Source organism: Salinicola corii (genome assembly GCF_008298015.1).
Taxonomy (GTDB): domain Bacteria; phylum Pseudomonadota; class Gammaproteobacteria; order Pseudomonadales; family Halomonadaceae; genus Salinicola; species Salinicola corii.
The window spans coordinates 339,643-396,381 of record NZ_VTPX01000001.1 but is presented as its reverse complement, the minus strand read 5'-3'; the positions used below and the strand labels follow the sequence as shown (position 1 = coordinate 396,381).

The following is a 56,739-nucleotide window of genomic DNA, read 5'->3' as shown; positions in this document are numbered from 1 at the left end:
CGCGGTCAGTGCCAGGGTCAAGTCGCTCGAGGCGCAACTGGAAAGTCGCCTGTTCTACCGGAGCAGCCAGGGCGTCGAGCTGACGCCGGCCGGAAAGCGGCTACTGCAGCACGCCCATCTCATCCTGCGTCAGGTCGAGCGTGTCAAAAGCGAGTTCTCCGGCTACGCCAGCGACGCCGCCGGACATTTGCGAATCTTCGCCAACACGACCGCGGTCATCGAGTTCATGCCCGAGGTACTGGCCGATTTTCTCGCCGCACGCCCCGGTATCACCGTGGATCTCCAGGAGCGGATGACCAGCGATATCGTTCGCGGCGTGCTCGACGGCACCGCGGACATGGGCATTCTGGGCATCATGGTGGGGGTCGAGGTGCCCTCCCGGCTGAAGACGCTGCCCTTCAGCCGGGACAGGCTCGTGCTGGCGACACCGCTCGATCATCCCCTGGCCTCACGCCGGGAGATCACCTACGAGGACGCGCTGGATTATCCGCATGTCACGCTGCATGAAGGCAGCACCCTGTTTCATTATCTGGAGAGAAAGGCGCTGGAGTTGGGCAAGCCGCTGCCGGTCAGAATTCAGGTATTCGGTTTCGAATCGGCGTGCCGCATGATCGAAGCCGGCGTCGGCGTGGGCATTCTTCCGGAGTCCTGCGCGCTACGTTATCGGGACCACATGCGCTTGAGCGTACGTCACCTGAGCGACGCCTGGGCATACCGCGAGCGCAGCATCCTGATCCGGGACGACCACATCCTACCCGGATTCGGGCAAGAGCTACTGGATATCATTACCCAATATCAGTCTGCCCGGCCGCTCTCTCCCGAGCCACGCACGCCCGTCCAGTCATGAAAAGGTCCCGCGTTGCGGGGCCCAGAAGCAAGGCCGGGCTCATCAACTCAACCGCTGCATGTAGTCCACGTAGCCAAAGGTCCTGACCGTGCGCACCTCCCGGCTACTCTCGTCGATCCGGCAGATCGACGGCAGGCGAATGCCGTTGAAGGTGGTGGTCTTGACCATGGTGTAGTGAGCCATGTCGGTGAACACCAGGCGGTCGCCGATCTCGAGCGGGCGGTCGAAGGCATAATCACCGATCACGTCGCCGGCCAGGCAGGTCGTTCCGCCCAGGCGATAGGTATGGGCTTTCTCGCCGGGCTTGGCACCGCCGATGATCTCGGGCCGATACGGCATCTCCAGCACGTCCGGCATGTGCGCCGTCGCCGAGGTGTCCAGAATTGCGATGGGGCCGTCGTTCTCGACGATATCCAGTACGCTGCACACCAGGTAGCCGGTGTTGAGGGCAATCGCCTCCCCCGGCTCCAGGTAGACCTCGAGGTGCGGATGGCGCCCCCTGAACTCGCGAATCACCCGCACCAGCCGCTCGACATCGTAGTCGGCCCGCGTGATGTGATGACCGCCGCCGAAATTCACCCAGCGCAAGCCAGCAAGGTACTGTCCGAACTTGCTCTCGAAAGCCGTGAGCGTCTCTTCCAGCGCGTCGCTGTTCTGCTCGCACAGCGCGTGGAAGTGCAGCCCCTCCAATCCTTCGAGGTCCCCTGGCGCGAGGTCCACCGCGCGGGTTCCCAGACGCGAGCCGGCAGCGCAGGGATCGTAGAGCGGGACTTCGCCGGTGGAGTGCTCCGGATTCACCCGCAGTCCGCAGGAGACCTTGCGCGGCGCGGCCTGGACCGTCTCGCGAAAGTGCCGCCACTGCCGCGGCGAATTGAAGCTGATGTGGTCGGCGTAGCGCAGCACCACGTCCATCTCCGGCGCGGTGAACGCCGGAGAGTAGACGTGCACTTCGCCGCCGAAGGTCTCGGCTCCCAGGCGCGCTTCGTCCTGACCGCTGGCGGTGGTGCCCACCAGATACTGGCTGACCAGCGGGAAGGCACTCCACATGGCGAAGCCTTTCAGCGCCAGCAGTATCTTGGCGCCACTGTCGGCCTGCACCCGGCCAAGCAGCTCCAGGTTGCGGCGCAGCAGCGCGTCGTCGACCACGTAGGCCGGCGACGGGCAGGCTCCGACGTCGAAGGGATGGATACCGGAGAGATGGGCGGAGTCGTTCGTCGCCATCAGGCCAGCGGATCCTGGTCGGGATCGAGCTCGACCATCTGCCACGGCAGCCCCATCTCGCCGATGCGCTCCATGAACGGATCGGGATCGAGCTGTTCGACGTTGTAAACGCCCTCGCCCTTCCAGATGCCCTGCAGCATCAGCATCGCGCCGGTCACCGCCGGTACGCCGGTGGTGTAGGAGATCGCCTGGGACTGGACCTCCTCGTAGCACTGCTCGTGATCGCAGATGTTGTAGATGTACACCTTGCGCCGCTTGCCGTCCTTGATGCCGTCGAGGATGACGCCGATGTTGGTCTTGCCCTTGGTGCGTGGGCCGAGTGAGGCCGGGTCCGGCAGCACCTGCTTAAGGAACTGCAGCGGAGAAATCTCGACACCCTCGACCTTGATCGGCTCGATGCGGGTCATGCCGACGTTCTCGAGCACCTTCAGGTGCGTGATGTACTTCTCGGAGAACGTCATCCAGAAGCGGATACGCTCCAGCCCCTTGATGTTCTGTGACAGCGACTCGAGCTCTTCATGATAGAGCAGGTACATGTCCTTCTCGCCGATACCGTCGAAGTCGAACTTGCGCTTCTCGGCCAGGGGCGGGGTCTCGACCCACTCGCCCTTCTCCCAGTAGCGACCGTTCGCGGTGATCTCGCGAATGTTGATCTCGGGGTTGAAGTTGGTGGCGAACGGATAGCCGTGATCGCCGCCGTTGGCATCCAGGATGTCGATGCGGTGGATCTCGTCGAACAGATTCTTCTGGCCGTAGGCGCAGTAGATATTGGTCATGCCCGGGTCGAAACCGCAGCCCAGCGTGGCCATCGCGCCCGCCCTGGCATAGCGATCCTGAAACGCCCACTGCTCCTTGTATTCGAACTTGGCCTCGTCCGGGTGCTCGTAGTTGGCGGTATCCAGATAGGGCACGCCGGTCTGCAGGCAGGCCTCCATGATGGTGAGATCCTGATACGGTAGCGCCACGTGAATCAGGATATCCGGCTTGAACGACTCGATCAGCGCGACCAGCGCTTCGACGCTGTCGGCATCGACCTGGGCGGTCTGGATCGGACGCGGGAGTTGCTCGGCGATCGCCTTGCACTTGGCTTCGTTGCGGCTGGCGAGGCAGATCTCGCTGAACACTTCGGGATGCTGCGCGCACTTGTGGGTAACGACGCCACCGACGCCACCGGCACCAACAATCAGGACTTTGCTCATGAATTCGCTTCCAGATCGGGAAAAGTCAACAGTGATAAGGTCTTATCGGTAGTGGGCAACTAACTTCTCATAAGATTCAGCGCACCCCGACCCGATGCCACCCCGGTCTTGGTCTCCCACCGGCCTGGGAACCGGCGAGAGGCCGCAGATAATGACCTCGTCAGAGACTGGCCTCAAGACTTTTTCGCGTCAAATCTCGGCCGATTCTAGGGTGGTTTCGTTACCGTCAGACTAAACGCCGCCCTCCGGCCTCCTACTCTCGCTCGACGACCTTCAGCCGCGTGGCCCGAAGAGTATGACGCCGGCGCCGATCAGGCAGATCGCAGCGCCCGCCACATCCCAACGGTCCGGCAGGCGCTGCTCGACCAGCCAGAGCCAAAGCAGCGACGCGGCGATGTAGACACCGCCATAAGCAGCGTAGGCGCGCCCCGCGTAGTCGCTGTCGACCAGCGTCAAAAGCCACGCGAACAGCACCAGGCAGATCACACCGGGTAACGACCACAGAGCGGATTTATCGAGCCGCCACCATGCCCAGAAAGCAAAGCAGCCGGCGATCTCCGCCAGTGCCGCGAAGAGATAGATGAGGGGAGTCAACACGGCGACGGCCTATATGATGAGGAGCGAGACACTGTCACGTCTCGTTCGAAATCCTGCAAGCCCGTTCGGCAGCAACGAATGAGCCTCGCCAATCGTGGTCAGGGCGCACAACGCCTCCAGGCAGTCAGCTCAGACAACGACCCCGGCCTGTAGCCGGGGTCGAGACGTTCTTGGCAAACCGTTCGGAATCGATGTCAACGCCGGCCGAGCAGAATCCCCAGGAACACGCCAACGCCACCGGCGATCGCCAGGGCACTGATCGGATTCTTCACCGTCGCTTCACGCACGTCGTCGAGCTTCTCGCCATAGTTGGCCTGCAATTTGCCGGCGACCTGCCTGGTCTTGCCCTCACGGCGGAGATTGTCATCTTCGGTAAAGCCACCGACCGCTTCCTGGGCGTGACCCTTGAGTTCCTCGGTGCGTCCTTTCACTTGATCTTCGTACATCTCGATCTCCTTGATCACTGTTGCCGCAGCAGAATCATTCCGCTGCCACCTGAGCATAGTTGTGTTCGAGGATCTCGACCAAACCCGTGAGTTCCGAAAACTGCCGGACTTCGACGCAGGACCGGTTTACGCTACGCGACGGTTACTCCCGGAGAACATTCAGCATGCCGCTACTCTCGCTTGGTCGCCTCCTCCTGCTATCGTCACTGTGGGGCGCCAGTTTCCTGTTCATGCGCATCGCCACGCCAGCCTTGAGTGCCTTCCCTACGGCCTTCTTCCGCGTTCTGCTCGGCACAGTGGGACTGGTGGCGATCTTGGCGCTGCTGCGCGTGCGCTGGCGCTTCGAAGGCAAGCTCGGAGCGGTGCTGGCGATCGGCATGATCAACTCCGGTATCCCGTTCGGCATGTTCTGCATCGCCGCGCAGTATCTGCCCGCCGGCTATTCCGCGATGCTCAACGCCTCGACACCGCTGATGGGGGTGGTCATCGGCGCCACGCTGTTCCACGAGCCGCTGACGAGAGACCGACTGGTCGGCGTCGCGGCGGGCATCCTTGGTGTCGGCGTTCTGGTGGGCGCGGGGCCTGTTCGGATCGATAGTGGCCTGCTCATCGGCGCCGCTGCCTGTCTGGTTGCCGCCATCTGCTACGGGCTGGGCGGATTCATCGTCAAGCGCTGGGTGGCCGAGCGCGGCGGCCTGGATTCACGCCTGATCGCCATGGGCTCTCAGGTCGGCGCTACGCTGCTGCTGGCACCCTTCATGCTCGGACAGTTGGCGCTGACACCTCACGCCATCGTCTGGAACGACAGCGGCGTCTGGTGGGCGATGCTGGCGCTGGGGCTTGCCTGCACCTCATTGGCCTACCTCCTCTATTTCCGGCTCGTAGAGGATCTTGGCCCGGTCAAGCCGCTGACGGTCACCATGCTGGTTCCTGCATTTGGCGTACTCTGGGGCGCGCTTTTCCTCGACGAGCAAGTGACCTGGGCCCACGCCATCGGGGGCTCGCTGATCGGCGTTGCGCTCTGGCTGATCCTGTTTAGACGTCAGCGCAATGCAGGGAAACCCAGACGAATTAGCGATTGATCCCGAAACTATCGCCGCCGGATTTTCGAACTATACTGAGATGGCATTCTGCTAAAAAAGGAATAAGCAATGCGTAATCCAGGATTGATTGGTGCAGGACTGTTGGGATTGACGCTGACCATGGCGGGGTGCGCCAGCACGCCACCCTCGCCATACGAGAAGGCAGCCGGTGAGTATGAAGGCGTCCTGCCTTGCGCAGACTGCTCGGGCATCCAGGTCGACCTGGAGATGGTGAACATGGATGACACCGGCGGTGCCTATGTGCTGAACAGCCTCTACCAAGGGCGTAGTGACGAACCCATGACGACCAAGGGCAATTTCCTGGTGCTCAAGGACGCGGGACCGCAGCAGATGCCAACGATCTACGAGCTCAAGGGCGCCGGTGGCAACACGATCTATTATCTGCGTCCGCTCGACAACGGCGATCTGGAAGTACTGGATACGCATATGCAGTCGATCCAGTCCGGTGCAGACATGACGCTGAAACGCCAGTAAAAGCGCTACGGTCGATATCTGCGCGCCGGGCCCATGCCCGGCGCGTTTGTTTCGATCTTCAGCGCCTCAGCGAGCGGTGCACGTAGAGATCGTAGCGGCTCGTCTTTCCCTCCAGCACGTGCTTTGGCGAGGGTCCCTCGATCGGCGGAGCTTTCCGCGGGCGTTTGACCACCACTCGATGCGTAGCAACATCCAGCGCCGCCTCCAGCAGGCGCGGAGCATCATCATCCCCACCAGCCAGGTCCCGGAACAACCGCATCTCCTTCTTCACCAGCGCCGACTTGCCCCGATGTGGGAACATCGGATCGAGGTGCACCACCTGAGGTTCGCGCGGCCAGTCGCCAACAGCTGCCACCAGTCCGGTCGCGCTATCGGCGAGGCACAGCGACAGGCGCCCGGCAATCTCCGCTACTTCGTCGTCACCCATCGCTTGTGACAGCGCCGCCGCCAGCAGCGCATGGATCGCCGCCACCCGCTCGACCATCAACACCTCGGCTCCCAGCGACGCCAGCACGAAGGCATCCCGGCCGAGGCCGGCCGTGGCATCGACGACCTGTGGCACCACGCCCTTGCCGAACCCGCAAGCGCGCGCCACGAGCTGGCCACGCCCGCCACCGTAGCGCCGACGATGCGCCGCCGCGCCGGAGACGAAATCGGCCCGGACCGGCAGGCCGTAACGCCTGGCGTCGCCGGCGATCTCGAGCCCGTGCCCGTGCCCGTGCCCGTGCCCAGCACGCTGTAGAACCAGCCCGTCCGCGGGAGCCGACGGAGCCCAAGGCAGGCCGTAGCGCTCGGCCAGATCGGCCAGCGACTCCCCCACCGCGACCACGGGCGTGACCGACTCGCTCACGCCGCCCACACGAACAGGGCGATACCCAGTAGTAATCGATAGATCACGAAAGGCATCATGCCAATCCTGTCCAGCGCAGCCAGGAACAGCTTGATGCAGAGCCAGGCCGCCACGAACGAGAATGCGACACCCAGAAATATCTCGTGCCACTGCGTCGTCGTGCCCGACTGAACCAGCTCCAGCCCTTTCAACGAGCCTGCCGCCAGGATCAGCGGGATCGACAACAGAAACGAGAAACGCGCCGCCGCCTGGCGGGTGAAACCGAGCATCAAGGCCGCCGTCATGGTGATCCCCGAACGCGAGGTGCCGGGAATCAATGCAATGGCCTGGGCCAGCCCGATCAACAGCGCCGTCTTGAGCGACATTTTCTCGATCGGATGTACCCGGGTGCCCCGCTTGTCGGCGATACCGAGCAACACCCCGAAAACGATCGTCGTCGTCGCGATGACCAGAACCGAACGCCCCGCGCTCTCGACCCACTCCTCGATCAACAACCCGACGATGACCGCCGGAATGGTCCCGACGATGATCGCCCACCCCAGGCGACTCTCTGGCGTCTGTCCCCGCCCGCCGAACTGGGTGAACCAAGCGTGGAGAATACGCCAGACTTCATGTCGAAACGCGAATAGCACGGCACCGAGAGAGCCGATATGAACCGCCACGTCAAAGGCCAGCCCCTGATCGGACCAGCCGAAAAGCTGGGAGGGTAAAATCAGATGCGCGGAGGAAGAGATGGGCAAAAATTCTGTCAAGCCCTGGATGATGGCGAGTGCGGCCAGTTGAAAAACATCCATTTTCTTTCGATATCCTTATTCGAGGAGGTCGCCATCGCGGACCTCGATCTTTCACGCCTTACGCCATGCCACCTCATCACGCAGATAAACGGGGATTACCTCGTGAGGCGCGCTACCGCGCGCGCCACGCTCCCATGATGTGGCGGCCAGACGCACGAGATCCTCCGCCGCCGGTAGTTCGTCGGGGAGGGTTTGCGGCAATGCAGCCTGTACATCGACAGGTATATTAGACAAAAGTTGCCAACCGCTGCCTATCCCCAGCCATTCGATATCGCGATCCGTGTCGGGCAGGCGAAGCCTCGAAGGCGGCAGAACGCGAGGATCGAGTGCCACGGACAAGGCGCCATCGTGGCAGTGATAGGCCCCGACATAGATCTCTTCCATGCGGGCATCGAGTGCGGCGATGACATGTCGCGCATGCCATTTACGGTGAGCCGCGAGTGCCAGGGCTTCCAGCGTGGAAACGCCGATCAATGGCAAGTCGGCGCCATAGGCGAGTCCCTGGGCGATGCCGGCGGCAATTCGCAGGCCGGTGAACGAACCCGGGCCATGACCATAGACGACAGCGTCGAGCTGAGTCAGGGACACGCCAACTTCCGCCAGCACCTCATCGATCATCGGCAGCAGCAGGCGCGTGTGTTCACGTGGTGCGATTTCGAAACGCTGAACGATCTGGCGATTCCGTATCAGCGCACAGGAGCAGGCAGTAGAGGAGGCGTCCAGCGCCAGCAACGTCGGCATCGGTTTCCCGGGGAATGGCGGCTTCAAGAGGGTGGCGAGTATAGCGCCATCGTGATGTCAAAACGATGGCTCCGCCGGGAGGCGGAGCCATGCGGGATGGCAAGTGGATCGTCGGCCGATCAGGCCGTCAGTGCGGAGAGCACTTGCTCGCGGATCTCGTCGACACTGCCGACGCCGGCAATACGATGATATTCCGGGGCGGCTTCGGCATCCTCGGCTGCCCACTCGCGGTAATAACCGACCAGTGGCTCGGTCTGGTCGTGATAAACCGAGAGACGATGGCGCACGGTCTTTTCGCTGTCGTCATCACGCTGGATCAGCGGCTCGCCGGTGACATCGTCCTTGCCTTCTTCCCGGGGTGGCTTGTAATCGACATGATAGACACGTCCGGAATCCGGATGGACGCGACGCCCGGAGAGCCGGTTGACGATCTCCTCGTCGTCGACGGCGATCTCCACCACATGGTCCAGCTTGATGCCAGCGTCCTTCATCGCATCCGCCTGCGGGAGCGTGCGCGGAAAGCCGTCGAACAGAAAACCGTTGGCGCAATCGGGCTGGGCGATGCGCTCCTTGACCAGTGCGATGATCAGATCGTCCGATACCAGAGCGCCGCTGTTCATGGTTTCCTTGACCTTGAGCCCCAGCTCGCTCCCCTCCTTGACCGCTGCACGCAGCATGTCACCGGTGGAAATCTGCGGGATATGAAAATGCTCGCAGATGAACTGGGCTTGGGTACCCTTGCCAGCGCCGGGGGCGCCCAAGAGGATCAAACGCATTGATAACTGCTCCTTCGTGAATCGCATCGGTTGTCGGACCGGTCAGCGGCGTTGAGGACTCAACGCAGACGACACCGTCAATGGCTCATGACGATACCTGCCGATCGGGTAGCGCACAAGACTCGCCTGGATCGACGCGCCACTACCTCGCGCGAAGAACGCCTGATCGACGGGCAGTAAACGCCAACGGCCCCCGAAGGAGCCGTTGGTGTGGATCGAGCGAACCGCCGTATCAGACCAGCATGCGCCGGATATCGGTCAGCACCTGTGCCAGGAAGGCGGTGAAACGCGCCGCGTCGGCGCCGTTGACCGCACGGTGGTCGTAGGAAAGCGACAGCGGCAGCATCAAGCGCGGCTCGAACTCGCTGCCGTTCCAGACCGGCTTCATCGACGACTTGGAGACACCGAGAATCGCCACCTCCGGCGTGTTGACGATGGGCGTGAAGGCCGTGCCACCGATCGAGCCGAGGCTCGAGATGGTGAAGCTGGCACCGCTCATTTCCTCGCGGGACAGCTTCTTGTTCTGCGCCTTCTTGGCCAGTTCGACCGACTCCTTGGCCAGATCGATCAGCGACTTCCTGTCGGCATCACGGATCACCGGCACCATCAGCCCGTCCGGGGTATCGACCGCCACACCGATGTGCACGTAGTGCTTGACGATCAGCTTGTCGCCATCCGGATGCAGGCTCGAGTTGAACTGCGGGAACTTGCGCAGCGCATAGGCACACGCCTTGATCATGAACGGCAACGGCGTCAGCTTGGCGCCCTGGGACTCGGCCTCAGCCTTCATCGACTTGCGGAAGGCCTCGAGTTCGGTGATGTCCGCTTCGTCGAACTGGGTGACGTGAGGCACGTTGAGCCAACTGCGGTGCAGGTTGTTGGCACCCGCCTTCATCAGACGACTCATCGGCTTCTCTTCGATCTCGCCGAACTGGCTGAAGTCGATCGCCGGGACCGGCGGAATGCCCGCGCCACCGGAAGCTGCCGCCGGCGCCGAACCACCACCGCTCTTGCGCGCTTTCATCACTTGCTTGACGAAGCCGTCGACGTCGTCTTTCAGGATCCGTCCCTTGGGGCCGGAGCCCTTGACCTCGCCGAGGTCGACACCCAACTCGCGGGCCAGCTTGCGGACCGCCGGACCGGCGTGCACATGGGCGCCGACGGTCTTGTCGTCGCCATGCTTCTCGCGCGCTTCCGGGCTCGGCTCGCCGGCGACGTCCTTGCGTGCGGTGGACGAGGGCGCCCCAGAATCGGCCTTGGCCGGAGCAGGCTTCGACTGGCCGCTTTTACTGGCACCTTCACCTGACGTCTTCTTGGCCGGCTTGCTGCTGCCGGCCACCTCGACATAACCGATCAGATCGCCTTCCGAGACGCTATCGCCCTCCTTGACAGCAACTTCGACGATCTTCCCCTTGTAGGGGCTCGGCACATCCATGGAAGCCTTGTCGGATTCCAGCGTGATCAAGGTGTCTTCTTCGTTGATCTCGTCGCCTTCGCTGATGGCGACTTCGATGATCTCGACGCCATCGCTGCCACCGATGTCGGGTACGCGAATCTCCTTGCGGCCGCCTTGATCTTCGTCGTCCTGATCTTCGGACGCCTGATCTTCGCCGCCATCGTCCGCTTCGGCGCTGGCAGCTTCGTCTTCGGACGACACGTCCTCGCCTTCTTCCTCATCGTCGCCCTCGCCGGCGACTTCCATGGTGCCGATCAGATCGCCCTCGGAGACGCTGTCGCCCTCCTTGATGGACAGCGACACGATCTTGCCACTGTAGGGACTGGGCACGTCCATCGAGGCCTTGTCGGACTCGAGCGTGATCAGCGTGTCTTCTTCGCTGATCTCGTCGCCCTCACTGACGGCCACTTCGATGATCTCGACGCCATCGCCACCGCCAATGTCCGGCACCTTCACTTCGACGGTGCGCTTGCCGCCACCGGAGGACTTCTTCTTCGGCGCACTCTTCTCGGGCTCGGCCTTGTCCTTTTTCCGCGACTCGGCGCCGTCCTGCGGGGCCGCGTCATCGGAGGCGTCGTCACCGGACGAGGCTTCGGTTTCATCCTCACCTTCGCCCTCGGCTTCCAGCTCGAGGATGTCATCACCCTCAGAGACGGCGTCACCTTCCTTGACCAGGATCTTGACCACCTTGCCGCCTTTCGGCGCGGGGACATCCATGCTGGCCTTGTCCGACTCCAGCGTGATCATGGTGTCCTCGGCGGAGATGACATCGCCGACGCTCACCGCGATCTCGATGATTTCGACATCGTCGCTGCCACCGATGTCGGGAACTTTGATGATTTCGCTACTCAAGGTCGCGCTCCTTTAATCATCTGCCGATCCGCCCCGCGGGCAAGATCGGCTAATTCAGGCAATCTGGCCGCCGCCTCTAGCCAGCGACGGCACCCTGACGTGATCCACCGACTCAAGACACCAGAGGGCTGGGCTTGGCGGGATCGATGCCGTACTTCTTCATGGCATCGTTGACCACCTTGGCGTCGATCTCGCCGCGGTTGGCCAATGCACGCAGCGCCTGAATCGTCACGTAGTAGCGGTCGACTTCGAAGAAGCGGCGCAGTGCTTCGCGCGTGTCGGAACGTCCGAAACCATCGGTACCGAGCACGTGGAAGTCGTTCGGCACCCAGGCGCGGATCTGATCGGCATACAGCTTCATGTAGTCCGTCGATGCGATGACCGGCCCCTGGGTCCCTTCGAGCTGCTGAACGACCCAAGGCTTCTCGCGCTTCTCATCGTAGTCGAGGAACTGCTGACGATCGTATTCGAGCGCTTCGCGACGCAGCTCGTTGAAGCTGGTCACGCTCCAGACGTCGGCGACCACGCCGTGCTCTTCCGCCAGCATTTCGGCAGCCGCCTCGACCTCGCGGAGGATGGTACCGCTGCCCATGAGCTGGACACGCGGCTGCTTCTTCCTGCCGACCGCCTTGCCTTCCAGCAACCGGTACATGCCACGAACGATGCCTTCCTCGCTGCCTTTCGGCATTTCCGGGTGCGAGTAGTTTTCGTTCATCACCGTCAGATAGTAGAAGCAGTTTTCCTTGTCCTGGAACATCCGCTTCAAGCCATCCTGCAGAATGACGGCCAGTTCATGCCCATAGGTTGGGTCGTAGGCGCGACAGGTCGGCACGGTCGACATCAGAATATGGCTGTGGCCGTCCTGGTGCTGCAGGCCCTCGCCATTGATGGTGGTACGGCCGGCGGTGCCGCCGACCATGAATCCACGTGCCTGGAGATCGCCGGCCGCCCAGACCAGGTCGCCGACTCGCTGATAACCGAACATCGAATAGTAGATGTAGAACGGGATCAGCGGCAGATGGTGATTGGCATAGGAGGTCGCGGCCGCGATCCACGCCGACATCGAGCCCGCCTCGGTAATACCTTCCTCGAGGATCTGACCTTTCTTGTCCTCGCGGTAGTACATGATCTGGCCGGCATCCATCGGCTCGTACTTCTGGCCTTCCGCGGCGTAGATGCCGAGCTGCCGGAACATACCCTCCATCCCGAACGTGCGAGCTTCATCCGGAATGATCGGTACGATACGGGAGCCCAGCTGCTTGTGCTTGACCAGCCCGTTGAGGACACGGACGAACGACATGGTGGTCGAGACTTCGCGGTCGCCGGAGCCCTTCATCTGGGTCGCGAACATCTTGTCGTCGAGACCGGGAATCTCCATCGCCTCGAAGTCGGCCTTGCGCGCCGGCAGGAATCCGCCGAGTTTCTCGCGCTGGAGATGCAGATACTTCATCTCCGGGCTGTCGTCCGCGGGCTTGTAATACGGAATGTCGCCGCTTTCGATCTGCTGGTCGGAGACCGGGATGCCGAAGCGATCGCGGAAAGCCTTCAGCGCATCGGTTTCCATGGATTTGATCTGGTGCGCTTCCATGTCGGCTTCGCCGCTGCCGCCGCCCATGCCGTAACCCTTGACGGTATGCGCCAGAATGACGGTAGGACGACCGTTGGCGTTGTTGACCGCCTCGTGATACGCCGCGTAGACCTTCTGCGGATCGTGGCCACCGCGGTTCAGGCGGAAGACTTCCTCGTCGGAGTAGTCCTTGACCATCTCGGCAGTCTCTTCGTACTTGCCGAAGAACTCCTTGCGCGTGTAGGCACCACCCTGAGCCTTGTAGTTCTGGTACTCGCCGTCGACCGCTTCGTCCATGCGCTTCTGCAGCATGCCCTTGGTGTCCTGCTCGAACAGCGGATCCCACAGGCCGCCCCAGACCACTTTGATCACGTTCCAGCCGGCACCACGGAAGACGCCTTCGAGCTCGTCGATGACGCGGGAGTTGCCGCGCACCGGGCCGTCGAGACGCTGCAGGTTGCAGTTGATGACGAAGATCAGGTTGTCGAGCTTCTCGCGGCTGGCCAGATGCAGGGCCCCGAGGGATTCCGGCTCGTCGCACTCGCCGTCGCCGAGGAACGCCCAGACCTTGCGGTCCTTCATGTCTTCCAGCTCACGCGAGTGCAGGTACTTCATCACGTGGGCCTGATAGATCGACTGGATCGGACCCAGACCCATCGAGACGGTCGGGAACTGCCAGTAGTCCGGCATCAGGTAAGGGTGCGGGTAGGATGGCAGCGCGTCGCCGTCGACTTCCTGGCGGAAGTTGTCCATCTGCTCCTGGGTCAGGCGCCCCTCGAGGAAGGAACGTGCGTAGATGCCCGGCGTCACGTGGCCCTGGATGTAGAGCAGATCGCCCTTGTGATCACCGTTGTCGGCCCGGAAGAAATGGTTGAAGCCCACTTCGTAGAGCGTCGCGCTGGACTGGTAGCTGGCGATATGACCGCCCAGCCCCTTGTGCTTCTTGTTCGCCCTCAGCACCTGCACCATGGCATTCCAACGGATCGCCGAGCGGATCTTGCGCTCGATGAACATGTCGCCGGGCATCTTGGCTTCACGATGGACGGGGATGGTGTTGCGGTGCGGCGTGGTCCCGGAAAACGGCGGTGAAGAGCCGTCACGACGCAGACGGTCCGCCAACCGGGTCAGGATGTACCGAGCGCGCTCTTCGCCCTCATGCTCGACAACCGAGGCCAGGGAATCCAACCACTCCGTGGTCTCGACCGGATCGAGATCTTCTCGTGTCTCCAGACTCATAGACAACTCTCCGAATGGGAAAAGGTTTTCCATTCGCCCGGCCATGGCGGGTAGCCGCAGCGGGGCTTGGGAATATGCGCTCTTCGGTGCGGGCGCGGCTCTTTTGGGGCCGCTTTCCGAGATTTATTGGCTGTAATGGAATTACAGCGGGCGTGCGTGACGCGAGAAATCAGGCGAAGAAGATACCGCAAACGCCCGCATCTGCCAATTCACAGACACATCGTTTGTGCTAGAGACTGCGCTCAAATGCCGCAACATCAGTTGCTTAGGGAACAATCACGCAGGCAGAAAATGAGTATCGGTTCGTGTAACCAATTTACCAGCGCGGTGGATCCTGTTCGAATCCCTGTCTGCAACACCATGCCCAAGCATAGCATTCAAACGATTTCTGTCAGGCAGCGGTGCAGATAGCGCCAGTCGAACGCGGGCCCCGGATCGGTCTTGCGCCGCGGCGCGATGTGCGCGTGGCCCATGATCCGCGGTGCGCGGATCAGTGGATAGTGCTGCATCAGCGCGCGCAGCACATCCGCCAGCGCGCGGTACTGCGCCTCACGGTAAGGCGTCTCGTCGTCACCCTCGAGCTCGATACCGATCGTGAAATCGTTGAGTCCCGCGCGCAGGCGTTCGCCATCGTGCCACTGCGACTTGCCGGCATGCCAGGCGCGGCGGTCGAAGGAGACGAACTGTACGCACTCGCCGTCGCGGCGGATCAGCAGATGAGCCGACACCCGCAACGAGGCGATAGCATTGAAGAAGGGGTGAGCATTCGGATCCAGGCTGTTGGTGAATAGCCGCTCGATGGCATCGCCACCGAACTCTCCCGGCGGCAGGCTGATACCGTGCAGGACCACGGCGGATATTTCCCCCTGCGGCCGAGCGTTGGCGTTGGGTGACACCACTCGCCTGGCCGCGCCGAGCCAATGATCGTCGATCATCATCGTGGAAGCTCCTTCAAGATCATGCCCCCTGCCCGGCCAGTCCCAGACGCTCGTCTCTGGGGCTGATGCCGAAATGGTGCCGATAGGCCGTGGAGAAATGCGCGCCCGAGGAGAAGCCGTGAGCCAGCGCGATCTCACCCACCGCCTGATCGCTCTCGCGCAGCAGCTTGCGCGCCCGCTGGAGACGCAGGTTGAGATAGTAGCGGCTGGGCACGGCCTGGAGATGCTTCTTGAACAGGCGCTCCAGCTGCCGCCGGGATATCCCCAGGTGGGCCGAGAGCTCATGGGTGGTCAACGGTTCTTCGATATTGGCCTCCATCAGCGCCACCGCATCGACCAGGTTCTGCGGCGCATGCCCCAGGCGTGAACGCAGCGATGTCTGTTGCGGCTCGTCGGCCATACGGATCCGCTCGCAGACGAAATGCTCGGAAATCCGCTGTGCCAGGGTTGCGCCCTGCTGCTGGCCGATCAGTGTCATCAGCATGTCCATTGCCGCCGTCCCCCCGCCACAGGAGAGCCGGTCGCGATCGATCTCGAACAATTGATGAGAAACGTGAATTTTCGGAAACGTTCGCGCGAACGCGTCGCCGCTGGCGTAGGGGATCGAGACCCGATAGCCATCCATCACGCCCGCCCTGGCGAGCCAGTGGGTCCCACCGGCGATACCGCCCAGCGTCACGCCCCGGCTGGCCAGGCGATGCAGCCAGTGGATCAGCGTCCCACTACTCTCATCCACGGCGCCCGAACCATCCGGCGCGGGCGCGCAGACGAACAACATATCGAGGTGACGCGCATCGCTCCCGGCGACGCTCTCCGGCGAGAACGACAGTTCGGCCACGCTTTTGACCGCTCGGCCATCGATGCCGAAGGTCGTGGCGGCATAGAGCCGTCGCCCCGAGAGCGTGTTCGCGACGATCAACGGCTCGATGGCGCAAGCCTGCGCCAGCAGGGAGAAGCCCGGCAACATCACGAACCCCACTCGGCGTGGGGTGTCGCTGGCATTCATGCTCGATGGTTCATGCGCTGGTGCGTCGAAATCAGACTTGGACGACGTCGAATTCGACCTTCGGGTCGACGTCGGCCTCGTAGTCCACGTCGTCGCGCTCGAAGCCGAACAGCTTGAGAAACTCGTGCTTGTAGCCGGCGTAATCGGTCAGCGCAAACAGATTGTCGCTGGTCACCTGCGGCCACAGATCCTTGCACGCCTGCTGGATGTCGTCACGCAGCTCCCAATCGTCCAGACGCAGGCGTCCAGCCTCATCCACCTCGGGTTCGCCCTCGGCATAGAGACGCTCGCCGAACAGACGATTGAGCTGGTCGATGGTGCCCTCGTGGACGCCCTGTTCCTTCATCACCTTGTAGACCATGGAGATATAGAGCGGCATGACGGGGATCGCGGCGCTGGCCTGAGTGACCACGGACTTGAGCACGGCCACGTTGGCACCACCACCGCTGGCCTTGAGGCGTGCGTCGATCTCGCCGGCGGCGCGATCGAGATCCTCTTTCGCCTTGCCGAGGGCACCGTGCCAGTAGATCGGCCAGGTGATATCGGTGCCGATATAGCTGAACGCCACGGACCTGGCGCCCGGCGCCAGCACGCCCGCCTTGTCCAGCGCATCCATCCACAGCTCCCAGTCCTGGCCGCCCATCACCTCGATGGTATCGGCCACTTCCTGCTCGGTCGCCGGCTCGACGGATGCCTCGGTAATCGTATCCTTGTTGGTATCGATGGCGGTCGCGGTGTAGGTCTCGCCGATCGGCTTGAGACTGGAGCGCTTGAGTTCTCCGCTATCCGGCAACTTGCGGACCGGCGAGGCCAGCGAATAGACCACCAGGTCGATCTGGCCCATGTCCTCGCGGATCAGCTCGATCGCCTTGTCGCGAACCGCGTGGGAAAACGCGTCGCCATTGATCGACTTGCTGTAGAGCCCCTCGGCTTTGGCGAACTTGTCGAAGGCGGCCGAGTTGTACCATCCCGCCGTGCCGGGCTTGCTCTCGGTCGCCGGCTTCTCGAAAAACACGCCCAGCGTATCGGCGCCGTAGCCGAAAGCCGCGGTGATGCGGGCTGCCAGCCCGTAGCCGCTGGAGGCACCAATGACGAGCACGTTGCGCGGGCCCGCCTTGCCACCGCTCAGGTTGGCGCGAGTGGTCTCGATCTGTTCGAGTACGTTGCGCTCGCAGCCGAGCGGATGCGTCGTGGTACAGATGAAACCGCGAACCTTGGGCTTGATGATCACGTCTAACCTCGTCTTCTACAGCGAAACGGAAGCCCCGGCGAAGCGTGCCGGGAGGTGGCATTGATCGAATGCTTACCGAGCGCATTCTAACAGGGTGGCGAAAGCGGGGGCGAACTCGCCCGCACCATCGCCACCAGGGCCATGCCGCCCCTAGGGTATGGCATTTCGCCTTCCGGCCTCTTTCTATGCCGGACTTGTCTCTCTCGCCCGGGTATTCGAAGATGGCTCGCCCACGCGCCGGGCGAATCCAGAGAGCGGAGAAAGCCCCATGTCCCACGAACAAGAGATCGAAGAGCTGGTCGTCCGACGTGGCGCGCTATGGCTGGCACTATCGCCATTATGGCTCGAGCGGGAGCCGAGAGAGTCCGACTATGCCCGCATGCTCCGCGAGATCGATGCCAGCGAACTGACGCTACAGCAGTTGGAGTGGGTCTATCGGCTGGAGATGTCGCCGGTCATGGCACGCTACCAGCTCTCGATGGCCGGCGAATGGCGGGCCTTCGACGAGACCGAGCTGCTGACGCGACTGGTCCGCCACAATCGCAGGCTGAAGGGATGGCGCAAGACGACCTGGTCGCTGTTCTCGGGACTGACGACGATGATGAGCCGGCCACGCTTCAACGAACTGGGCGTGCGAGTCATGGTCGCGCGCGGCGAGCGCCCGCCGGGCTAGGCGACGATTTCGCCCGCGCCGGGTTCACGCCGAGAACGGCGTATCCAGCGCCTCCTCGATGGCGCTGCGCAGCGACCGCGGCGCGACGCGCGGACCGAAGCGCCGTATCACCTGCCCGTCCCGCCCCACCAGAAACTTGGTGAAGTTCCATTTGATCGGTGTGCTACCGAGCACCCCGGGCGCCTGGCGGCGTAGATGCACGAACAGCGGATGCGCCTCGCGGCCATTGACCTTGACCTTCTCCATCAGAGGGAACGTCACCGCGTAGCGCCGCTCGCAGAAGGCGCCGAACCCGGCCGACGATTCCGGCGACTGGCGTCCGAACTGATTGCAGGGGAACGCCAGCACGGTGAATCCCTGGTCCCGGTACTCGCGGTAGAGTTTCTCCAGCCCCTCCATTTGCGGCGTGAATCCACAGCGGCTGGCGACATTGACGACCAGCAGCACCTGACCACGCAGCGCGCGCAGATTGAAGGCTTCGCCGGACTGGGTCCGACAATCTTGCGTATATAACGACATGGATGAATCGACCCGGGAACGCCAAGTTCAAATCGGTGGGGCCCGCGCCAGAACCTGTCTCGACGCGTCGCTCCCGCTCGAAAGAGTGCCACGCCAGCCGCCAGTTCACCAGCGATCGAGCGCGATGGCCCTCGCCAGTGCCATGCGCGTGTCCGGCGTCGCTTTTTCCAGCGTCAACGCCTCTGAAATCGACAGCCAGCGCACCGCTGCCACTTCCTCCGGTTGCAGGCGCAGAGGTCCATCGTAATCCACCCAGTAGAGGCTGCCGTAGAGCTTCAAGCCGGCCTCGTGGAATACGAACTCACCACCGGGAATCAATTCGACACGACCAACACCGAGCTCCTCGAACAGCTCCCGCCGCGCAGCCGGCAGCGATGCCTCGCCCGCCCCCACTACTCCACCGGCGGCCAGATCGAACCAGCCCGGGTGGGTCTCCTTGATCGACGTTCGCTCCTGCACGCAGACCTCGCCCGCGGCATTGCGCACGATGATATAGGTCGCCCGGTGCCAGCAACTCAAGCGTCGCATCATGGCTCGTGACGCACTGCCGCAAGGTCGATTGCGCGGATCGACGAGTTGAACCTGCTCGTCGGCGATGACTCGCTCGTGCCCTGGGAACGGGCTCATGGAAAACGTGCTCATGGATAACCTGACGACCGAAAACGGGATGGCAGCGTATCACGAGTCTCCCCCGGGGCTCGGCCCTGGCGTGGAAGACCCGCCGACTGAATGCCGCATTGGTCGAATGCGAGACACAGCGATGAACGTCCGGTTTATGCTCGAACCAGCCACCTCGGAGAGCTCTCATGACCGACTATGCGCCCCGCACCGAACTGACTACGCACTGCGTCGAGAACCAGCCTGCCGCAGATCTTGAATGCGACCTGTGGAGAGACGATCGTCCCTTGCGCGAAACGCTGTCACAGTTCGCGCCGGCCTGGGTCGGCGAGCGCCTGGCGCCGTTGGGCCGGCGTCTGGGCGAGCCCGACATCCAGCGCTGGGGCGAGCAGGCCAACCGGTTCCCGCCCCAGCTACACACTTTCGATCGTCACGGTCGTCGCCTGGACGAGGTCGACTACCATCCCGCTTACCACGCGCTGATGGCGCTCGCGATTGGCGATGGCTGGCACGCCGTCGCCTGGGAACGCGAGCATGACGGTGGTCATCAGGCCCATGTCGCCGCGCTCTACCTGCTGACCCAGGCCGAACCGGGCTTCTGCTGTCCGATCACCATGACCCACGCCGCCATGCCGGTGCTGCGGCAGCTGCCGGAGAGCGAGGGCTGGCAGAACCGGCTGCTGGGTCGCGATTACGACCCCGCCGCCATCCCCGCCGAGCGGAAAAGCACCAACACCTTCGGCATGGCGATGACCGAAAAGCAGGGTGGCAGCGACGTGCGCCGCAATACCACACGGGCGCGGCCGGTGACCTCGCCCGGTACCGGCGAGTGGTACCGGCTCGACGGCCACAAGTGGTTCTGCAGCGCGCCGATGTCGGACGCCTTTCTCACCCTGGCCCAGACCGACGACGGCCTCTCCTGTTTTCTGGCACCACGATTCACCCCGGACGACCGGCGCAACGCCATCGAGATCCAGCGGCTCAAGGACAAGTGCGGCAATCGCGCCAACGCTTCGGCGGAGATCGAGTATGCCGGAGCCTGGGTGCAACTCGTCGGAGAGCCGGGCCGGGGAGTGCCCGCGATACTAGAGATGGTGCAGCAGACACGGCTCGATGCCGCCACCGCACCGGCAGGCATGATGCGCCAGGCCGTCAACGAAGTCTGGCACCACGTGAAGGGACGTCAGGTATTCGACCGGAGGCTGGCCGATCAACCGCTGATGCAGCGCGTTGTCGCCGACCTCGAGATCGAAACCGAGGCCAGCCTGATGCTGGCGATGCGAGGCGCGCGCGCCATGGATCGCTCCCGGAGCGACGAGCATGAAGCCGCGCTGGCAAGACTGCTCCCGGCGCTGGGCAAGTTCTGGCACAACAAGCGCGGCCCGGCGTTCATGGCCGAGGCGATGGAGTGTCTCGGGGGGATCGGTTACGTCGAGGAAACGCCGCTGGCACGGCTCTATCGCGAGGCACCGGTCAATTCAATCTGGGAAGGCTCGGGCAACGTCATTTGCCTGGACGTGCTGAGGATCATGGAGCGCCACCCGGCCAGCATCGACGCATTGCGGCGGGAACTGAACCTCGCCCGGGGCCATCATGCGGCCTTCGACGCCGCCATCGACTCGCTCGACGAGCGCTTGACGGCCAGCCCCGGACAACTGCAGGCCGAGGCACGTTGGCTAGCCCAATGCATGGCGCAGACGCTGCAGGCCGCACTGCTGATTCGCTACGCGCCCAACGGCGTCGCAGATACATTTTGCGCCACAAGGCTGGCAAATGCTTCGCCGATCTTTGGCATCCTCCCTGTCGACGCACCTCTGGCAGCGATTCTCGAGCGCCTGGAGGCATAATCCCGACCAAGAGGCGGCGGCGCTCAGCCCAGCGCCACGCGAGCCGCCAGCCCGAGCAGAACAAGGCCCGTCAGCCGATGAATCCACGCCGCGTGCCGCTGCAACCACGGCAACACGCGGGAATGCGACAGCAGCAGCGCCACCAGCACGTACCAACCGCCATCCACCAGGGTCGCGGTCGCAACGATCAACCAACGACCCGCCAGGCTCAGATCGGCGCTGACGAACTGGCTCAACAATGCGACGAAGAACACGATCAACTTCGGGTTGCCCAGCGCCACCAGCAGGCCATCGCGCATGGCGCGACGCCAGTCGCTGCTTCTGTGAGTCACGCTGAAACCACCGCTGCCGCTGGCCCGCAGCGCCTGAATTCCCAGCCACGCCAGATAGCAAGCACCACCCCAGGTCACCAGCCGATAAAGCCAAGGCTGGTGAACGATGACCGCCGCCAGCCCCAGCACCGTCAACCCGGCATACAGACCGACACCCAAAGCATGGGTGACGCCAGCAATCACCCCGCACCTGCGCCCGCCCCCCAGTGTGTTCTGCATTACCATGGCCAGACTGGGACCGGGCGACATGGCACCGAGGGCGCAGATCGCCAGAAGAGACAACCAGAGTTGCAACGACACGTAGGCTTCCTGTTTCCGCCATGGATATTCGTCTGCCGACTATACCGGACGATCGTGGCAGGAACCGCCCATCGGAGGCTAGTTCCGGGACCCAGGATAATTGTGGCAGCGCGGGCACTTCACAACGACTACGCTGTCATACGCACTCAGGCCCATCCATCAGGGAGGTGAAACATGAGCCTATTCAAGCGTGAAGACCAGCAAGCCCGCGCCGATCGCATTCGCGACGATCTGCATGATATCGGCGAGCAAGGACAGGCGTTGGGGCGTGACCTGAGAGACGATGCGCAGGACGCGATCGAGGAGGCACGAATAAAAAGCGAGGAGCAGTACTCTCGCATGGCAGTCGACGCGCGTCGCCGCAATCGCCGCTTCAAGCGCTCCGCCAATCAGTCTCTCAACAACTGCGACCGCTATGTTCGCGAACACCCATGGTCCAGCATCGGTGTCGCCACATTGACTGGCGCTATAGTCGGCTTGTTGATCAGTCGTCGCTAGCGCATGGAAATGCCCCGCTCCGCGGGGTGTTTCAAGACATTTCCCGGCTAAACCATAGTTTCAACCTTTAACCGCCATTGAACTTTCTAATCGAAGCTGTGGAAAGTTGAGAACGATAGTCGTTTAATCGCACGACACCTGAATTCAGGAGACTGAGATGAACGCAGACAAGTGGCAAACGATCGATGTCAAGAACATCGACAAATCCGCGAGATCGCTACACGCCTGTTCGCTGGATCCCTCCATTCGCTGTCTGGCCGAATTGCGTGCCTCACAAATCAACGGCTGCCTGAGCTGCACGCACTTCCGCCGCGAGCAGGCCGAAGCGCTGGGCATCTCCCCCAGCAAGCTGATGGCATTGACCGCCTGGGCTGAATCCGACGAGTTCGACGAGAGAGAGAAAGCGGCATTGGCATGGTGTGAGTCCTTCACCCATTTCCGCCCCGCTAATCCGACAACTCGCAAGCTGGCGTTGAACGCGTTCTCCCCGCGGGAACTAGCGGATCTGACCATGGCCATCGAAATGACCAGCGCACTGAGCCGCGCCTCGCGCCGCGCCGCCGTCTAGTCCGAACTCGGCACTTGGCTTCATCTCGACTCGCTCTCGTCATCGACGAGGGCGGGGTTTTTGTGCATGGAGGTTACCCTTCAGCACTTGCCTCTTAGGAAAGCACACATTCAGGCAAGCCTGCCGGAATCGGCCCGTCGCCTCCCCGCTCAATCGGATCATGGGTGGAGCGCCAGCATTCAAACCGCCTGAACCACACGATCCTGCAGACAGCCTACAACACTTCCCTCGCAAGCCAGCGCCTGTATATCGAGCATGTGCACCCAACCACGCGCGAGCCTGAGCAGCCCTTCCTGACGGAACGCCGTCAGCGTGCGACTGACATGCACCGGAGACAGTCCCAGCGCATCCGCAAGCTGCTGCTGGGATAGCGGCAAACGAAAGCGCTCCCGCAGCATCTCTTCGTTGTTGCGCCGCAGACGGCAGCCTATCTCGAACAACAGATACGCCACTCGTTGGCGAGCACTCCGCCGGGAAAGGTGGATCAACCTCTCACTCAGCACCGCCTGCTGATACGAGCAGACCGCGAAGCAGGCCGGGGTAAGGCGGATCGATTCACGAAACAGGTTCAGCAGCTGCCGATTGGCGACCGATCGAACCTCGCCATCTTCGAGCATGGCCACGCTGGAGAGCCTCTGCTTGAACGGGAATTTGTGCAGTCCGATGACATCGCCGGGCAGGTAGATCTCCAGAATATGGCGGGCCCACCCTCCAGGTGGCGAAACGAATAGGCCCATCCACTTTGCAAGGCACAGAAGTCCCGCGCAATGTCGCCCTCGTGCCAGAGCACTTGCCCCTTGGCAATACTCGTCGAGGCACCTTCCAGGGCATCGAGCTGACGGCGATCATTTTCCGAGAGTTTTCCGTAGTGACTAAAATGGAGGGCAATACAGCCTTCCTGCTGACCCATGCATTTGCCTTCTTGAATTTTTCAAGCATGACAGCATGTTAGACAGGCGAGTTACATAACATCGGTTAGATAGCCGGGGTAAAATGGCTGGTGGAGGAACGCTCGACGGCCCCCTCCACAAGCCGGGCATACTGAATGATGGCGCCCTGTCGACGGCGAGGCGTTCGACCTATCGTGCATTGCCTCTCGTGACTCGCACCGTCCGCCTCATGACCTCGAGGTAACAGAATCCAGTTTGAACGCACGGAAGCCTATATTAGAATCTATTAATCAAAGTAAAGCAGGAATCGAGATGTTCAGGCGCTATATCGTAAGAATCAAACAGGCTGGTACCTTACATCAGCACTTCACCATTACCGATACGCACAACGGCAACCTGACTGTCGATGTGTACCATCGCGAAGCCAACGCAAGACGACGCGTGGAACTTCTCAACAGCCAGGAAACCGGCGGCCATAGCACCTGGTCCGTCCCCGAGCGGGAAGCAAGCTCCGGCGAATGACGCTCGGCCAGGCGCTCCCATCGAGAGCCGCTACCCCGCGGTTCGACTCAGCGTACCGATCAGGTAGAGATCGTGCAGGTAGCCATCGAGCCTGGAAATACCATGGGTCATGGCGATCACGGCATAGATGAGCAACATCAATATCCAATCACTATTCATCCACGCCAGCGATTCCACCGGTACGCGATAGGCGATGGTATACAGACTCAGCCCGCCCAGAAACATGACCACCAGGCAGTTGACCAGCACGAGTGTCAGTAACACCGGGCGGCTGTCCCTGCGGGGCAGGTTGGTCTTCCACGCCAGCGGGTGACGCACCCTGAGCCGGCCGTTGATGACGATGCGCCGGCCCCGGCGCAGCAGCGCTCCCAGGTATTGTGGAGCGTTCGGCAGCGAAGCCGCGGAGAGCAAGAGACGCTGATCGAAGTGCGCCCCGAAAAGTCGACCCGCGATATCCAACAACCGCTGGGGCTCGCCAGTGGCCGCATACCGCTCAGCCTGTTGCGAAAGCTGACCCAGGGGCGTTTCACTGCTCGCCTGACGCTCGTCGTCCTCAAAGTTCTGAGCGTAATAAATGTCGTAGACCTGATAAACGGAGACGGCGACACCCACGAAAATCAGCAAGAACGTCAATACACTTATCATGCTCCCCACTCCCCAAGTTTTGATCCCGCATCATAGCAATGTCGTGACAAGACGAGCCACGCATAAGCGGTGCGTCATTTAGCCACCGGCTAAAGTCGTAGTAAGCAAGAAACCTCGATCGCCGAACATTCAACAGTCATTACAGAATCGTTGACCGATGCCCAAACAATCAGTGGCTCGCCGGCATTCATAGGACGGAAAGCCACCCAGCCATAGCGCAAGATACAGGAGCGGAAGCCGCCCAAGGGTCATACACAGAATGCCGAGCCTTGTTGCGGCGTTCTGTGACCAAACCGCGACCAAGCACTGAAACAAAGGTGAAACAGAAAGGGAGACAACGAATCTAAGGTATTGATTTTGCGGATGGTGCCGGCGGTCGGACTCGAACCGACACACTGTTTCCAGCGGCGGATTTTGAATCCGCTGCGTCTACCAATTCCGCCACGCCGGCAGCGGAGACGCATTATACGGACGCCCGGCCCGGCGTCAATCATCACGCTGACTTAATCGGCCGCGTGCTTTATGATGGCGCCCTTTCAGATACCACCCGCCCATCCAGACTCGACCGATACGCGACCTACGCCATGCAGCGCGCCGATTTCCATTTTGATCTGCCCGACGAACTGATCGCTCGTTATCCTTCCGAACAGCGCACCGACTGTCGCCTGCTGTGCGTCGACGGTGAGTCCGGCGCGCTGGAGCACGCTCGGTTCCCCGACCTGTTGGCTCGGCTCGAGCCCGGCGATGTGGTGGTTTTCAACGACACCCGGGTGATCCCGGCACGGTTGTTCGGCCAGAAAGCCAGCGGCGGCAAGGTGGAGATGCTGCTGGAGCGACCGCTGGACACCCATCGCGGGCTGGCTCATCTACGCGCCAGCAAGTCGCCCAAACCGGGTACCGAGCTGATCTTCGAAGGCGACATTCATGCCGTCGTCGAGGGGCGTCAGGAGGCGCTGTTCGAACTTCGCTTCCTGGGCGAGACGCCGCTGATCGCCCTGCTGGAGCGGCATGGCCACATGCCGTTGCCGCCCTACATCACCCGTGAAGACGAGTTGGCCGACCGCGAGCGCTATCAGACCGTCTACGCCCGCCGCGAGGGCGCCGTTGCCGCGCCGACCGCCGGGCTGCATTTCGACGAGACGCTGATGGAGGCCCTGCGCGCCAAGGGCGTCGAGACGGCCTTCGTCACCCTTCATGTCGGTGCCGGCACCTTCCAGCCGGTGCGTGTCGACGACATCCGCGAACATCACATGCACAGCGAGTGGCTGGAGGTGGACGAATCGGTCTGTGAACGGGTCAATCGCGCCCACGCCGCCGGCAACAAAGTGGTCGCCGTCGGCACCACCAGCGTGCGTTGTCTGGAAACCGCCAGCCAGGGCGTCAATGGCGAGCTGGCACCGTATCGCGGTGAAACCGATATCTTCATCTACCCGGGCTATCGCTGGCACTGCGTGGATGCGCTGGTCACCAACTTCCATCTGCCGGAGTCGACGCTCTTGATGCTGGTCTCCTCATTTGCCGGTTACGCCGCCGTCATGCGCGCCTATCAGGAGGCCGTCGCCGAGCGGTACCGCTTTTTCAGCTATGGCGACGCAATGTTTTTGACCCGTCAGCCAAGCTGACCCACAAACGTTTTGCGCACGACTTCGGCGCGTCTGTGTCACAGGCTCTGCACGGCTTCGGACGCGTTTATGCATAGGCTTTTTTGCGCGCGGCTTCGGGCGCGTTGAGTTGAAAAGAAGAGAGACACCATGCGAGACGAATGTTTCATGAAATTCGAGCGGCTGGGCCAGCAAGGACGCGCCCGCCGCGGACGTCTGACCTTCCCTCGCGGCACGGTGGAAACACCCGCTTTCATGCCGGTGGGCACCTATGGCACGGTCAAGGGGATGACCCCCAAGGACGTCGAGGCGATCGGGGCCGAGATCATCCTCGGCAATACCTTTCACCTCTGGCTGCGCCCTGGCACCGAAGTGATCGAAGGTCATGGTGACCTGCACGACTTCTCCCAATGGCACAAGCCGATCCTGACCGACTCCGGCGGCTTTCAGGTGTTCTCGCTCGGCGCGACACGCAAGATCACCGAACAGGGTGTCCATTTCCGCTCGCCGGTGGATGGCGCCAAGGTCTTCATGGGGCCGGAAGAGTCGATGGCGGTCCAGCGTTCGCTAGGCTCCGACGTGGTGATGATCTTCGACGAGTGCACGCCCTACCCGGCCACCGAAGCCGAAGCGCGGAAGTCGATGGAACTGTCGCTGCGCTGGGCGGCTCGCTCCCGCGTCGCACACGGCGATTCACCGTCGGCGCTATTCGGTATCGTCCAGGGCGGCATGTATCCCGACCTGCGCAAGCGCTCGCTCGAGGGGCTGCTGGAGATCGGCTTCGACGGTCTGGCGATCGGCGGTCTGTCGGTGGGCGAGCCCAAGGAAGAGATGATCGACGTGCTGAATTATCTGCCAACCTGGATGCCTGAAGACAAGCCCCGCTACCTGATGGGCGTCGGCAAGCCCGAGGATCTGGTCGAAGGCGTGCGGCGCGGGATCGACATGTTCGATTGCGTGATGCCGACCCGCAATGCCCGCAACGGTCATCTGTTCACCGCCGACGGTACCGTCAAGATTCGTAACGCGAGCCATCGTCACGACACCGATCCGCTGGAAACGGATTGTGACTGCTACACCTGCCAGCACTTCTCCCGCGGCTATCTCCACCACCTGGATCGCTGCGGGGAAATGCTCGGTTCGATGCTCAACACGATTCACAATCTACGCTACTACCAGCGCCTGATGGCGGGTTTGCGCGGGGCTATCGAAGCGGGTACATTGGCCGACTTCGTAGCACAATTCTACCGGCGACGCGGACTGCCCGTGCCGCCCGGGGTCGATTGACACGATCCGAACCGGCACGTCGATGATCTGCCGTTCGTCAGTCTCACCCAAGTAACCGTTTCATTACACGACCATTTCCTCACACAATCTTCGGAGAAACATCCATGCTGGACTTTTTCATCCCTGCGGCTCACGCCCAGGATGCGGGCGGCCCTGCCGGCGGTGGTATTGCCCAGATCATCATGCTGGTCGGCTTTGTGTTGATCTTCTACTTCCTGCTGTGGCGTCCGCAGTCAAAGCGCGCGAAGGAGCACAAGAAACTGGTCAACAACCTGTCCAAGGGTGACGAAATCGTGATCGGTGGCGGGCTGCTCGGCCGCATCACCAATGTGACCGACGATTTCATCAGCATGGAGATCGCCGAAGGCACCGTCGTCAGCGTTCAGAAGAGCGCGGTAGCCTCCGTTCTTCCCAAAGGCACGTTGAAGTCGCTGTAACTCTCCTGGCTGCCGGCCCTCCCGTCGGCAGCCGTCTCTTTCCGCGACACTCTTCGCACGACGGTCATTGCCCCGATCGTCATTGATTGAAAGGACAGGGCTTCCATGCTCAATCGTTACCCCCTGTGGAAGTATCTGCTGATACTCATCATCTGTGTGGTTGGCGTCATCTACGCGTTACCCAATCTTTACCCACAGGATCCCGCCGTCCAGATCAGCACCACCAACGGTTCTCTGGGCAGTCAGCAGCTCGACCGTGTTACCCAGGCGCTGGCCGATGACCATATCCAGGTCAAATCGACAGCGATGACAGGCAATAATACCGCCCTGATTCGGCTGAACGATGCCGAACAGCAGCTTCCCGCCCGCGATGTGGTCGACGACGTACTCGACGACAACTACACCGTGGCACTCAATCTGGCCGACTCCACGCCGTCCTGGCTAACCAGCCTCTCCGCGGCGCCAATGAAACTCGGTCTCGACCTTCGTGGTGGGGTTCACTTCCTGCTCGAGGTCGACATGAAGGCGGCCGTCGAGCAGCGCCTCGAAGCCACGGCCAGCGCGATTCGCGCCGATCTCCGCGATCAACGCATTCGCTACCGTTCCACCGACGTCGACGACAATGCGCTGCACCTGGAATTCGCCAATACCGAAGACCGTGATGCCGCACGCGAACAGATCAGCCAGACATTCAACGAATTTCAGTTGGATAACCGTAACGAAGGTCGCCGGGCATTCCTCGACATGACACTGACCGAACAATCGATCAAGGACATTCAGGATTACGCAGTCCAGCAGAACCTGACCACAATCCGCAATCGCGTCAACGAACTCGGCGTATCCGAACCGCTGGTACAGCGCCAGGGCCCGAGCCGCATCGTGGTCGAACTGCCCGGCGTGCAGGATACCGCCGAGGCCAAGCGCATCGTGGGTGCGACGGCGAACCTGGAGTTCCGTCTCGAGGCCCGCCCGGATGCCGCGGATTCCGAGACGGAGACCTTCCCGTTCCGCAACAACCCGCAGCGCACCGCCACCTTGTCGCGTGACGTGATCATCACCGGCGATCGCGTCTCCAGCGCCAGCCAGGGCTTCGATCAGAACGGTCGTCCTCAGGTCAACATCAACCTCGATGGGACCGGCGGCTCGCTGATGAATCAGGCAACGCGCACCAATATCGGTCGCAACATGGCGGTGTTGTACATCGACCACAGCACAGAGACTCGCACGGTCACCCAGGATGGGCAGCAGGTCGAGGAGCGCATCCCGACGACAAGCCGCAGCATCATCAGCCTGGCGACGGTGCAGAGCGCGCTCAGCAACCGCTTCCGCATCACCGGTCTCGACTCCCCCACCGAAGCCAGCGAGTTGGCGCTGCTGCTGCGTTCCGGCTCCCTCGCCGCACCGATCTACTTCGTGCAGGAGCGCACAATAGGACCCAGCCTGGGCGCACAGAACATCGAGCGCGGCATCTTCTCGGTGATCGTCGGCGGGCTGCTCGTCGTGGCGTTCATGCTGATTCGCTACAAGGCGTTCGGCGTCATCGCCAATGTCGCGCTGGCGGCCAACCTGGTGCTGCTGATCGCGGCCATGTCGCTGCTCGGCGCCACGCTGACGCTGCCCGGCATCGCCGGTATCGTGCTGACGCTGGGCATGGCGGTGGATGCCAATGTGCTGATCTACGAGCGCATCAGAGAGGAGCTCAGACGCAAGACACCGGCGCAGCAGGCGATTCACGCCGGTTATGGTCGTGCCTTCACCTCGATCATCGACGCCAACCTCACCACGTTGCTGGTGGCGGTCGTGCTGTTCTCGATCGGGACAGGTCCGATCAAGGGCTTCGCCGTGACCCTGTCACTCGGCATCCTCACGTCGATGTTCACCGGCATCGTGGTGTCGCGTGCCCTCGTCAACCTCTCCATCGGCGGCAAGCCGGTGAAGAAACTCTGGATCTAGGAGACGAGCAATGCGCCAATTCGACTTCATGGGCAAGCGCCGCATCGCCTTCATCGTCTCGATCCTGTTCACGATCGTGTCGGTGGCGGCCCTCGCCCTGCTGAACCTCAATCTCGGTCTCGACTTTACCGGCGGTACGGTGGTCGAACTCCACTACGCCACGGTGCCGTCGCTCGATGATATCCGCACGCTGTTGGCCAACAGCGGCTTCGAAAACTTTCAGGTCCAGACCTTCGGCGCAACCGACGAGATCCTGGTACGCCTGCAGCAGACCTTCAGCAACGACGTGGGCAACCAGGTCGTTGCCGCACTGAGCAGCGGCGGCGCCCAGATCGACCTGGTACGGGCCGAATTCGTCGGCGCCCAGGTCGGCGATCAGCTGCGTGATCAGAGTGGTCTGGGCATGCTGGTGGCACTGGCCGGCGTCGCGGTTTACGTCGCCTTCCGCTTCCAGTACAAATTCGCGCTGTGCGCGATCATCTCGCTGGGGCACGACGTGCTGATCGTGCTGGGCCTGTTCGCGCTGTTCCAGTGGGAGTTCGATCTCACGGTGCTCGCAGGGATCATGGCTGTCATCGGCTACTCGCTGAACGATACCATCATCGTCTACGACCGGATCCGCGAGAACATCCGGCTGTCACGTAGTGAAGACCTGGCCCAGATCTTCAACGAGGCGATCAACCAGACGCTGTCACGTACCTTGGCGACGTCCGGCACGACCTTGCTGGTCCTGTTCGCGCTGTTCTTCCTCGGCGGCGACATGATCCACAACTTCGCGATCTCGTTGATCCTGGGCATCGTGGCCGGCACGTTCTCCTCGGTCTATGTCGCCGCGGCGCTACTGATCGTGTTCAGGCTGGAACGTCAGGATCTGATCCCGGTGAAAAAGGGCGAGATCGAAGACGACACGCCCTGAACTGCACACCATCGGGAAGAGCGCCTCGCTCGGCGGCTCGCCCCTGTCTCGCAAGCCCCTCTTCGGAGGGGTTTTTTATGGTTTATCGCCCACGCCAACGACTTTCCTGCGTGGCGATAAGCGCGGATCGAATCGTGTGGGGTATGATGATCCGCTGCCGATTGGCATACCGTTCGATTTCGCCCGGGCTACCCGGTTTCATCCGTCGCGTTCACGAGTGCTTCATGGCCCCAATCTTTGCCGACAGCAGCGTCGCCCGCTGGCTCCTGGTGCTGGTGATGGTCGCCGGCGTCTACTTCTTCATCGACTTCCTGATCCCCGTACTGGCCGCACTGATCATCTGCGTCGCCAGTTGGCCGCTTTATCAGCGTCTGCTGGCGAGCTGCGGCCAGCGCAGGACGCTTGCCGCCAGCATCGCGCTGGGGCTGATCATCCTGTGTCTGGTGATCCCCATGGTGCTGGCCTGCTCCTACGCCTTTCAGGAGCTGAAGGGTTGGGTCAGCTGGCTGATGATCGCCAATCAGCAAGGTATCCCCACACCGGACTGGGTTGCCGGCCTCCCGGGCGTTGGCGAATGGCTGGCGGAGCAGTGGCAGGAATATCTGGCCGAACCCCACGCGCCGGAATATCTAATCCAACTGGTGGGAGGCGAGCATATCGGCAACATCTCCCGCTGGGTGCTGGCGCTGGGGAGCAATGCGCTGCACCTGGCGCTGACCCTGCTGTTCATGCTGATCACGCTATTCTTTCTCTACCGGGATGGCACCGGTATGGCGCGCCAGCTGGATACCGTCGGCGAGCGGGTCCTGCCGGCACGCTGGCAGCGCTTTTCGCGCGTGGTGCCGGCCACGATCAGTTCGACCGTGATGGGCATGGGTCTGATCGCGCTCGGGGAAGGTCTGGTGCTTGGCACCGCCTATTGGATCTCAGGCATTCAATCGCCGGTGGTACTCGGCGTGATCACCGCGTTCATGGCATTGGTACCCGGTGGCGCCCCGCTGACGTTCACCCTGGTCTCGCTCTACCTATTGGCGACCGGGCATATGGCCAACGGCATCGGCTTGTTCGTCTGGGGCGCGTTCGAGCTTTTCGTCGTCGACAAGACGTTGCGCCCGCGCCTGGTCGGCGGCCCGATCAAACTCCCGTTTCTGCCGACCTTTTTCGGTCTGGTGGGTGGCGTGAAGACCATGGGGATCGTCGGCCTGTTCGTCGGCCCGGTGCTGATGGCACTGCTGGTCGCCAGCTGGCGTGAGTGGCTGCATGACGACAGCGCCCCGGATGCGCCCTCGGAAGCCGAGCGCTGGGGCTATGGCAAGCGCAAGCCGAACGCCCTTCCAACCATGGGACCGGATCCATCCCGCCGTCACGGAAAACGGAAGAGGCCTGTCGAGGCGACGGCGAGCACCAATGCCGACACCAACGCCGACATCAGTCGCTGAATGGCCGCAGACACTCAGCGGCCGAGCCGCAGGCCATGGCGCTTCAACTTGCGCACCACGCTGGGCTGGCTGATCCCCAACCGTTCGGCCAACGCATAGGTCGTAGGATGCGTCGCTGTCAGCGATTCGAGAAGACAACGTTCATGAGCCTCCATGGCCGCCCGGAGACCCTGGCCCGGGGCCAGCGTCGCCTCATGGGCTTGACGCTTGGCGTTCTCGACCTCGGCGATTTCCTGTCCGCCGGAAAACGCCTCGCCTCCGGCCGCCGACAACTCCGGACCGGGCGCCCCGACCACCTCGCCCTCGGCCGATAACCAGGCACGTTCCAGCCAATTCTCCAGTTCCCTGATATTGCCCAGCCAGTCATTGCTCATCAGCTCCACCCATACGCTGGGGTGGAGTACCTTTTCCTGGCCATAGCGGCGATTGAGCTGGCCGAGATGGCGCTCGGCCAACCCGCGGATGTCTTCGCGCCGCTCACGCAGCGGCGGCAGTGTCACCGGAATGACATTGAGCCGGTAGTAGAGATCGAGACGGAAGGCGCCCTCCTCGACCCGTCTGGCCAAGTCCTGATTGGTCGCTACCACCAGGCGAAAATCGACCTGGCGCGAGCGGGTATCGCCCAGCCGCGTCAACGACCCGTCCTGAATGACCTTGAGCAGCTTGGATTGCATTGACAGCGGCAGTTCGCCGATCTCGTCCAGGAACAGCGTACCACCGTGCGCCTGCTCCAGCAGCCCCGCCTTGCCCTGGCGCGAAGCCCCGCTGAAGGCGCCTGGCTGGTATCCGAACATCTCCGACTCGAACAGCGACTCCGGTATGGCCGCGCAATTGACGTCGACGAACGCCCCGCCCCGCCGACGGCTCCAGCGATGCACTTGACGTGCGAACGCCGTCTTGCCGACACCGGATTCGCCCAGCATCACCACGGTGGCATCGGTGGGGGCGCTACGCTTCAACATGTGGACCATCTCACGCATGATCCGGCTCCTGACCACCAGTTCGCCAACCGATGCATCGTCATCGTCGTCGGGCTCGTGGTGGCGGCTGAGATGCTCGGCGAAGCGGCGTTGGAGCAGCGCGTATTCGTCCTGCAGCAGGCGGAGGTCGGTGAGGTCCCGCGAGCGGCTGATCACGCGGATCAGCTTGCCGCCGGCGTAGACCGGGAAGGCCTCGGCGATGACCTGACGCCCGGTGCCGGTGCGCTGCATGATCTGCGCAGGCTGGCCGGTCCGAATGACCTCGAGGGAGACCGAGGGAGAGAGCACGCCGCCGGCCTGCAGCGCCTGGACGGTGGTGGCGCGCAGCGCGTCCCGGCTCAGGCCATAGACCGCGGCGCTGCCGGGACTGACATCCAGGATGCGACCGCCGGCATCGACGATGAAGAGATGATCCTGGGCCGTCTGGATCAATGCCTCCAGCGTCAAACGGGCCGCCCCGTCGTCCAGCGAGTCCGCCATTTCCGATGCTCCTTTCCTGATACGTCGATGCATCATTGATGCACAAAGGGATCGGAAACGTCCATGCCCCGATTCGAATCTGAATCACCTGAAGACCATGAAGCTTGGATATCAGCATGTTACGACTTGGCACGATTCCTGCGAGTGCTAATCGACAATCACAACAGCAGGAGTCTCCATGCCAACGACACCGCCATACAACCAGCCTCTGGGCGGCAACGAAATGCCGCGCTTCGGCGGCCCCGCGACGATGATGCGCCTGCCGACGCAGAAGGGCGCAGCCGGACTGGACGCCTGCTTCGTCGGCATCCCAATGGACATCGGCACTTCCAACCGCCCCGGCACGCGCTTCGGGCCACGCCAGATTCGCGATGAATCTCGCATGCTACGACCGTTCAACATGGCGACCCGTGCCGCTCCCTTCGAAAGCCTGCAGGTGGCGGATATCGGCGACGTCCCGATCAACACCTTCGACCTCAAGAAGAGCGTCGATATCATCGAACGCTGCTACGACGAGCTGCTGACCCACGACGTGATTCCGCTGACGCTGGGCGGCGACCACACCCTGACGCTGCCGATTCTGCGCGCCATGGCCAGGAAACACGGCCCGGTGGGGCTGATCCACGTCGATGCCCATGCCGACATCAACGAGCACATGTTCGGCGAGGCCATCGCGCACGGCACGCCGTTCCGTCGCGCGGTCGAGGAAGGTCTGCTCGACTGCAACCGCGTTGCCCAGATCGGCCTGCGCGGCACCGGCTACGCAGCGGAGGAGTTCGACTGGGGGCGTCAACAAGGTTTCCGGGTGGTGCCGGCCGAGGCGTGCTGGCACAAGAGCCTGGCGCCGCTGATGGCGGAGATCCGGGACAAGCTCAAAGGCGGTCCGGTCTACCTGACCTTCGACATCGACAGTCTCGATCCCGCCTATGCGCCGGGTACCGGCACGGTGGAGATCGGCGGCCTGACCATTCCCCAGGCGCTGGAGATCATCCGGGGCGCCCATGGGCTCGATATCGTCGGCTGCGATCTGGTCGAGGTTTCGCCTCCCTATGACGCCCACGGCCAGACCGCCGTGGTGGCCGCCAACCTGCTGTTCGAGATGCTCTGCGTTCTACCCGGCGTCAACCGCCGCTGACAGGCCGCCATCACCCATTCCACAACAACAATCGCCGCTGATGCAGCGGCAGGATAGGACATCATGATGCTGGATCTCTTCGTCGTCGCACTCTACGCGGCCGGCATGCTCGGCCTGGGCTGGTGGGGCATGAAACGCGCCCGCAACCGGGAAGACTATCTGGTGGCGGGACGCCGTCTGGGCCCCGGCATGTACCTGGGCACGCTGTCGGCCGTGGTGCTCGGCGGCGCCTCGACCGTGGGCACGGTCAAGCTCGGCTACACCTACGGCCTGTCCGGGCTCTGGCTCTGTGCCTCGCTGGGCCTGGGGCTGATCGTGCTCAGCGTGGTACTGGCCAAGCCACTGATGACACTCAAGCTGTACACCGTGACCCAAGTGCTGGAGCGCCGCTACACCCCCGCCGCCAAGCTGATCAGCTCGATCATCATGTTCGCCTACGACCTGATGCTGGCGGTGACCTCGACCATCGGCATCGGTACGGTGCTGAGCGTGATCTTCGGCATGCCGGCCTGGCAGGCGGTCGTCATCGGCGGCACCGTCGTGGTGATCTACTCGACCATCGGCGGCATGTGGTCGCTGACGCTCACCGATATCGTGCAGTTCCTGGTCATGACGATCGGCATGGTGGCACTGCTGCTGCCGCTGACGATTCACTCGGTGGGTGGCTGGAGTGCGCTGCTGGACAAGGCGCCGGAGGCCAGTTTCTCGCTGACCGCGATCGGCTGGGACACCATCATCACCTACTTCGTCATCTACTTCCTGGGCATTCTGATCGGCCAGGATATCTGGCAGCGCGTGTTCACGGCGCGTTCCAGCGGTGTTGCCCGCAGCGCCGGCACCTTCGCCGGGATCTACTGCATCCTCTATGGCGTGATCGGCGCGCTGGTGGGTATCGCGGCGAGCATCCTGCTGCCCAATCTCGACGACGCCAACAATGCCTTCGCTGCCATCGCGCAGCTGGCCTTGCCGGACGGCATCCGCGGCTTGATCATCGCCGCCGCCATGGCCGCGATGATGTCCACCTCCAGCGCCGGGATGCTCGCTTCCTCGACCCTGCTGACCCAGGACATTCTCCCGGCGCTGCGCGGTGGCCGAGAAACCGAGGGCGTGAAAATCAACCGGCTCTGCACGGGCCTGATCGGCGTGGTGAGCGTGATCATCGCGATCAACGTCAGTGACGTCATCGGCGCCCTGACGGTCGCCTACAACCTGCTGGTGGGCGGCATGCTGATCCCGATGCTGGGCGCCCTGTTCTGGAAGCGCGCCACGACCACCGGCGCCATCGCCAGCATGCTGGCCGGCTGCATCGGCGTGATCGGCTTCATGCTCAAGGATGGGTTACTGTCCAACTCGCCCATCTACGCCGGACTCGCCGCCGCGATGATCGCGTTCGTGGCGGGCAGCCTGCTCACTCGCCCGCATCCGGTGGCCTCCTCGGCGCCCTGATCCGGGCCAGCCGTGCCCCCGATCCGAAGCGGGGATACGTGTTGATCCGGAACGAGGGTACGCCCCAACGCAAAGCGCCCTGCCGGGAAAACCCGACAGGGCGCTTTTGTCGCTGTCCACTACGGAGCGCGAGATCGCCGAGGAGAGCGCCCCACTGCCCAAGGGTGTTCAAGCTGCCGTGGGCGGTGGCGAGGAGAACCATGCGACCTTTCTCTTACAGCGGCGGCGGCAACGCTGTGTCATAACGTAAACGCTCGTTTGAGGAGCGCTCGTCGCCCCGTTGCCGCGGCCGGCACGTGCCCCGACGAGCCTTGACAACAGCTCACAAGGGATCGATACCATGCCAATGCCGCGCTCTCGGCAGCTGGCGCTGGGGGTGATCGTCGGGGCCAGCGCCCTGCCGCTCCCGGCGCTGGCCGTCTCCAGCTTTCACGACACCTTCGACGACACCATCTTCTTCGGCGATAGCCTGAGCGACAGCGGCTACTACCGTGGCGCCATCGGCAGCGCTCTCTCGCTGACCCCGAGCCAGCAGGCGTTCATCGGCCGTTTCACCACCAACCCCGGGCCGGTATGGGCCGAGCGGGTCGCCGGCCACTACGCCAGCAACGCCCAGCCCAGCAATGTCGGCGGCAACGACTACGCCGCCGGTGGCTCCCGGGTGACCACCCCGGCGGCGACCCCGTTCGGCGCGGCGCCCGCCCTCAGCGAGCAGGTCGCGACCTATCTCTCCAGCACCGGCGGTGTGGCCGATGGCGATGCCCTCTATGCCGTATGGGGTGGAGCCAACGACCTGTTCGCGGTGGCCGGCGGGGCCGACGCCCAGAGCACCATCACCACCGCGGTCACCGGCACCGCCGGCATTCTCGCCACGCTGGAAGATGCCGGCGCGCGCCATATGCTGCTATTCAATATCCCCGACTTCGGCCTGACGCCGCGCTTCAACGGCGACCCCGCCACCAGGGCCGGCGCCACCGCGCTGACCAGCCAGTACAACAGCGCGCTCTACGCCGCGGTCGCCGCCAGCGGCGCCGAGGTGATCCCGGTGGATACCTTCGGCCTGCTGCAGGAGGTGGTCACCGAACCCGCCGCCTACGGCTTCACCAATGTCACCGACCGCGCCTGTACTCAGACGCTGCCGCTGTGCACGCCCGATACCCTGGTCGTCCCCGGCGCCGACGAAAGCTATGTGTTCGCCGATGACGTCCACCCCACCACCGCCACCCATCGGATCATCGGCGAGTACGTGATCTCGCTGCTCGAGGCACCGCAGCAGCAGCAGTTGCTGACCCATTCGGCGGTCCTCAGCGGGCGCTCGCGGGCCAACCGGGTCGCCGAGCATCTGAACACGGTGCCGCTGGCCAACGGCCTGCGCTGGTGGGGCGATCTGCGCGCCGAGCATCAGCAGCTCGACTCGGGCGATCTGTATGACGCCAGCATGCCGGCGGGACTGTTCGGGGTGGACTGGTATCGGAACGGGCTGATGCTGGGCGGGTTCGTCGGCTACGGCGATCAGGATGCCGACTTCGGCGACGACCGCGGCGACTTCCAGCGCAAGGATACTACCGTCGGGCTCTTCTCCGGCTGGTACGCCGAGAGCGCCTGGGTCAATGCCCAGCTCAGCTACAGCTGGCTCGACTACGATATCGACCGCAAGGTGCAACTGGGCAGCGCGACCCGCCACCACCGCGGCTCCCCGGAGGGCAGCAACCTGACCGCCGCGCTCAACGCCGGCTACGAGTTCCGCGCCTTCGCGATCCCCGAGGGCGACGTGCGCACCGGGCCGATCGCCGGTATGACCTGGCAGCGGGTCAAACTCGACGGCTACGACGAAGAGGGCCAGGCCTCGACCTCGCTGAGCTATCCCGACCAGGACATCGACTCGCTGGTGGGCCGCGTCGGCTGGCAGATCCGCCGCCACGGGCCGACGCTCAACCCCTACCTGCAGCTCACCTACAACCACGAGTTCGAGGAGAGCGAGGGGGTCGCGGCGACCCTGCAAAGCCTGCCGCAGCTGGGCGACTACCGGGTGCCCAAGCTCACCTTCGACCGTGACTATGTCGAGGTCGACCTCGGGGCGCGGGCCACGCTCTGGGGCGTCGATACCCAGCTCGGCGCCAGCGTCGATCCCGACAATGCGCGCACCAGCACGCTGTTCGTGAATCTTGGCATGCGTATCTGAGCGCGCCGGGACGCCCCCGCCGCCCCGCTCACGCACAGCGCTGGGATGCGATTCAGAAACATGAGCTGGAAACTTGAGCTGGAAACAGAGACACCCCGCCGGTTCTGCCGGCGGGGTGTCTCTGTTCCGGGGCTTCATCTCGAGGGCCTCTGGAGCCCTTCGAGTGTAATGCCCGAGGCGTCAAACGCTCGCTTTCAGCTGCTGCGCCAGCGCCTTGTAGAGACGCGGACCGGCGGCCATCAGGCAGCCGCCATCTTCGATGCTGGGCGAACCATCGAGGGCACCGGTCAAGGCGCCGGCCTCCTTCAGCATCAGCGAACCGACCAGGCGGTCCTGCTCTTCCAGCCCGAGCACGAACACCGCGTCGGCGCGGCCGGAGGCGAATTCGATCATGTCGAGCAGCGCACAGCCGGAACCGGTCAGGGTGTCGATCTGCGACCCGAGTCGTTCGACCACGCCGAGATACTGGGGCAACCAGCGCGAGCGGGCTTCCTGGGTCGGCCAGGCCAGCGCGACCCTGGCGCCGTTGATGCCGACTGTCTTGGAAGCACGCAGGCGTTTGCCGTTGCCCTGGGCCCCGCGACCGCGGCTGATCAGGAACTCGTCATCGCTGAACGGCGACACGATCACCGCGTGTTCCGGACGCCCCTTGACCAGGCACACCATCGAAATCGCGAACTGCCGGCTCGCCACACCGAGGTTGGACTCGCCGTGGATCGGCTCGATGTGCCACACGGTCTCCTTGTCGGTGCCCTTGCCCTCGCGATACGGGGTATAGCGCCCGGAGATACCGTGCTGCGGATAACCGCGGGTGAGCTGATGCACGATCAGCGTCTCGGCGTTGCGCGCCGTATCCTCGAGCAGACTGGCGGTCGCCTGCTCGTCATGATTGACCTCGAGACGGTCACGGATACGAACGAATTGCTCAGCGGCGCTGCGAGCGGCACGCAGCGCATATTGAACCATCGGATGCATGGATCTGGCCTTGGGGTGTCGGAAGCTGTTAAAGAACGCCGCGCAGTCTAGCAGAAGCGCCCCTCTCCAGTCATGTTAGACTGCTCGTTTTCCCGGTTTCCACACTGCCTGATGTCCGCCTTCTCTATGCTCGACATGCTCGACCGAATTCGTATCGTTCTCATCGGTACCAGCCACCCCGGCAATATCGGTGCCGCCGCGCGCGCCATGCGCAACATGGGCCTCGAGGATCTCGCCCTGGTCACCCCGCGCTGCGACCCCAGGGACCAGGAGGCATACTCGCGCGCCTCCGGCGCCAACACCCTGGTCGACGCCGCGCGGCAATTCGACGCACTCGAAGCAGCCGTCGCCGACCGCACGCTGGTGGTCGGTGCCAGCGCGCGATCGCGCCATCTGCCGTGGCCAATGGTCAGCCCGCGCGCCTTGGCGGAAGGCCTGCCGCAAGCGCTGGCCTCCGATGGCGCCCGAATCGCACTGGTGTTCGGTCGCGAGGATACCGGTCTGACCAACGCCGAGCTGCAGCGCTGCCATCAGCACGTGCACATTCCAACCAATCCGGACTTCAGTTCGCTCAACCTGGCCGCCGCCGTGCAGGTGCTCGCCTACGAGTGCCGCCAGGCGTTTCTGGCCATCGACGAGACCGCCACACCTGCGGCCAACGCGACGACCGGCGAGGCGGACCAGCCCTTCGGCGTCGAGTGGGACAACCCGCCGGCGACCCATGCCGATCTCGAGCGCTTCTTCGTCCATCTCGAGAGCACGCTGACGGCGATCGATTTCCACGATCCGGACAATCCCCGCCAGTTGATGGCACGCCTGCGCCGGCTTTTCATGCGCGCCCATCTCGATTCGATGGAAATGAACATCCTGCGCGGCATTCTCGGCACGATCGATAAACGCTTGCACGACAGATCCTGACGTCGCAGAGGAAAGTCGACCCAGTCGCCACGCGTTTCCTGGCCACCTTACAGCCGAATGGTTGACCGTCTTACTGGGTTTTTCCATAATACCGACACCGATGCAGCGACAGCCGATACCCGCCGATGCGTTTGACCACCAAAGGGCGTTACGCCGTGACCGCGATGCTCGATCTGGCCCTCAATGCCGATCACGGGCCGGTGTGCCTGGCGGATATTTCCAAGCGCCAGGACATCTCGCTCTCCTATCTGGAGCAGCTGTTCGCGCGGCTGCGGCGGGCCAAGCTCGTCAGCAGCGTGCGCGGCCCGGGAGGCGGGTATTTGCTGGGTCGTGCTCCGGCGGATATTTCCGTGGCGGGCGTGATCGATGCGGTCAACGAATCGGTCGATGCCACTCGCTGCCAGGGGCAGGCGGACTGTCATCGGGGCAGCAAGTGCATCACGCATCACCTGTGGTGCGATCTCTCGGACGAGATCCAGCGCTTCCTGAACGATATCAGCCTGCAGGAACTGGTACGCCGGGAACAGGCTCGCGGCGCCGTCCGTCCCGAGCCCGACGCTAGCGTTCTAGCCGACGACGTCGCCACGATCGCGGTGTCGTCGCGCTAGCCAGGTCGTCTAGCGATTACACTTCACCGTAACGCGTCCGACTCCATTTCGACCGATTGCCAGAGATCTTCCGTGCCATGAGCGCTCCGATTTATCTCGATTACGCCGCCACCACACCCACCGACCCGCGGGTGGCCGAGCAGATGATGCGTCATCTGACGCTGGATGGGGTCTACGCCAACCCAGCGTCGCGCAGCCACATGCCCGGATGGTTGGCCGAACAGGCGGTGGAAAACGCCCGCCGCCAGGTCGCCGACCTGATCGCCGCGGATCCGCGCGAGATCGTCTGGACCTCCGGCGCCACCGAGGCGGACAACCTGGCGCTGACCGGCTTCATGCGCGCCAACCGCGGCCGCGGCCGCGGTCGCCACCTGGTCACCTCGATCATCGAACACAAGGCGATCGTGGATACCGCGATCGCACTGGAAGCGGAAGGCTTCGAGGTCACCTGGCTGACACCGGGACACGACGGCCTGATCACGCCACGGCAGTTGCGCGAGGCGATGCGCCAGGACACCGTTCTGGTCTCGCTGATGGCGGTCAACAACGAACTGGGCAGCGTCAACGACCTCACCGGCCTGGCGGCCGTCGCCCACGAGTTCGGCGCACGCTTTCACGTCGACGCCGCTCAGGCCACCGGCCGGTTGGCGCTGGATGTCGGCGCGATGGGCATCGACCTGATGTCACTATCGGCGCACAAGGTCTACGGTCCCAAGGGCATCGGCGCACTCTACGTTCGCCGCGACCCGGATCTGCGCATCGAGGCGCTGATCCACGGCGGCGGTCACGAACGGGGCATGCGTTCCGGCACCCTGCCCACGCACCAGATCGTGGGCATGGGTGAAGCGTGCGCGCTGGCACGCGACGAAGGCGATGCCGACGGCGAACACGTCCGTACACTGCGGCAACGGTTCCTCGACGGGTTGGCCGGCTGTGGCGGCATCCACAACCACTCGCCGCAGGACCGATCCGTGCCCAACATCGTCAATCTCGCCTTCGATGGAGTCGACGGTGAATCGTTGCTGATGGCGTTGCGCGGTCTCGCCGTGTCCACCGGGTCGGCGTGCAACTCGGCCAGCGTGGAACCTTCCTACGTGCTCAAGGGGATCGGCGTGCCGCACTCCCAGGCGCTCGCATCGATCCGCTTCAGCTTTGGCCGGTTCACCACCATCGAAGAGATCGATGCAGCCGTGGCCGACATACGCCGCGCCCTGAACGGGTTGCGCCAGCCGGCGAAATCCGCCGCCCTGAATCATCGCTAGGGAAGCGGCGCCAGCGCCGCTTCCTCTCGGCAAGGAGAAATACCATGCAGAACATCACCATCAGTGAATCCGCTGCCACCCAGATTCGCCATGTCCTCGAGGAACGGGGCAGCGGCCTGGGGTTGCGCGTGGCGATCAAGCCGAGCGGCTGCTCCGGTTACAGCTATGTGCTCGACATCGCCGACGACCTGCGCGACGGCGATGTCGCGTTCGAGGAACGTGGCGTCAAGGTGCTGATCGACAAGGACGCGCTGGCGATCCTCGATGGCACCGAGGTCGACTATGTCAGCGAAGGGCTCAACCGCTTCTTCCGCTTCAACAATCCCAACGTGACCGACGAATGCGGCTGTGGCGAGAGTTTCAACGTCTGAGTCTCCCCCGCATCCATGCCGCCCCGGCCCCGGCGCGGTGACGCCCGGGGTGCGTCGGTCGCGGGGTTGCGCTACAATGGTGCGATTTTTCGGCTGGCGTGCCGGCACATCGCAAGTGCCCGCCACCCCGGCCAGCGACGATTTCGGACGGCGCGCCACCTGACGATGCGATCGGTCAGGGGCGCGTCGTCTCGCATCTTCATCACTTTTTTCGTTCGCGACGATCGCGAGTGATTCACCACAGCCAGGAGACCGAAGTCATGGCCACCGAGCGTACGCTCTCCATCATCAAGCCCGATGCCGTTGCCAAGAACGTGATCGGCGACATCTACAGCCGGTTCGAGAAAGCGGGCCTGCAGATCGTTGGCGCCAAGATGCTGCATCTCTCCAAGGAGCAGGCCGAAGGCTTCTACGCCGAGCACAAGGAGCGTGGCTTCTTCGCCGACTTGGTCAGCTTCATGACCTCCGGCCCTGTGATGGTCCAGGTACTCGAAGGCGAAGGCGCAATCGCCAAGAACCGCGAGCTGATGGGCGCCACCAACCCGAAGGAAGCCGCCCCGGGCACCATTCGCGCCGATTTCGCGTCATCCATCGACGCCAACGCCGTGCACGGTTCCGACGCACCGGAATCCGCCGCCCGCGAAATCGACTATTTCTTCAAGGACGACGAACTCTGCTCGCGCAGCTGATTCGTCGACCGACCGGCCTCTTGCGCCGGTCGGTCCTCCCCGTCTTCGGACACCCTGCCACTCTCGAGCCGTTGCTATGAGCGCTGCTACCGCCACCCCGCGCACCAATCTACTGGGGCTCTCTCGCGAGCAGATGGAGGCGTTTTTCGTCTCTCTGGGCGAGAAGAAATTTCGCGCCGCCCAGGTCATGAAGTGGATCCACCAGGAAGGTTGCGACGACTTCGAGTCGATGACCAATCTCTCCAAGCCGCTGCGTGCCCGACTGGCAGAACACGCCGAGATCCGTGGCCCGAGCGTGGTCTACGAAGGGACCTCCAGCGACGGCACCCGCAAGTGGGTGCTCGAGGTCGAGGATGGCAGCTACGTCGAAACCGTACTGATTCCGGCCGACAGCGGCACGCGTCGCACGCTCTGCGTGTCGTCGCAGGTGGGCTGCTCGCTGGACTGCAGCTTCTGCTCCACCGGCAAGCAGGGGTTCCAGCGCAACCTGACCAGCGCCGAGATCATCGGCCAGGTCTGGGTCGCGCAGCAGCGGGCCGGCGGTCGCATGAGCGCACCGGATGGGCGCAAGGCCATCACTAACGTGGTGATGATGGGCATGGGCGAGCCTCTGCTCAATTACGACAACGTGGTGCCGTCGATGAAGCTGATGCTCGACGACAACGCCTACGGCCTCTCGAAGCGCCGCGTGACACTATCCACCTCGGGCGTCGTACCGATGATCGACAAGCTGGGCGACGACATCGACGTGAGCCTGGCCATCTCGTTGCACGCCGCCAACGACGAGTTGCGCAACGAGCTGGTACCTCTCAATCGCAAGTACAACATCCGCAAGCTGCTCGATTCGTGCCAGCGCTACCTCTCCAAGTGCGGCGATGCACGTCACATCACCATCGAATACACGCTGATCAAGGACGTCAACGACCAGCAGGTGCACGCGCAGGAACTTGTCGCACTGCTTGATGAGCTACCGTGCAAGATCAATCTGATCCCCTTCAACCCGTTTCCCCATTCGGGATACGAGAAGCCGTCGCGCAATCAGGTCATGCGTTTCCAGAGCTGGCTCTATGAGCTCGGACACACCGCGATGGTGCGAACGACCCGGGGCGACGACATCGATGCGGCGTGCGGCCAGCTGGTGGGCAAGGTCAAGGATCGCACCAGGCGACATGAGCGCTATATCCAGTCGATCCAACTGGACGCTGATTGAATCGCCGAGTTCTCCAGGGACGATGGAGCGCGCTCCGATTGGCCAAACGGGCGTCGCCTTGACTTCGCTCCGGTCCAGCGCTTTGATGGGAGCCCCAAAACCGCTTTGTTATCAGTTGCTCGGGATTCGACCTTAGGTTTGTCGCCATCCCGTAACCTGGGAGAGCCGTGAATGACTCGCCAACCTCGTCCATTTTCGATACGGCCGCTATGTATCGCGATGGGGTTGGTGTGTCTATTGAGCGGCTGCGCCACGGCGGTCTCGTCCAACGGACCGAAACAGGACAGCCCCGAGGATGCGGCGGCGGCCTACACGAGACTCGGCAAGGCCTATCTCGCCGAGGGCAACCTGCCCCGCGCGCAGCAGGCCCTCGAGCACGCGCTGAGCCTGGACTCCCAGGACAGCGGGGCGCTCGAAGGGTTGGCACTGCTCTATCAACGCCAGAACGATCTCGACCTGGCGGATCGGTTCTTTCAGCAAGCGCTGAAAGCCGAACCCAAGGCCACGCGCATACGCAACAACTATGCGGCACTGTTGTATCAGCGCGACGAGTATGCCAAGGCGTGCGAGCAATTGAGCGTCGCCAGTGAGGATATTACCTATACCAATCGAGCCCAGCTTTTTGCGAATCTGGGACAATGCGAGATGGCCAGCGGCGATGCGACTGCGGCTCGCCAGTATTACGAGCGCGCGCTCGATATCGATGCGCGTGACGCACGCAGCCTATTGGCCCTGGCTCGCATCGATCATACGCAGGGTAACAACGAACGCGCCTGGGAACGCTTGCAGCGTTATTTCACCGTGGCCGGCACCAACGCCGAGAGCCTGCGCCTGGCAAGCGAGATTGCCAGCGCCCAGGGGGACTCGTCGCGTGCCGCCTTTTACCGTCAGCAGCTGGGCGGCGCCTGAGGCCAACAGACCCCGTACTCGAGTCCTGACTCGAGGAAAGATCAGAAGGATTTTCGCCAATGAGCGAAATGAACGAACCATCGACCAAGCAACACGACGCACCCAGCCCCTCTTCCGAAACGGCGGGTGACATGCTCCGAAGCGAGCGCGAGCGTCAGGGACTCAGTCTCGAAGACGTCGCGCTGCAGCTGAATCTGCGGCCGATCGTCGTCACGGGTCTCGAAGAGGATCGCTTCGACCAGGTGCCCATCGCAGCCTATCGCCGGGGTTACGTGCGGGCTTATGCGCGCTTGCTGGGAATCGACGAGACCCGGATCGTCGGAGCCTATGACGCCAAACATGGTCGCGGCGACATGGAACGAAAACTGGCCCCGGTGCACACCACTCGTCCCCCCTCTCGAGTCGGCGCCTGGATTTTTCGCCTGTTCACGCTACTGGTCATCGTCGGCCTGATTTCGCTGACATTGCTGTGGTGGCAGAGCCGTGAAGGCAACGATATCTTCGGTGGCGGCAGCGATGATAGCCCGATTGCCGTCGACCGCCTGAACGCCAATGGTGCCGACACTTCTGCAGAAGCACCGGATACGGGAAATTCGGCGATGACGCCCAACACCGATTCGCAACTGCCGCCGCTGCCCACACAGCAGAATACGCCGTCGGCCGGGGCTGGCGCATCGACGGGCGGAGCCGGGTCCATGGATAGCGACGCGGGCAATGGCACCGGCGTTTCCGCGTCGGCGGAGACGACGACGCCGAGCGGTGACGAGCATCAGGCCCAGCAGCTCGGCTCGACGGCCAACGATGTGGTCGCGTCCTCCACGACGCCGTCCGATGATGAGGCAACTCCAGCCGCGACCAGCACCAATACACTTTCCCTGACTTTCAACGAAGAGTCATGGACCGAGATCTACGATGCCAACGACGACCGGATTTTCAGCGGCCTACAGTCCGCCGGCAGTCAGGCGAGCGCGGAAGGCGATCCCCCCTTCCGGCTGACCATCGGCAACGCCAGTGGCGTGAGGCTTCGGTACCGCGGTGAATCGGTCGATCTGAGCCAATACACGGGCGGCAACAACGTCGCCCGCTTTACCCTGGGAGACTGAGAAGCGCCATGAATATGCCATCTCCGATCACCCGCCGAACCTCCCGACAGATCCATGTCGGTGATGTCCCCGTCGGTGGCGGCGCGCCGATTGCCGTCCAGAGCATGACCAATACCGACACCAACGACGTCGCCGCCACCGTCGCCCAGATCCAGCGCCTTCAACAGGCCGGCGCCGACATCGTGCGCGTCTCGGTACCGGACATGGACGCCGCCGAAGCCTTCGGCAAGATCAAGCGTCAGGTCAGCGTTCCGCTGGTGGCCGATATCCATTTCGATTACAAGATCGCCCTGCGGGTGGCCGAGCTCGGGGTCGACTGCCTGCGCATCAACCCCGGCAACATCGGCCGCGAGGATCGTGTGCGGGCGGTGGTCGACGCGGCGCGCCATCACGGCATCCCGATCCGTATCGGCGTCAATGCCGGTTCGCTGGAGAAGGATCTGCAGAAGAAGTATGGCGAGCCGACCCCGGAGGCGCTGGTCGAGTCGGCCATGCGCCACATCGACCACCTCGACCGGCTCGACTTCCCCGACTTCAAGGTCAGCGTCAAGGCCAGCGACGTGTTCATGGCGGTGGCCGCCTACCGGCTGCTGGCCAAGCAGATCGAGCAGCCGCTGCATCTGGGCATCACCGAAGCCGGCGGCCTGCGCTCCGGCACGGTGAAGTCCTCCATCGGCCTCGGCATGCTGCTGATGGATGGGATCGGCGATACCATCCGCGTCTCCCTGGCCGCCGATCCGGTCGAGGAGATCAAGGTCGGCTTCGATATGCTGAAGAGCCTCAAGCTGCGCGCCAAGGGCATCAACTTCATCGCCTGCCCCAGCTGCTCGCGCCAGAACTTCGATGTCATTGCGACCATGAACGCTCTCGAGGAGCGCCTCGAGGACATCATGACGCCGCTGAACGTCTCGGTCATCGGCTGCGTGGTCAACGGTCCCGGTGAAGCCAAGGAGACCGACATCGGTCTCACCGGCGGCAGCCCGGCCAACCTGGTCTACATCGACGGCAAGCCGGCGAGCAAGCTGCGCAACGATCATCTCGTCGACGACCTCGAAGCGCTGATCCGCGAGAAGGCGAAAGAGAAAGAGAGCCGCGCAGGCGACCTGATCGCCCGCGAGGCGTGAATCCAGCGCGCACGAGCTCGCATGCGTGACCCCGGGGGGCTTGACGCCCCGCGGCTCACCATCAGAGAGTAACCGACGAACGCCCGGGCGGGTGCCTGCGGCGTTTTGCTATAGGCAGGAGTGTCAGTTGAGCAACAAACTACAGGCCATTCGCGGCATGAACGATCTGCTGCCGGATCGGTCGCCCGCGTGGCAGTATCTCGAGCGGCAGCTGCGCTCACTGGTGGACCGCTACGATTACCGCGAGATCCGCACCCCGATCGTCGAACAGACCGCCCTCTTCGCCCGCTCCATCGGCGAAGCGACCGACGTGGTCGAAAAGGAGATGTACACCTTCGACGACCGCAATGGCGAAAGCCTGACACTGCGCCCGGAAAATACCGCTGCCGTCGTGCGTGCGGCGATGGAACATGGCCTGCTGCACAACCAGACGCAGCGGCTTTGGTACATGGGGCCGATGTTCCGCTACGAGCGTCCGCAGAAGGGCCGCTACCGCCAGTTCCACCAGATCGGCATCGAGGCCTACGGCATGGCCGGCCCCGATATCGACGCAGAGATCATCCTGCTCTCCGCTCGCCTCTGGCGCCAGCTCGGCATGGCCGAACACGTCACGCTCGAACTCAATTCACTGGGTACGACGGAGGCGCGCGCTGCCTATCGCGACTCCCTGGTCGCCTATTTCGAATCCCATCGCGAGATTCTTGACGAGGATTCCCAGCGTCGGCTGACAACCAATCCATTGCGGATCCTGGACTCCAAGAATCCCGCCATGGCCGAGATGCTGGCCGGGGCACCGCAGTTGCTGGACCACCTCGACGACGCATCCCGCCAGCATTTCGAACAGTTGAAATCGACACTCGATGCCGCCGGTGTCGGCTATCGCATCAACCCCCGGCTGGTACGTGGGCTCGACTACTACTCGCGCACCGTGTTCGAGTGGACCACCACCGCCCTCGGCAGCCAGGGAACCGTCTGCGGTGGCGGGCGCTACGACGGCCTGGTCGAACAGCTCGGCGGCAAGCCGACGCCGGGCGTTGGTTTCGCTATCGGCCTCGAGCGCCTCATGCTGCTGCTCGATACCCTCGATCTGATCCCCGCGGAAGCCCTCGGCGGCGCCGACGCCTACCTGCTGGCGATGGGCGATTCGGCGGAGCGAAAAGCGATAGGGCTCGGCGAGCGCCTGCGCGATGCTCTGCCAGCGCTGCGACTTCAGGTACACTGCGGCGGCGGCAGCTTCAAGAGCCAGATTCGTCGGGCCGATCGCAGTGGCGCCCGGGTCGCGCTGATCCTCGGCGAGGACGAGATCGCCAAGGATTGCCTGACAATCAAGCCGCTGCGCGAGGATGGCGAGCAGCAGACACTCGAACTGGACGATGCCATTGCTTGGCTGTACCGCCAGTTCCCCTGAAGCCTGAACGGGTACCGGCAGCCGCATGACTGCCGACGAACGCAGAAGGAGACCGCCCGTGGCGGAGCTTAGGACCGAAGAAGAGCAACTGGACGCGATCAAACAGTGGTGGAAGTCCAACGGAAGCGCCCTGCTGGTGGGCATCGTCATCGCCGCCGCCGGCGTCTTTGGCTGGCAGGCCTGGCAGCGCTATCAGGAAGGGCAGTCCGCCGAGGCGTCCAATGCCTATCAGCAGTTGATCGCCATCGCCAGCAGCGACACGCTCGACGACAACGCCCGCACGCAGGCCTTCAGTCTGGCGGATGGCTTGCAGAGCGATCATGGCAGTACGCTCTACGCCGACCTGGCCGGCCTGTTGGAAGCCAAGATCGCCATCGGTGCCGACGACACGGACCGCGCTCGTCAGGCGCTCAACGATGTCGCCGGCGGCAGCGATCGCCCCTACATGAAGAGCCTGGCACGCATCGACCTGGCGCGTCTTCAGATCGCCAGCGACGACCCGGACGCGGCGCTGAAGACACTCGAGGAAGCCGTGCCAGGTGCGCTCGAGGCCCAGCGCCAGAACGTCCTCGGCGACGCCTTCGTGGCGCTGGAACGCCCGGACGATGCGCGCAAGGCCTATCGGCAGGCGCAACGTCTGGCCCAGGATGCTGACCAGACGATCTACGGCCTGCAGCTCAAGCTAGACGATCTCGGTGCGGAGGACGCCACCTGATGAAACTGACTCACCTACTTCTGCCCCTGGGACTGACCGCCACACTGCTGGCCGGTTGTGCCGGTAGCGTCGAACCGCAGTACCCACCCAAGGAGCTCCAGGACTTCACCCCCAAGGTCAGCCTCGACGAGCGCTGGGACCAGGGCATCGGTGAAGGGCTGGGCCGCGCCCGCTATCCGCTCACGCCGACCGTCGACGACGGGACCCTCTATGCCGTCGACGAAACCGGCGATCTGCGTGCGATCGATACCGAAAGCGGCGATACCCAGTGGGAAGTCGAGTTGGGGACGCCCATCTCCAGCGGCATCGGCGCCGACAGTGGCCGTCTCTACATCGGCACGCGCAACGGCGAGGTGCTGGCCGTGGATCGCAAGGACGGTAGTGTCGACTGGAAATCGCGGGTCTCCAGCGAAGTGCTGGCCGCTCCCCAGGTCAACAGCGAGCTGGTGGTGGTACAAAGCGTTGACGGCGCTGTCACCGCGCTCAATCGGCTGGATGGCGGCGAGCAGTGGGTCTACTCCAGCTCGCAGCCGGCACTGACGCTGCGCGGCACTGGCGCTCCCCGCGTCATCGAGCCGGTCTCCTTCGCCGGCTTCGCCAACGGTCGCCTGGTGACGCTGGACAATCGCAGCGGTCAGCCGCTGTGGGACATGCGCGTCGCCGTGCCGAAGGGCCGTACCGAGGTCGACCAACTCGTCGACCTCGACGGCCAGCCGGTACTGACCCAGGACGGGCGTCTGTTCGTGACCAGCTACAACGGCCGCCTGCTGGCGCTGGAAGCCACCTCCGGCAAGGTGCTGTGGGAACACGAGGAGTCCAGCTACCTGACGCCGCTGCTCGTCGGCAACTATCTGTTCACGGTCAACGCGGCCAGCCACGTGATCGCGATCGATGCCGACACCGGTCGGGTGATGTGGGACTCCGACACGCTCGAAGGCCGCTCGCTGACCGCGCCGTCGTTCGTCGACGGCAACATCGCGGTGGGCGACTACCAGGGGTACATCCACCTCATCGATGCCTCGACCGGCGAGATGAATGGGCGCGTGCATGTCGGTGGCGACGGCCTGACACTTCCCCTGCTCACCGGCGATCGCCGTCTCTATGCGCTGGGCAACGATGGCACCCTGGTCGCCTACGACCTGAAGACGCTCTCCGACCAGAACTGATCGCCACCAGCGTCAGCGCTTCGGCCCCGCTCTGGCGGGGCCGAGTTCGTTGGAAAGAACGAAAGCGACCGGGTTCGGACTTCACGCTTTTCGCATGCTAGAATGCCCGGCTACCAAGCGGTCGTATCGGGCTTCCTCACGGCCCCTCCCACCGGCCGTCCACCTTGTCACCGCCTTTTTGCGAATCGCCATGAACCCCGTTATCGCCCTGGTTGGCCGACCCAACGTCGGCAAGTCGACGCTTTTCAATCGCCTGACACGCACTCGCGACGCGCTGGTGGCCGACTTCCCCGGTCTGACCCGTGACCGCAAATACGGTAGCGGCCAGCTCGGCGACAAGACCTACACCGTGATCGACACCGGCGGCATCAGCGGCGACGAGCAGGGTATCGACGCGGCCATGGCGGAGCAGTCGCTGACCGCCATCGACGAGGCCGACATCGTGCTGTTCATGGTCGACGGGCGCGCCGGGCTGATGCCAGCCGACCAGGCGATCGCCAACCACCTGCGCGTCAACCAGAAGAAGACCTGGCTGGTGGTGAACAAGACCGACGGCCTCGAGGAGCACACCGCGATGGCCGACTTCTGGGCACTCGGCCTGGGTGATCCGCGCCCGATCGCCGCCTCCCACGGTCGCAACGTCACCACGCTGATCGACGAGGTGCTGGAGCCCTTCCCCGAGCGCGATCCGAACGCCGGCCCGGCTGGCCATCACCCCGGCATTCACATCGGCGTCATCGGTCGACCCAACGTCGGCAAGTCGACGCTGGTCAACCGCATGCTGGGCGAAGAGCGCGTGGTGGTGTTCGACGAGGCCGGTACCACCCGCGACGCCATCGAAGTGCCCTTCGAGCGGCGTGGCAAGCCCTATGTGCTGGTCGATACCGCGGGTGTGCGGCGGCGCAAGAACGTCAGCCTGATCGCCGAAAAGTTCTCGATCATCAAGACCCTGGAGGCGATCAAGGAGTGCCACGTCGCGATCATGGTGCTGGACGCCCGCACCGGCCTGGTGGAGCAGGACATGCACCTGCTCGACTACGTGCTCAGCAGCGGACGCGCGCTGGTGCTGGCAGTCAACAAGTGGGATGGCCTGGAAGGGGAAGCGCGGGAGAAGATGCGCTCGGACATCAAGCGTCGGCTCGGATTTGCCGACTACGCCGAACTGCACTTCATCTCGGCCTTGCACGGTACCGGCGTCGGCGACCTCTACAAGTCGGTGGACAAGGCGTTCGATAGCGCCAACAGCCACTGGTCGACCAACCGGCTGACCTCGATCCTGCAGGATGCGGTCAGCGAGCACCAGCCACCAATGATCAATGGACGTCGGATCAAGCTGCGCATGGCGCACCAGGGCGGCAGCAACCCGCCGATCATCGTCGTCCACGGTAACCAGACCTCGTCGTTGCCGGAGGCCTACAGGCGCTATCTCACCAATACCTTCCGCAAGGTGCTGAAAGTCCGGGGCACCCCGATTCGATTCGAATTCCGTTCGGGCAACAACCCCTACGACAACCAGGCCGGCGCCAGCGACCGGGAAAAGGCGCGCGAGCGCCAACTAAGCAGAACTCGCGAGGCGAGGAAGAACCGCCGCTGACCCGCCAAACGAGGAGAGCGGCGACTCGAGTCTGCTTTCTTCCCCCTGCCTGGCCTCGTACATCGCATGGTTGGCGGCTCGGCTCAGCGGGACCAATGCCAACAGGTAGCCACGGCCGTCGTTTCCCTGCACCACGGACCGGCTCCCCCACTCGCGAACGATCGGTACCTGGTGTCGTGACAACCAGCCATCGATCAATTTCTGGGGACTGCCGATCATTCGCCATAAGCAGTTGGACGACGCTCGAGTCCCGCGCGAGAGGCGTTGATGGCGATCCCCTGCTCCCAGGGCTGAAAATCCAGGTCCAGGGCAAAGGCTGCGCGATCGCTGAGCAACGCCTGCAACAGCATCCAGCCGAAGAACAGCGTCAGCAGGAAGCTGCCCAGCACAATCAACCATGCCGGTATGCGCGAGACCTTCACCCGCTGCCCCCCTCATGAACGGTTCGCAAGCACGTCACGGCTCATGCTTTTTCATGAGGGTAACTCATTCGACTATTCCGCCAACCTTTGGATAGATTGCGAACCGATCCACTGACAGGCGAATTGCCATGCGGCACGACCGCTGCGAACGCCTCGCAGTGTCGCGTAGCGTACCGCCTCGGCGCGGGCCGCCTCGCTCCAGGCATCGTCTCCTCCCAGGTGCGCGACCCAATGGCGGCAGGTCTCGAGGTAGGATTGCTGGTCGAACGGATGAAACGCCAGCCACAGGCCGAACCGATCCGACAGCGAGATCTTTTCCTCCACGGCGTCGCCATGGTGCAGCTCGCCATCGACCAGGTGAGTCTGTTGATTGTCGGCCATGGACTCCGGCAACAGATGGCGACGATTCGACGTGGCGTAGAGCAGCACATTGTCAGGTGGCCCGGTCAGGGTGCCGTCGAGAACGCTCTTCAACGCCTTGTAGGCATCGTCGCTGCCCTCGAACGACAGATCGTCGCAGTAGACGACGAACCGCTCCGAGCGGTCGCGCAGACGCTGCACCAGGATCGGCAGCGCGACCAGGTCGTGACGGTCGACCTGGATCAACCGCAGCCCCTCGTTGGCCAGCGTGTTGAGCAGGGCCCGCACCATCGACGATTTACCGCTGCCGCGGGCGCCCCACAGCAAGGCGTGGTTGGCGGGGTAGCCCTTCAGGAACGCGCGGGTGTTATCCAGCAGGGCGCGCTTCTGGCGCTCGACCCCGATCAGATCGTCCAGCCGGACGCCATCCCGGGGGGATACCGCGACCAATTGCCCGCCAAGCGGGTGGGACTGCCACAAGGCCGCGACATCACGCCCCCAGTCGACCGCTGGCGGCTGCTCGGGCAGCCACCCCTCGACACGATCCAGCAAGCGGCTCAAACGTAGCGCCAAATCACCATCCATCCTCGATTCTCCTTGAAACGAACTGGGCCAGACGATTCCGGCAAGAGGCTTCACGACCGGGGGGAAATACCGACGAAAATCGATCTCCCCGGAGGATTGCAGGTTGCCGGAAACAGAGTATCTTGTGCCGGCTGAATCCGCGGGTCCAGTCGCATCCCGTTCGGTCGGCCCGAGTCATCGGCCATGGGGTGAGGTCGCGACACCGCCACTCCTCCCCGTTTCTCCCACACCGCATTCCAAGGAGTGACGATGGCGTTCCGCTTCCGTTTTCTCGCCGTACCGCTGCTGGCGGCCTCCCTCGGTGGCTGCCTGGCGCTTCCTCAGGTCGGTTTCATGCTGGGGCGAATCGCGCTGTCGTCGATGGGCGTGGAGAACGTCCGCATCGGCAACTATCACTTCTCACCCGGCCTGGAAGGGATCGACGAGCTCTCGCTGCTGAGCTCGGGGCTGGCGTTGGCCGGTCTGCCGGTGAACGTCGATCTGCCGCTGGCGATGGCGCTGCCGGCGGGAACGCCGTCGGTCACGCTTCAGGGCTTCGGCTGGCAGCTCCAGGTGCCGGGCGCGGAACCCACCGCCGGCGAAGTCACCGACCCCATTGCACTGCAAGGCGGCGCGACGACGACCGTGACCTTGCCCGTCGCGCTGGAGCCGAACGGGATCGATGCCCTCTCCTCCAAAGCCGAGCGGGTTTCGTCCCTGCTGTCGCTCGCCCGTCGATTGAGCCGCGAGGGCGAACTGCCAGCGGGAAGTCGACTCACGTTGATGCCCATGCTACCAGCCGCCCTCGACGGCATCGTCACGGCACCGACTCTGGCGCTGGATATCGGCGAGCCGGTCGACAGCGTCCAGCCCGCCCCATCGAGTTGACCGTCCCGTCAGGCCGGGTATCTTGGGCCAATCGACATCCCCAACAACACATGACCAAAGCGTTTCGGAGACCCTCATGTCAGGAAGACCCTCCCCCCGGCTGATTGGCGCCCTCGGCCTTGCAGCCCTGCTGAGCGCCTGTAGCACCTCGCCAATGGGCCGCAACCAGTTGGCCTTTTATTCCGACGAAGAGCTGGCGCAGATGGGCCAGCAGAGCTTCGCCCAGTACGAACAGGAGTTGCCCACGGTCAACGGCGCCCAGGCCAACTACGTGCAGTGCGTGGCTAAGGCGATTACCTCCGAGGTCCCCGCCAGCGCCGGTATCTCCGATTGGGAAGTCAAGCTGTTCAAGGACGACACCGCCAACGCCTTCGCGCTGCCGGGTGGGTATATCGGTGTCAACACGGGGCTGCTCGACGTCGCCACCAACCAGGATCAGTTGGCCGCGGTCATCGGCCACGAGGTCGGTCACGTGCTGGCCCACCACGCCAACGAGCGCGTTTCCACACAGGCAGCGACTCAGAGCGGGCTCTCCGTGCTGCAGACGGTGGCGGGTCTACAAGGCGCGGGTGGCGAGCAGGTCATGGGGCTGCTGGGTGCGGGGGCGCAATACGGCGTCATTCTGCCATTCTCTCGCAAGCAGGAATCGGAAGCCGACCTGGTGGGGCTGGACCTGATGGCCGACGCCGGATTCGATCCCAGCGCCAGCATCCAGCTGTGGCAGAACATGGCGGCCAACAGCCAGGGCGAGCCGCCGGCCTGGATGTCCACCCACCCCAGCAACTCCCAGCGGATGGAAAGCCTGCACAATCGCCTCAGCGAGGCCCAGCCACGCTACGAGCAAGCCAGGGCCAACGGCAAGCGGCCCAACTGCAAGGTTTGATCCTCTCGCGTTCGGTTTCCCGGTAAGAGCCAATACGCTCGGGGTTTCCACCCAATGACGCCTTCCAGACGACGCTGGACGACAGTCACCCGTGCCGGGTCTTGCGTCATGGATGACGCAAGAGGCGCGTTGGGCAGGGATGCCCTTTCGCGCCGACCCGCGCACGGGGGATTGGCGTTCAGGGTTTCGTCGTCTGGGGCGTCAAAAAGGGGAGCGCGAGGGGCTTGCCCCTCGCATTCATGAGCCAAAGGATCGTTGAGACTCGGCCAGTGGTAAGCTGATCCTGCTCGAATTCGTTGCCTCGCCAAAACCCCAAGCTACAACTCTCGCCTCAGCAGCTCCCGCAGCGGTGCGGTATCCGGCCGCACCTGGCGCCACAGCCAGAAGGACTCGGCAGCCTGCTCGATCAGCATGCCGAGCCCATCGACCGACCGCGCGCCCCGCTCGGCAGACCAACGCAGGAAGACGGTCGGCTCAGCAGCGTACATCATGTCGTAGGCCAGGCCATCCGCCGAGAAAAGGTGATTCGGCAATGGTGGCAAGTCGCCGGCAAGACTGGCGCTGGTCGCGTTGACCACCAGGTCGAACGGCCCCTCGATGCGATCGAAACCGCAGCCGGTGACATCGCCCCTGTGGGCGAACAGCGCCGCCAGCGCCTCGGCCTTCGACACGGTGCGGTTGGCCACCGTCAACGTCGCGACCCCGGCCTCCAGCAGCGGTTCGATCACCCCGCGCGAGGCACCTCCGGCGCCGAGCAGCAGGACCCGAGCACCGGCAAGCGGCGCAGCGTGGGCGTGCAGGTCGCGGACCAGGCCGACACCATCGGTGGTATCGCCGAACAGTCTGCCATCTTCGCCTACCAGCAGCGTGTTCACCGCGCCGGCGAGCTGCGCCCGCGGCGATAGCACGTCGGCCAGCGCGAACGCCTCCTGCTTGAACGGCACGGTCACGTTGCCCCCTCGACCGCC

General features: G+C 63.5%; 55 protein-coding genes and 1 tRNA gene (2 of these 56 cut by a window edge). 32 read left to right on the top strand and 24 right to left on the bottom strand.

Going from position 1 to position 56,739, the window contains the following annotated elements; translation table 11 throughout:
* Positions 1-847, top strand: partial view of a LysR family transcriptional regulator gene (locus tag F0A16_RS01875; protein ID WP_149433686.1) — the 3' portion only. Its footprint begins 95 nt before the window's first position; only the last 847 of its 942 coding nucleotides appear in the window; the start codon falls outside the window, past its left edge; its stop codon occupies positions 845-847.
* A 42-nt stretch (positions 848-889) separates the two neighbouring features.
* Here F0A16_RS01875 and nspC read toward each other — a convergent pair whose 3' ends face one another.
* The 4 genes from nspC to F0A16_RS01855 form a co-directional block, all read right to left on the bottom strand.
* Positions 890-2,068: a carboxynorspermidine decarboxylase gene (gene nspC, locus F0A16_RS01870; RefSeq protein ID WP_149433685.1), complete on the bottom strand. Its 1,179-nt coding sequence runs from the start codon at positions 2,066-2,068 to the stop codon at positions 890-892.
* Positions 2,068-3,267, bottom strand: a complete 1,200-nt coding sequence (locus tag F0A16_RS01865) for a saccharopine dehydrogenase family protein (RefSeq protein ID WP_149433684.1) — start codon at positions 3,265-3,267, stop codon at positions 2,068-2,070. Before F0A16_RS01865 ends, nspC begins: the two co-directional genes overlap by 1 nt.
* Positions 3,268-3,540: 273 nt before the next feature.
* Complete coding sequence (locus tag F0A16_RS01860; protein ID WP_420853060.1) at positions 3,541-3,861, bottom strand: YnfA family protein; 321 nt, start codon at positions 3,859-3,861, stop codon at positions 3,541-3,543.
* 197 nt (positions 3,862-4,058) lie between these two features.
* Entirely contained in the window at positions 4,059-4,310 is a 252-nt protein-coding gene (locus F0A16_RS01855) for a CsbD family protein (protein WP_149433682.1), read from the bottom strand.
* 164 nt (positions 4,311-4,474) lie between these two features.
* Here F0A16_RS01855 and F0A16_RS01850 point away from each other — a divergent pair, with 164 nt between their 5' ends.
* Complete coding sequence (locus tag F0A16_RS01850; RefSeq protein ID WP_149433681.1) at positions 4,475-5,392, top strand: DMT family transporter; 918 nt, start codon at positions 4,475-4,477, stop codon at positions 5,390-5,392.
* Between the two features lie 69 nt (positions 5,393-5,461).
* On the top strand, positions 5,462-5,887 hold the full coding sequence (locus tag F0A16_RS01845) for a copper resistance protein NlpE (RefSeq protein ID WP_149433680.1): 426 nt from the start codon (positions 5,462-5,464) through the stop codon (positions 5,885-5,887).
* 58 nt (positions 5,888-5,945) lie between these two features.
* Here F0A16_RS01845 and F0A16_RS01840 read toward each other — a convergent pair whose 3' ends face one another.
* From F0A16_RS01840 to fabV, 9 genes are all read right to left on the bottom strand, one after another.
* On the bottom strand, positions 5,946-6,737 hold the full coding sequence (locus F0A16_RS01840; RefSeq protein ID WP_420853054.1) for a class I SAM-dependent methyltransferase: 792 nt from the start codon (positions 6,735-6,737) through the stop codon (positions 5,946-5,948).
* Positions 6,734-7,531, bottom strand: a complete 798-nt coding sequence (locus F0A16_RS01835) for an undecaprenyl-diphosphate phosphatase (RefSeq protein WP_149433679.1) — start codon at positions 7,529-7,531, stop codon at positions 6,734-6,736. Before F0A16_RS01835 ends, F0A16_RS01840 begins: the two co-directional genes overlap by 4 nt.
* A 51-nt stretch (positions 7,532-7,582) precedes the next feature.
* Positions 7,583-8,272: a tRNA (adenosine(37)-N6)-threonylcarbamoyltransferase complex dimerization subunit type 1 TsaB gene (gene tsaB / locus F0A16_RS01830; RefSeq protein WP_149433678.1), complete on the bottom strand. Its 690-nt coding sequence runs from the start codon at positions 8,270-8,272 to the stop codon at positions 7,583-7,585.
* A gap of 119 nt (positions 8,273-8,391) precedes the next feature.
* Complete coding sequence (adk, locus tag F0A16_RS01825) at positions 8,392-9,048, bottom strand: adenylate kinase (RefSeq protein ID WP_149433677.1); 657 nt, start codon at positions 9,046-9,048, stop codon at positions 8,392-8,394.
* Between the two features lie 232 nt (positions 9,049-9,280).
* Positions 9,281-11,356: a pyruvate dehydrogenase complex dihydrolipoyllysine-residue acetyltransferase gene (gene aceF / locus F0A16_RS01820; RefSeq protein ID WP_149433676.1), complete on the bottom strand. Its 2,076-nt coding sequence runs from the start codon at positions 11,354-11,356 to the stop codon at positions 9,281-9,283.
* Between the two features lie 112 nt (positions 11,357-11,468).
* On the bottom strand, positions 11,469-14,159 hold the full coding sequence (aceE, locus tag F0A16_RS01815; RefSeq protein ID WP_149433675.1) for a pyruvate dehydrogenase (acetyl-transferring), homodimeric type: 2,691 nt from the start codon (positions 14,157-14,159) through the stop codon (positions 11,469-11,471).
* A gap of 377 nt (positions 14,160-14,536) precedes the next feature.
* Entirely contained in the window at positions 14,537-15,097 is a 561-nt protein-coding gene (ampD, locus tag F0A16_RS01810) for a 1,6-anhydro-N-acetylmuramyl-L-alanine amidase AmpD (RefSeq protein ID WP_149433674.1), read from the bottom strand.
* 19 nt (positions 15,098-15,116) lie between these two features.
* On the bottom strand, positions 15,117-16,103 hold the full coding sequence (locus F0A16_RS01805; protein WP_187775876.1) for a GlxA family transcriptional regulator: 987 nt from the start codon (positions 16,101-16,103) through the stop codon (positions 15,117-15,119).
* Between the two features lie 31 nt (positions 16,104-16,134).
* A complete protein-coding gene (gene fabV, locus F0A16_RS01800; RefSeq protein ID WP_149433673.1) occupies positions 16,135-17,334 on the bottom strand; it encodes an enoyl-ACP reductase FabV in 1,200 nt (399 codons plus the stop codon).
* Between the two features lie 268 nt (positions 17,335-17,602).
* Between fabV and F0A16_RS01795 the strand changes: the two genes are divergently transcribed.
* The gene (locus F0A16_RS01795; RefSeq protein WP_149433672.1) at positions 17,603-18,007 is read left to right on the top strand and encodes a DUF7079 family protein; all 405 of its coding nucleotides are present in this window, start codon (positions 17,603-17,605) and stop codon (positions 18,005-18,007) included.
* A gap of 24 nt (positions 18,008-18,031) precedes the next feature.
* Here F0A16_RS01795 and F0A16_RS01790 read toward each other — a convergent pair whose 3' ends face one another.
* Both F0A16_RS01790 and F0A16_RS01785 read right to left on the bottom strand, forming a co-directional pair.
* Positions 18,032-18,526 (bottom strand): glutathione peroxidase, encoded by a 495-nt coding sequence (locus tag F0A16_RS01790; RefSeq protein WP_149433671.1) that lies wholly within the window; start codon positions 18,524-18,526, stop codon positions 18,032-18,034.
* A 105-nt stretch (positions 18,527-18,631) separates the two neighbouring features.
* On the bottom strand, positions 18,632-19,153 hold the full coding sequence (locus F0A16_RS01785) for an NUDIX hydrolase (RefSeq protein WP_239023675.1): 522 nt from the start codon (positions 19,151-19,153) through the stop codon (positions 18,632-18,634).
* Positions 19,154-19,332: 179 nt separating this feature from the next.
* On the opposite strand from F0A16_RS01785, the gene F0A16_RS01780 reads away from it, so the two are divergent.
* Entirely contained in the window at positions 19,333-20,991 is a 1,659-nt protein-coding gene (locus F0A16_RS01780; RefSeq protein WP_149433669.1) for an acyl-CoA dehydrogenase family protein, read from the top strand.
* 23 nt (positions 20,992-21,014) lie between these two features.
* Here F0A16_RS01780 and F0A16_RS01775 read toward each other — a convergent pair whose 3' ends face one another.
* Positions 21,015-21,623: a LysE family translocator gene (locus F0A16_RS01775; protein ID WP_149433668.1), complete on the bottom strand. Its 609-nt coding sequence runs from the start codon at positions 21,621-21,623 to the stop codon at positions 21,015-21,017.
* 174 nt (positions 21,624-21,797) lie between these two features.
* On the opposite strand from F0A16_RS01775, the gene F0A16_RS01770 reads away from it, so the two are divergent.
* Both F0A16_RS01770 and F0A16_RS01765 read left to right on the top strand, forming a co-directional pair.
* Positions 21,798-22,121, top strand: coding sequence for an ElaB/YgaM/YqjD family protein (locus F0A16_RS01770; protein ID WP_149433667.1), 324 nt, complete (start codon positions 21,798-21,800; stop codon positions 22,119-22,121).
* A gap of 157 nt (positions 22,122-22,278) precedes the next feature.
* Positions 22,279-22,689, top strand: coding sequence for a carboxymuconolactone decarboxylase family protein (locus F0A16_RS01765; RefSeq protein WP_149433666.1), 411 nt, complete (start codon positions 22,279-22,281; stop codon positions 22,687-22,689).
* A gap of 179 nt (positions 22,690-22,868) precedes the next feature.
* Here F0A16_RS01765 and F0A16_RS01760 read toward each other — a convergent pair whose 3' ends face one another.
* Complete coding sequence (locus F0A16_RS01760; RefSeq protein ID WP_239023674.1) at positions 22,869-23,426, bottom strand: Crp/Fnr family transcriptional regulator; 558 nt, start codon at positions 23,424-23,426, stop codon at positions 22,869-22,871.
* Positions 23,427-23,891: 465 nt separating this feature from the next.
* Here F0A16_RS01760 and F0A16_RS01755 point away from each other — a divergent pair, with 465 nt between their 5' ends.
* The gene (locus F0A16_RS01755) at positions 23,892-24,101 is read left to right on the top strand and encodes a hypothetical protein (protein ID WP_149433665.1); all 210 of its coding nucleotides are present in this window, start codon (positions 23,892-23,894) and stop codon (positions 24,099-24,101) included.
* Positions 24,102-24,131: 30 nt separating this feature from the next.
* Here the strand turns inward: F0A16_RS01755 and F0A16_RS01750 are convergent, their stop codons facing one another.
* Both F0A16_RS01750 and F0A16_RS01745 read right to left on the bottom strand, forming a co-directional pair.
* Complete coding sequence (locus F0A16_RS01750; RefSeq protein ID WP_149433664.1) at positions 24,132-24,746, bottom strand: hypothetical protein; 615 nt, start codon at positions 24,744-24,746, stop codon at positions 24,132-24,134.
* 364 nt (positions 24,747-25,110) lie between these two features.
* Positions 25,111-25,197, bottom strand: a tRNA-Leu gene (locus F0A16_RS01745).
* A gap of 133 nt (positions 25,198-25,330) precedes the next feature.
* On the opposite strand from F0A16_RS01745, the gene queA reads away from it, so the two are divergent.
* From queA to F0A16_RS01715, 6 genes are all read left to right on the top strand, one after another.
* Complete coding sequence (gene queA / locus F0A16_RS01740; RefSeq protein WP_149433663.1) at positions 25,331-26,368, top strand: tRNA preQ1(34) S-adenosylmethionine ribosyltransferase-isomerase QueA; 1,038 nt, start codon at positions 25,331-25,333, stop codon at positions 26,366-26,368.
* A 147-nt stretch (positions 26,369-26,515) separates the two neighbouring features.
* Complete coding sequence (gene tgt / locus F0A16_RS01735) at positions 26,516-27,634, top strand: tRNA guanosine(34) transglycosylase Tgt (protein ID WP_149434084.1); 1,119 nt, start codon at positions 26,516-26,518, stop codon at positions 27,632-27,634.
* A gap of 104 nt (positions 27,635-27,738) precedes the next feature.
* The gene (gene yajC / locus F0A16_RS01730) at positions 27,739-28,071 is read left to right on the top strand and encodes a preprotein translocase subunit YajC (RefSeq protein WP_110598458.1); all 333 of its coding nucleotides are present in this window, start codon (positions 27,739-27,741) and stop codon (positions 28,069-28,071) included.
* Positions 28,072-28,176: 105 nt separating this feature from the next.
* Complete coding sequence (secD, locus tag F0A16_RS01725) at positions 28,177-30,024, top strand: protein translocase subunit SecD (RefSeq protein ID WP_149433662.1); 1,848 nt, start codon at positions 28,177-28,179, stop codon at positions 30,022-30,024.
* 10 nt (positions 30,025-30,034) lie between these two features.
* Positions 30,035-30,940, top strand: a complete 906-nt coding sequence (gene secF, locus F0A16_RS01720) for a protein translocase subunit SecF (RefSeq protein ID WP_149433661.1) — start codon at positions 30,035-30,037, stop codon at positions 30,938-30,940.
* A gap of 224 nt (positions 30,941-31,164) precedes the next feature.
* Positions 31,165-32,379: an AI-2E family transporter gene (locus F0A16_RS01715; protein WP_149433660.1), complete on the top strand. Its 1,215-nt coding sequence runs from the start codon at positions 31,165-31,167 to the stop codon at positions 32,377-32,379.
* 14 nt (positions 32,380-32,393) lie between these two features.
* Here F0A16_RS01715 and F0A16_RS01710 read toward each other — a convergent pair whose 3' ends face one another.
* On the bottom strand, positions 32,394-33,839 hold the full coding sequence (locus F0A16_RS01710) for a sigma-54 interaction domain-containing protein (RefSeq protein WP_149433659.1): 1,446 nt from the start codon (positions 33,837-33,839) through the stop codon (positions 32,394-32,396).
* Between the two features lie 178 nt (positions 33,840-34,017).
* Between F0A16_RS01710 and speB the strand changes: the two genes are divergently transcribed.
* From speB to F0A16_RS01695, 3 genes are all read left to right on the top strand, one after another.
* Positions 34,018-34,974 carry an agmatinase gene (speB, locus tag F0A16_RS01705; RefSeq protein WP_149433658.1) on the top strand — a complete coding sequence of 319 codons (957 nt, stop codon included), beginning with the start codon at positions 34,018-34,020 and terminating at the stop codon, positions 34,972-34,974.
* Positions 34,975-35,037: 63 nt separating this feature from the next.
* On the top strand, positions 35,038-36,420 hold the full coding sequence (locus F0A16_RS01700) for a sodium:solute symporter family protein (RefSeq protein ID WP_149433657.1): 1,383 nt from the start codon (positions 35,038-35,040) through the stop codon (positions 36,418-36,420).
* A gap of 340 nt (positions 36,421-36,760) precedes the next feature.
* Positions 36,761-38,602 carry an autotransporter domain-containing protein gene (locus F0A16_RS01695; RefSeq protein ID WP_223119685.1) on the top strand — a complete coding sequence of 614 codons (1,842 nt, stop codon included), beginning with the start codon at positions 36,761-36,763 and terminating at the stop codon, positions 38,600-38,602.
* A 180-nt stretch (positions 38,603-38,782) separates the two neighbouring features.
* On the opposite strand, the gene F0A16_RS01690 is transcribed toward F0A16_RS01695, so the two are convergent.
* Complete coding sequence (locus F0A16_RS01690; protein ID WP_149433656.1) at positions 38,783-39,577, bottom strand: inositol monophosphatase family protein; 795 nt, start codon at positions 39,575-39,577, stop codon at positions 38,783-38,785.
* A gap of 135 nt (positions 39,578-39,712) precedes the next feature.
* Here F0A16_RS01690 and F0A16_RS01685 point away from each other — a divergent pair, with 135 nt between their 5' ends.
* From F0A16_RS01685 to der, 13 genes are all read left to right on the top strand, one after another.
* Positions 39,713-40,495 carry an RNA methyltransferase gene (locus tag F0A16_RS01685; RefSeq protein ID WP_149434082.1) on the top strand — a complete coding sequence of 261 codons (783 nt, stop codon included), beginning with the start codon at positions 39,713-39,715 and terminating at the stop codon, positions 40,493-40,495.
* Positions 40,496-40,620: 125 nt separating this feature from the next.
* On the top strand, positions 40,621-41,103 hold the full coding sequence (gene iscR, locus F0A16_RS01680) for a Fe-S cluster assembly transcriptional regulator IscR (protein WP_149433655.1): 483 nt from the start codon (positions 40,621-40,623) through the stop codon (positions 41,101-41,103).
* Positions 41,104-41,180: 77 nt separating this feature from the next.
* Positions 41,181-42,365, top strand: a complete 1,185-nt coding sequence (locus F0A16_RS01675) for an aminotransferase class V-fold PLP-dependent enzyme (RefSeq protein WP_149433654.1) — start codon at positions 41,181-41,183, stop codon at positions 42,363-42,365.
* A gap of 44 nt (positions 42,366-42,409) precedes the next feature.
* Positions 42,410-42,736, top strand: coding sequence for a HesB/IscA family protein (locus F0A16_RS01670; RefSeq protein ID WP_149433653.1), 327 nt, complete (start codon positions 42,410-42,412; stop codon positions 42,734-42,736).
* A 260-nt stretch (positions 42,737-42,996) separates the two neighbouring features.
* Positions 42,997-43,425, top strand: coding sequence for a nucleoside-diphosphate kinase (gene ndk, locus F0A16_RS01665; protein WP_149433652.1), 429 nt, complete (start codon positions 42,997-42,999; stop codon positions 43,423-43,425).
* Positions 43,426-43,501: 76 nt separating this feature from the next.
* Complete coding sequence (gene rlmN / locus F0A16_RS01660; protein WP_149433651.1) at positions 43,502-44,635, top strand: dual-specificity RNA methyltransferase RlmN; 1,134 nt, start codon at positions 43,502-43,504, stop codon at positions 44,633-44,635.
* 171 nt (positions 44,636-44,806) lie between these two features.
* A complete protein-coding gene (gene pilW / locus F0A16_RS01655) occupies positions 44,807-45,544 on the top strand; it encodes a type IV pilus biogenesis/stability protein PilW (protein WP_149433650.1) in 738 nt (245 codons plus the stop codon).
* Positions 45,545-45,603: 59 nt separating this feature from the next.
* Positions 45,604-46,647, top strand: a complete 1,044-nt coding sequence (locus tag F0A16_RS01650) for a RodZ domain-containing protein (RefSeq protein WP_239023673.1) — start codon at positions 45,604-45,606, stop codon at positions 46,645-46,647.
* Positions 46,648-46,655: 8 nt separating this feature from the next.
* The gene (gene ispG / locus F0A16_RS01645; RefSeq protein ID WP_149433649.1) at positions 46,656-47,771 is read left to right on the top strand and encodes a flavodoxin-dependent (E)-4-hydroxy-3-methylbut-2-enyl-diphosphate synthase; all 1,116 of its coding nucleotides are present in this window, start codon (positions 46,656-46,658) and stop codon (positions 47,769-47,771) included.
* A 127-nt stretch (positions 47,772-47,898) separates the two neighbouring features.
* Positions 47,899-49,179, top strand: coding sequence for a histidine--tRNA ligase (hisS, locus tag F0A16_RS01640; protein ID WP_149433648.1), 1,281 nt, complete (start codon positions 47,899-47,901; stop codon positions 49,177-49,179).
* Positions 49,180-49,237: 58 nt separating this feature from the next.
* Positions 49,238-49,894 carry a YfgM family protein gene (locus F0A16_RS01635; protein ID WP_149433647.1) on the top strand — a complete coding sequence of 219 codons (657 nt, stop codon included), beginning with the start codon at positions 49,238-49,240 and terminating at the stop codon, positions 49,892-49,894.
* A complete protein-coding gene (gene bamB, locus F0A16_RS01630) occupies positions 49,894-51,060 on the top strand; it encodes an outer membrane protein assembly factor BamB (RefSeq protein WP_149433646.1) in 1,167 nt (388 codons plus the stop codon). Before F0A16_RS01635 ends, bamB begins: the two co-directional genes overlap by 1 nt.
* A 190-nt stretch (positions 51,061-51,250) precedes the next feature.
* The gene (gene der / locus F0A16_RS01625) at positions 51,251-52,654 is read left to right on the top strand and encodes a ribosome biogenesis GTPase Der (RefSeq protein ID WP_149433645.1); all 1,404 of its coding nucleotides are present in this window, start codon (positions 51,251-51,253) and stop codon (positions 52,652-52,654) included.
* Between the two features lie 215 nt (positions 52,655-52,869).
* On the opposite strand, the gene F0A16_RS01620 is transcribed toward der, so the two are convergent.
* Both F0A16_RS01620 and F0A16_RS01615 read right to left on the bottom strand, forming a co-directional pair.
* A complete protein-coding gene (locus F0A16_RS01620; protein ID WP_149433644.1) occupies positions 52,870-53,076 on the bottom strand; it encodes a hypothetical protein in 207 nt (68 codons plus the stop codon).
* A 72-nt stretch (positions 53,077-53,148) separates the two neighbouring features.
* On the bottom strand, positions 53,149-54,021 hold the full coding sequence (locus F0A16_RS01615) for an ATP-binding protein (RefSeq protein WP_149433643.1): 873 nt from the start codon (positions 54,019-54,021) through the stop codon (positions 53,149-53,151).
* A gap of 249 nt (positions 54,022-54,270) precedes the next feature.
* Here F0A16_RS01615 and F0A16_RS01610 point away from each other — a divergent pair, with 249 nt between their 5' ends.
* Both F0A16_RS01610 and F0A16_RS01605 read left to right on the top strand, forming a co-directional pair.
* A complete protein-coding gene (locus tag F0A16_RS01610; RefSeq protein WP_149433642.1) occupies positions 54,271-54,888 on the top strand; it encodes a hypothetical protein in 618 nt (205 codons plus the stop codon).
* Between the two features lie 76 nt (positions 54,889-54,964).
* The gene (locus F0A16_RS01605; protein WP_149433641.1) at positions 54,965-55,771 is read left to right on the top strand and encodes a M48 family metallopeptidase; all 807 of its coding nucleotides are present in this window, start codon (positions 54,965-54,967) and stop codon (positions 55,769-55,771) included.
* 317 nt (positions 55,772-56,088) lie between these two features.
* Here the strand turns inward: F0A16_RS01605 and aroE are convergent, their stop codons facing one another.
* On the bottom strand, positions 56,089-56,739 hold the 3' portion of the coding sequence (gene aroE, locus F0A16_RS01600) for a shikimate dehydrogenase (protein ID WP_149433640.1). The gene runs 162 nt beyond the window's last position; the window shows 651 of its 813 coding nt (coding positions 163-813); the start codon falls outside the window, past its right edge — the gene reads right to left on this strand; the stop codon is at positions 56,089-56,091.

Bases quoted from the DNA above. Each gene is read 5' to 3' on its own strand.
- F0A16_RS01615 (WP_149433643.1), bottom strand. From the start codon at position 54,021: ATGGATGGTGATTTGGCGCTACGTTTGAGCCGCTTGCTGGATCGTGTC.
- pilW (WP_149433650.1), top strand. From the start codon at position 44,807: ATGACTCGCCAACCTCGTCCATTTTCGATACGGCCGCTATGTATCGCG.
- F0A16_RS01650 (WP_239023673.1), top strand. From the start codon at position 45,604: ATGAGCGAAATGAACGAACCATCGACCAAGCAACACGACGCACCCAGC.
- yajC (WP_110598458.1), top strand. From the start codon at position 27,739: ATGCTGGACTTTTTCATCCCTGCGGCTCACGCCCAGGATGCGGGCGGC.
- F0A16_RS01690 (WP_149433656.1), bottom strand. From the start codon at position 39,577: ATGCATCCGATGGTTCAATATGCGCTGCGTGCCGCTCGCAGCGCCGCT.
- queA (WP_149433663.1), top strand. From the start codon at position 25,331: ATGCAGCGCGCCGATTTCCATTTTGATCTGCCCGACGAACTGATCGCT.
- F0A16_RS01805 (WP_187775876.1), bottom strand. From the start codon at position 16,103: ATGAATGCCAGCGACACCCCACGCCGAGTGGGGTTCGTGATGTTGCCG.
- adk (WP_149433677.1), bottom strand. From the start codon at position 9,048: ATGCGTTTGATCCTCTTGGGCGCCCCCGGCGCTGGCAAGGGTACCCAA.
- nspC (WP_149433685.1), bottom strand. From the start codon at position 2,068: ATGGCGACGAACGACTCCGCCCATCTCTCCGGTATCCATCCCTTCGAC.
- F0A16_RS01710 (WP_149433659.1), bottom strand. From the start codon at position 33,839: ATGGCGGACTCGCTGGACGACGGGGCGGCCCGTTTGACGCTGGAGGCA.
- der (WP_149433645.1), top strand. From the start codon at position 51,251: ATGAACCCCGTTATCGCCCTGGTTGGCCGACCCAACGTCGGCAAGTCG.
- F0A16_RS01700 (WP_149433657.1), top strand. From the start codon at position 35,038: ATGATGCTGGATCTCTTCGTCGTCGCACTCTACGCGGCCGGCATGCTC.
- bamB (WP_149433646.1), top strand. From the start codon at position 49,894: ATGAAACTGACTCACCTACTTCTGCCCCTGGGACTGACCGCCACACTG.
- F0A16_RS01715 (WP_149433660.1), top strand. From the start codon at position 31,165: ATGGCCCCAATCTTTGCCGACAGCAGCGTCGCCCGCTGGCTCCTGGTG.
- F0A16_RS01675 (WP_149433654.1), top strand. From the start codon at position 41,181: ATGAGCGCTCCGATTTATCTCGATTACGCCGCCACCACACCCACCGAC.
- F0A16_RS01850 (WP_149433681.1), top strand. From the start codon at position 4,475: ATGCCGCTACTCTCGCTTGGTCGCCTCCTCCTGCTATCGTCACTGTGG.
- F0A16_RS01610 (WP_149433642.1), top strand. From the start codon at position 54,271: ATGGCGTTCCGCTTCCGTTTTCTCGCCGTACCGCTGCTGGCGGCCTCC.
- iscR (WP_149433655.1), top strand. From the start codon at position 40,621: ATGCGTTTGACCACCAAAGGGCGTTACGCCGTGACCGCGATGCTCGAT.
- F0A16_RS01790 (WP_149433671.1), bottom strand. From the start codon at position 18,526: ATGTCGTTATATACGCAAGATTGTCGGACCCAGTCCGGCGAAGCCTTC.
- speB (WP_149433658.1), top strand. From the start codon at position 34,018: ATGCCAACGACACCGCCATACAACCAGCCTCTGGGCGGCAACGAAATG.
- tgt (WP_149434084.1), top strand. From the start codon at position 26,516: ATGAAATTCGAGCGGCTGGGCCAGCAAGGACGCGCCCGCCGCGGACGT.
- F0A16_RS01845 (WP_149433680.1), top strand. From the start codon at position 5,462: ATGCGTAATCCAGGATTGATTGGTGCAGGACTGTTGGGATTGACGCTG.
- F0A16_RS01760 (WP_239023674.1), bottom strand. From the start codon at position 23,426: ATGGGCCTATTCGTTTCGCCACCTGGAGGGTGGGCCCGCCATATTCTG.
- F0A16_RS01750 (WP_149433664.1), bottom strand. From the start codon at position 24,746: ATGATAAGTGTATTGACGTTCTTGCTGATTTTCGTGGGTGTCGCCGTC.
- F0A16_RS01855 (WP_149433682.1), bottom strand. From the start codon at position 4,310: ATGTACGAAGATCAAGTGAAAGGACGCACCGAGGAACTCAAGGGTCAC.
- ndk (WP_149433652.1), top strand. From the start codon at position 42,997: ATGGCCACCGAGCGTACGCTCTCCATCATCAAGCCCGATGCCGTTGCC.
- F0A16_RS01670 (WP_149433653.1), top strand. From the start codon at position 42,410: ATGCAGAACATCACCATCAGTGAATCCGCTGCCACCCAGATTCGCCAT.
- F0A16_RS01685 (WP_149434082.1), top strand. From the start codon at position 39,713: ATGCTCGACCGAATTCGTATCGTTCTCATCGGTACCAGCCACCCCGGC.
- F0A16_RS01835 (WP_149433679.1), bottom strand. From the start codon at position 7,531: ATGGATGTTTTTCAACTGGCCGCACTCGCCATCATCCAGGGCTTGACA.
- F0A16_RS01605 (WP_149433641.1), top strand. From the start codon at position 54,965: ATGTCAGGAAGACCCTCCCCCCGGCTGATTGGCGCCCTCGGCCTTGCA.
- secD (WP_149433662.1), top strand. From the start codon at position 28,177: ATGCTCAATCGTTACCCCCTGTGGAAGTATCTGCTGATACTCATCATC.
- F0A16_RS01765 (WP_149433666.1), top strand. From the start codon at position 22,279: ATGAACGCAGACAAGTGGCAAACGATCGATGTCAAGAACATCGACAAA.
- aceE (WP_149433675.1), bottom strand. From the start codon at position 14,159: ATGAGTCTGGAGACACGAGAAGATCTCGATCCGGTCGAGACCACGGAG.
- F0A16_RS01865 (WP_149433684.1), bottom strand. From the start codon at position 3,267: ATGAGCAAAGTCCTGATTGTTGGTGCCGGTGGCGTCGGTGGCGTCGTT.
- secF (WP_149433661.1), top strand. From the start codon at position 30,035: ATGCGCCAATTCGACTTCATGGGCAAGCGCCGCATCGCCTTCATCGTC.
- F0A16_RS01770 (WP_149433667.1), top strand. From the start codon at position 21,798: ATGAGCCTATTCAAGCGTGAAGACCAGCAAGCCCGCGCCGATCGCATT.
- tsaB (WP_149433678.1), bottom strand. From the start codon at position 8,272: ATGCCGACGTTGCTGGCGCTGGACGCCTCCTCTACTGCCTGCTCCTGT.
- F0A16_RS01780 (WP_149433669.1), top strand. From the start codon at position 19,333: ATGACCGACTATGCGCCCCGCACCGAACTGACTACGCACTGCGTCGAG.
- rlmN (WP_149433651.1), top strand. From the start codon at position 43,502: ATGAGCGCTGCTACCGCCACCCCGCGCACCAATCTACTGGGGCTCTCT.
- F0A16_RS01795 (WP_149433672.1), top strand. From the start codon at position 17,603: ATGTCCCACGAACAAGAGATCGAAGAGCTGGTCGTCCGACGTGGCGCG.
- F0A16_RS01755 (WP_149433665.1), top strand. From the start codon at position 23,892: ATGTTCAGGCGCTATATCGTAAGAATCAAACAGGCTGGTACCTTACAT.
- ispG (WP_149433649.1), top strand. From the start codon at position 46,656: ATGAATATGCCATCTCCGATCACCCGCCGAACCTCCCGACAGATCCAT.
- ampD (WP_149433674.1), bottom strand. From the start codon at position 15,097: ATGATGATCGACGATCATTGGCTCGGCGCGGCCAGGCGAGTGGTGTCA.
- F0A16_RS01695 (WP_223119685.1), top strand. From the start codon at position 36,761: ATGCCAATGCCGCGCTCTCGGCAGCTGGCGCTGGGGGTGATCGTCGGG.
- F0A16_RS01785 (WP_239023675.1), bottom strand. From the start codon at position 19,153: ATGAGCCCGTTCCCAGGGCACGAGCGAGTCATCGCCGACGAGCAGGTT.